Below are 57,671 nucleotides of genomic sequence, written 5' to 3' on the forward strand. Positions count from 1 at the left end.
TGGCCGTAGTGCTCATAGCGGTCGCGGTAGAGGCCGATCAGCTGCTGGTAGTGCTCCTTCGGCCAGAAGATGTTGTTCGCGAAGAAACCGTCGCCGTAGTAGGCGGCCACTTCGGCGATCTGCGGGGTGCGGATGGAGCCGTGCCATACGAAGGGGGCGACGCCGTCGAGCGGGCGCGGCGTGGAGGTGAAGTTCTGCAGCGGGGTGCGGTGCTTTCCGGACCAGTTGACGGTGTCCTCGTCCCAGAGCCGGCGGAGCAGGCTGTAGTTCTCGATGGCGAGCTCAATCCCGTCCTGGATGTTCTTGCCGAACCAGGGGTAGACGGGGGCGGTGTTGCCGCGGCCCAGGACCAGGTCCACGCGGCCGTCGGCCAGGTGCTGGAGCATCGCGAAGTCCTCGGCGATCTTCACCGGGTCATTGGTGGTGATCAGCGTCGTCGCCGTGGACAGGATGATGCGCTCGGTCTGGGCGGCGATGTAGGCAAGGGTGGTGGTGGGGGAAGAGGAGAAGAACGGCCGGTTGTGATGCTCGCCCAGGGCGTAGACATCCATGCCGATTTCCTCGACCTTTTTGGCGATCGCCACGGACGCCTTGATGCGCTCGTGCTCCGTAGGAGTCCGGCCCGTGGTGGGGTCCGTGGTGATGTCGCTGACGCTGAATACGCCGATCTGCATGATGTGCCTTTCCGTGGCCGGGGGGATCCGGGAGCTGTTACTACTATAGCCGAATGTATATGCATTTGCATCTATCGCTCGGTATAACTCCCGCCACGGATGAATATTCCCGCTGCCGCCACGAGGGCCGGCCGCGCCCTGCCCCTCCCGCCCGCCCCGGGAGGGACCAGCGGCCGTCGCCGCGCCCCCGGCCGGGCCCAGCGGCCGTCGCCGCGCCCCCGGGCCGGGCCCGCCCTTCCCGGCCGTTGGTTAGGAGAACCGCCCGGGCCGGAACGTGGCCAGCATCGGGTGTTTGGATCCGGTCAGTATTTCCCCGGCCAGCAGCTCGCCCGCGATGAGTCCGAGCGTTGCGCCGGAGTGCGTGAAGGCGACAAAGCAGCCCGGGACTTTCTCCAGCTCGCCGAGGACCGGCTCGCCGTCGCCGGGGATGGGCTTGTGGCCGATCTTCCAGGAAGCGGGCTTGAGCTCCGGGTTGCCGGCGAGGAGCCTTGCGGCCTCGTCCGCCAGTTCCTGGACAACCTCATCGGGGATCGAGAAAGTTCCATCCGCGTGCCCGGTGATGTCGGCCTCGTACCAGTCGTGATCCAGGGCAAGGGTGTTGCCCGGGTTGGGCCGCGTGGCCGCGCGGGGCGTGTTCAGCACGGCTTCGAGCTCGTGCTCGAGGGGTTTCGTGATCACCAGCATCGACACCGGTGAGCCGTTGGGGATCTCGACCCCCAACGGTGCCACGACGGCCGGTGTTGCGGCGCCGCAGGCAACCAGGACGGCTTCGGCGTCGTGGACGGCTCCCGAGCCGAGCTGGACGCCGGTGGCCCGTCCGTCCGTGAGCACGACGGATGCTTTGCCGGCATTCAGGACAAGTTCGCCGCCGAGGTGATGGAATTCTTCCATAAGGAACTCGACCAGGTCCGGGAGGCTGACCCAGCCCTCGCCCGGGTTGAAGACCGCGTTTTCCGGGACAGCGGTGGCGTCGACGCCGGGCGTGGACGCAGCGATGCCGTCCGGGGCGAGCAGCCTGGAGTCGTAGCCCTGGTTCCGCTCGAAGGCGTGGCGGGCCTCCGTGCCGCCGGCATGTCCGGCGGCGTTCCACATGAGGCCGCCGTCGAACCGGAGCCACTCCCTGGCGGGGTCTGAGGCGAACAGGGTCCGGTACCGGTCCACTCCCGCGACCCGGAGCTGGTGGTAGGGCGTGGACCGTTCGCCGGCCGAATTCAGCCAGGACAGGGAACGGCCGCTGGCCTCGCTGGCCAGGCCGCGCTCGGTGAGCAGCAGCACGGACGCGCCGGCGCGCAGCAGGTGGACGGCTGTGGAAACGCCAAGGATACCGCCGCCGATAACGGCAACACGCGGGGCGGAGACTGCGGAGGACATAGGAACTCTCTTTCTGGGGGGTGGAGCTTGCACGCCGGCGTCAGGCGCCGACGTGGACGTCTTCGATGATTTTCAGGACCTGGAGGGCTTCCGCCGGGTCCACGGGCAGCGGCCCGCGGCCGCGGAGCGCCTCGGCGAGGAGCCGGTAGAACTGCGGGTAGCTGCCCCGTTCGGCCGGGACGGGGCTGGTGGCGCCGTCGATGCCCAGGTTGCCCCACGCAGGTGGCGACGAACGGCTTGTCGACCACCACGTGCAGGCCGTGTGCGATTGCCGCCGCGGCAAGGCCGAAGCGCGTCACCGGCGGCGTTCCCAGGACCACGAGGTCCAGCTCGCCGGCCAGCTGAAACAGCGCTTCCGGCGTCGGGACAATCCGCGCCCGCGGGTACCGGGACGCCGCGGCGGCGGCACGGTCCGGATCCGCGGTCACAATCACATCGAGGGAGTAGGCGGGGTCCGCCTCGATCAGCGGCGCGTGGAGACCCGGCCGGAGATCCCGAAGCCGACGACGGCGGTACGGATGGTGCCGCCGGAAACTGTCCGCATCAGAGCACCTCGGAGAGGAATCGCTGGAGGCGTTCGCTCCGGGGGTTGTCGAAGAGGTCCGCGGGGGAGCCCACTTCGACCACTTCGCCTTCGTCCATGAACACCACCTGGTCTGCGACGCGGCGGGCGAAGCCCATTTCGTGGGTGACGACCACCATGGTCATGCCCCGTTTGGCGAGCGATGCCATCAGGTTCAGGACGCCCTTGACCAGTTCGGGGTCCAGGGCGCTGGTGGCTTCGTCGAAGAGCATGACCTCCGGTTCCATCGCCAGGGCGCGGGCGATGGCGACGCGCTGCTGCTGTCCCCCGGAGAGGTCACGCGGGCGGTGGTCTGCCCGTTCGGCGAGGCCGACCTCCGCCAGCCGGCGCCGGGCGCGTTCCATCGCCTCGGCCCTGGGCATGACTTTGACGCTCCACAGGGCGAGGGCCACGTTTTCCAGTGCCGTGTGGTCCGGAAAGAGGTTGAAGTGCTGGAACACCATGCCGATCCGGCGCCGGAGCGTGTCCGGCTTGACCTCCAGGGCGCTTTCCCCGGCCAGGATCACGTTGCCGCTCTTGGGCTCGTGGAGCCGGTTGACGCCGCGCAGCAGGGTGGACTTGCCCGAGCCTGACGGGCCGATGATGCAGGTGGTGGTCCCCGGCGGAACGGTGACGCTGACGTTGCGGAGCACCTCGACGTCGCCGAAGGCCATGGTGAGGTTCTTCAGCTCCAGGCTGGAGCCGTTGAAGGTCTCGATGTCCGCGGTGGTGGTGCTGGTGCCGGCGTTGGTGCTCATGTGTTGCTCCCGGTGGTCAGCGGCGAGGCCGCGTCGAGTTCCTTGACTTCGTTCAGGCCGCTGCTGGGGGCCGAGGGGCGCCGCTTGCCGGTGCGGAAGCGGTTGTCGAAATGATTCACGAGGTGGGTGAGCGGCACGGTGATGACGAGGTAGAAGATGCCGGCCAGAACCAGCGGGGAGAGGTTGCCGGAGAGGACCGCGGCGTCCTGGCCCACCCGGAAGAGTTCGCGCTCGGAGACCAGCAGGCCCAGGAAGTAGACCAGCGAGGAGTCTTTGACGATGGCGATGAACTGGTTGACCAGGGCCGGCAGGACCCGCCGGATGCCCTGCGGGACGACCACCAGGGCCATGGACCGGGCATAGCTCATGCCCAGGGCGCGGCAGGCTTCGCCCTGGCCCTTGTCCACGCTGAGGATGCCGGCCCGGAAGATCTCGCCGATATAGGCGCTGGCGATCAGGCTCAGGGCGATGATGCCGAGCGGGTAGGGCGAGGGCCCGAAGATCGACTGGCTCAACCGGGCGAAGCCCTGGCCGATCAGCAGGATGGTGAGGATGGCAGGGAGTCCGCGGAACAGGTCGGTGTAGATCCGGGCCGGGATGCGCAGCCACTTGGACGGGGAGATCCCCATGATCGCGACGACCATGCCAAGTGCTACGCCGATGATGGTGGCGGCCACGGAGATGATGAGGGTGTTGAGCAGGCCAACGCCCAGGAGTTGGGGCAGGACTTCGGCCATTGCGGCGAAGTCGAAGAAGGTGCGGATGATGGTGGTGAACCAGTCCATGGTTGCTCTCAGACGTAGTTAGCTGGTGGAACGCCGGGCGGACCGCGCGTGGTGGTCCGCCCGGCCGGAAGCCGGAAGGCCTACTTGCTGGGCGCCGGGGTTGCCGTCTGCTCGGCCTTCGGCAGGTACTGCTCGGGCATCGGGGATCCCGGGAACCACTTCTCGTAGAGCTTCTTCCAGGTGCCGTCTTCCATGGCCGCGGCCAGGCCCTTGTTGAGGGCTTCCCGGAAGGCGGCCTTGTCCTTGGCGACGGCGAACCCGGCCGGAGCATCGAAGGACGGGATGTCGGCGGCGCTGACCAGTCCGTACTGCTCCTGGTAGGCCTTGGCGGCCTCGTAGTCCAGGAAGTGTGCATCCACGGAGCCGCTGTTGACGGCGGAGATGGCGGTGTTGTTGTCGGGGAAGCGCACCAGGCTCGCCGAGGTGAAGTTCTTGACCGCGTAGGCCTCCTGCAGCGTCCCCTGCACGACGCCGAGCCGCTTTCCGGCGAGCCCGTCGGCGTCGGCGATGCCGGAAGTCTTGGTGGTGATGACGGTCAGGTAGCCGGCGAGGTAGCCCTCGGAGAAGTCGACCGTCTGCTTGCGCTTGTCCGTGATGCCGATGGCGGCGACGCCGGCGTCGAACTGGCCGTTGGCGACGGCGGCGAGCAGGCCGGAGAAGTCCTGGCCGGTGAAGACGACCTTGTCCACGCCGGCGCGGTGGGCGACGTCCTTGAAGAGCTCCACGTCGAAGCCGGTGAAGTTCCCCGCGGCGTCGGCGAAGGTGTACGGCTTCGAGTCGCCGAGGCTGGCGACCCGGATCGTGCCCGGCTCGATGAGGCCGTAGGGGTTCTCCGCCGGCGAGGACGAGGCGGAGGAGGTGCCCCCGCAGCCGGACAAAGCCAGGACGGCGGCAACGGCAGCGGCGACGAGCACCCCGGGGCGCAGCTTGTTTCGTTTAATCACAGCGTTATTCCAATCGAGGAGGGACGAGGAGGGGCAGGCGGCCGGTGATACCGCCCGATCTGAAGGGCCGTCGAGGGGGCTCTTGCTGAGTCCGGTCTCAGTCCCTAGGATTGAGACCGGACTCACATCGATTGATAGAAATGTAATCGAAGCCACATCGGGCGTCAAGGGTCTGCTAAGAAAGGTCGTAATGAGTAGCGATGCCTCCCGGCGCCGCGACATCACTGTCGCCGACGTCGCCAAAGCCGCCCAGGTTTCCAAGGCCCAGGCCGCCCGCGCCCTCGGCAACTACGGCGCCGTCAGCGAGGACGTGCGCGAACGCGTGCTGGCGGCCGCCGAGGAGCTTCGGTACCGGCCCAACGAACTCGCGCGCAGCATGAATACGGGAAAGTCGCACACCATCGGGGTGGTGGTCGGCGACATCGAGAACCCCCATTTCGGTCTGGCCACGCGGGGCATCACGGACACGGCGAAGAAGAGCGGGTTCAACGTCATCCTGATCAACACCGACGAGGACACGGCCGCGGAAGTCGACGCCGTCCGGGTGCTCCTGGACAAGCGGGTGGACGGCCTGATCGTGGCGCCGGCGTCGTCGGTGGACACGGCTCACCTGCGCAGCGTCCACGAGTCCGGCCGTCCGCTGGTGCTGCTGGACCGCAAGGCGCCGGGCCTGGCTGTGGACACCGTGGCGGTCGACATGGAGGGGATCTCCTACGAATCCACCAGCTACCTGATCCAGTCCGGGCACCGGCGGATCGCGTTCATCTCCACGCTCAAGACGGAGGACGACTACCGCGACGGCATGCCGCTGGACTCCTCGCAGATCGCGGACCGCCGGGACGGTCTGAAACGGGCCTTCGCGGAGGCAGGGCTGGACCAGCCGGACGATCTGGTCCGGCTCAATGCCGGCGATGCCGAGTCGGTCAAGAAAATTACCCGGGAGCTGTTGCAGCGCCCGGACCCGGCGACGGCGATCATCGCCTCGGACGGCCTCATCGGCCTCAGCGTCGTGGAAGCCATCCATGAGCTGGGGCTGTCGATCCCGGAGGATGTCTCGTTCCTGATGTACGACGACTTTGCCTGGACCCGCCTCACGACGCCCCCGCTGACCGTCATCGCGCAGCCTGTCTATGACATGGGCGTCGCGGCCGCGGCTGCGCTGATCCGGCAGATCGAGGGCCGGAAAGCATCGGCGGCAGCACCGGAATTCACCGCGACGCTGATCCGGCGGGGCTCGGTCAGCGCGCCCGGCAACCGGAGCGGGCGCCCTAAACCGTAACGGCACGCCTCCCGCCGGCCCGGCCGCGGCTAGTGGGAGCCGGTCGGCAGGGGGAGCTCCTCGGCATCGGCGTCCCTCTCGGAGCCGGCTTCCGCGTCGGGCGGGGTGGGCTTGGCCCGGCGGCCGCGCGTGGCCGGGACGGGCGGCGCGGCATCCGCCTTCAGCAGCGCCCGCTTCTCCCGCCGGCCTTCCACCAGCCGGTAGAGCACGGGCACCAGCACCAGCGTCAGGGCCGTGGAGGAGATCAGCCCGCCGATCACCACGATCGCGAGCGGCTGCGAGATGAAGCCGCCGCCGCCGGTCAGGCCCAGCGCCATCGGCGCCAGCGCGAACACGGTGGCCAGGGCGGTCATCAGGATCGGCCGGAGCCGCTGCCGGGCGCCGTGGGTGATGGCCTCGGCCACGCTCATCCCCGGCTCGCCGTTCCGCGGCTTGCGGTACTGGTTGATGAGGTCGATCAGCACGATCGCGTTGGTCACCACGATGCCCACGAGCATCAGCATGCCGATCAGCGACGGCAGGCCCAGCGGCACCCCGGTCACCAGCAGCAGGGCGATGGCCCCGGTGGCGGCGAACGGGACGGAGACCAGCAGGATGAGCGGCTGCACGAGGGACTTGAACGCGGCCACCATGATCACGTAGACGATCGCGATGGCCGCCAGCAGTGCCAGTCCCAGCTGGCTGAAGGACTCCGCCTGCTGCGTCGTCGCGCCGCCGATCGTGGCCGTGACGCCGGGCGGCAGGTCGACGGTCTTCAGCCGGGCCTGGACTTCGGTGCTCACGGCGCCGAGGTTGGAGCCCGACGGCGTGACGGAGACGCGCGCGGTCCGCTGGCCGTTGCTTGCGGTGATGGAGACGGGAACATCCACCTGTTCCACGGCGGCGATGCTGCCCAGCGTCACCGCTCCGGCCGCGGTGGGCAGCGGGATGTTCCGGACCGCGCCGATGCTGGTGAAGCGGGTGCCTTCGCCGATCCGGACCGGGAAATCATTCGTGTCGATGCGGACGGTCCCGGCCGGGACCGGGCTGATGGTGGTCGCCAGCACCGCGGCTACCTGTTCCTCCGTCAGGCCCGCCGCGACGGCTTTGGCGCGGTCCACTTTCACCTGGACGACCGGCTGGCTGGCGGCCAGGTTGGTGGCGACCTCGCTGCTGCCGGGAACCCCGTCGAGGGCCTGGACCAGCGCATCGCTGGCCGTGCGGAGGTCGGGAGTGGTGCCGGCCTTGAGGGTGATGTCGACGGTCGAGGACGTGCCGAAGCCGCCCTGCTGGGAGCCGACGGTGATCGTGCCGGCACCGGGGACGTTGGCGAGCTCGCGGCGGACGGTGTCCTGGAGCCTGCCCTGGTTGGCTTTTTCGTCGGTGACCACGGTGAAGCTGGAATTGGAGGCGCCGGCGGAGAGCAGCGCCGGGAAGCCGGTCTGGGCGTTTCCGGTGGTGACCTGGACATCCCTGATGCCGTCAATGTCCCGCAGCACGGTCTCGACCTGGATGGCGGCGGCACTGGCCTCGGTCAGGCTGGTGCCGGCCGGCAGGGCCTGCCGAACGGTCATGCTGTTTTGGCCGGAGCGTCCGAGCAGGTCGGTGGCCAGCAGCGGGGTCATTGCGGCGGTGCCCCCGAGCACCAGCACGGCCGCGATCAAGGTCGCCACCGGATGTTGCTGGGTCTTGCGGAGGACCGGGAGGTAGCCGCGCTGCAGCAGCGTGCGCTGCTCGGCCTCGTGGGCCTTGGCCGCAACCTCCCGCGCGGAGATTCCCTGGGCGCCGGCTTTTTCGGCCGGGTTCCGCAGGAGCCAGTAGGCCAGGACCGGGACGATCGTGAGCGAGACGAGCAGCGAGGACAGCAGCGCGATGGTCACGGTGAGCGCGAAGGGGCCGGAAGAGTTCCCCGGCGAGGCCGGCGACGAAGGCGATCGGCAGGAACACGGCCACGGTGGTCAGGGTGGACGCCGTGATGGCTCCGGCGACTTCCCGGATGGAGGTCAGGATGGCGGTGATCTTCTGCTCGCCGTAGCTGAGGTGGCGCTTGATGTTCTCGATCACCACAATCGAGTCGTCCACGACCCGGCCGATCGCGATCGTGAGCGCCCCGAGGGTCAGGATGTTCAGCGAGTAGCCGGTGGCCGAGAGCCCGATGAACGTGATCAGCAGGGACAGCGGGATGGACACCGCTGTCACGAGCGTGGAGCGGACGGACATCAGGAACACCAGGATCACCGCGACGGCGAAGCCCAGTCCCAGCAGGCCCTCGGTGGTGAGGTCCTTGATCGACTTCTCGATGAACGGCGCCTGGTCGAAGATCGGCGTGAACGTGGCGTTGGAGCCCAGTTCGGCCTCGAGCTGGGGGATGGAATCCTGCACCGCGTGGGAGATGCCCACCGTGTCGCCCTCGGGCTTCTTGGTGACGGACAGGGCGAGGGTTTCCTTGCCGTTGGTGCGGGTGATCGACGTGCGCGCGTCTTCGGTGATGCTGACGTCCGCCACGCTGCCGATGGTCGCGGCGCTCTTGGTGCCGCCCAGCGGGAGGGCCTTGACCGCGTCGAGCGAGTCGACGGGGCTGCCGATCTGAAGCGAAAGTGTCCTGCCCTGCTCCTCGATGGTTCCGGCCGGGACCAGGGCGCCGCTGTTCCGGAGCGCATTGCTGATCGACGCCAGGGTCGCCCCGGACGCTGCCATGGCGTCGGCGCGGGGGAGGATCCTGATGTGCTGGCTGGCGCCGCCGGTCACTTCGGCGCCGCGGACGCCGTCGAGCTTCTGCAGCCGGGGCACGCTGAGCCTGGCGAGGTCGGCGTTCAGTTCGCTGAGCGGCTTGTCGGAGGAGACGGCCAGGAACACGATCGGGAAATCGCTGATGCTGCCGGCGATGGCCTGCGGCTGGGCGTCGTCCGGCAGGGAGCGTTTGGCGTTGGAGATGGCCCGGTCGATCTGGTTCCGCGCACGGTCGAGGTTCGATCCGTACGTGAACAGCATGCTGATTTGGGAGACGCCGTTGCGCGAGGTGGACGACGTCGACTCCAGGCCCTCGACGCCGTTAAGCGCCGTCTCCAGCGGAGCGCTGATCTGCTGGTCCACGACTTCCGGCGACGCTCCCGGCATCGAGGTGATGACCGTGATCTGCGGGAACTCGACGGACGGGATGAGCTCCTGCTTGAGCGAGGTCATCGTGATCACGCCGAAGACCGACGCGAACACGGTGACCAACGCAATCAGTGCCCGGTTTGCCAGGGACAGCCTTGCGAGCCGGAACATCTCATGGTCTCCTGATGGGTCGACGGAGGTACTTCGAAGGGTGAGATCAAAGCACTGGCGTGCCGCGACCCGGAGAGGGGGTCAGCTTCGTGCGGCGCTGATCGGTTCGAGCTGCAGGGCCCTGGCCGTCTCGGCTTCCAGCCGGGCGGCGAGCTCCGGGTTCTCGTTGAGCTTGACGCCGTAGCCGGGCATCATCTCCTTGAACTTGGACTGCCAGCCCTTGAAGTTCTTCGGGAAGGATTTCCGGAGCAGCTCGATCATGATCGGCACCGCGGTCGAGGCGCCCGGGGATGCTCCGAGCAGGGCGCCGATGGTCCCGTCGCGTCCGGCGATGACCTCGGTGCCGAACTGCAGCACGCCCCCCTTCTTCGGATCCTTTTTGATGATCTGAACCCGCTGGCCGGCCGTGATGAGTTCCCAGTCGCCGTCTTTGGCTTCCGGGTAGTACTCGCGGAGCGCCTCGACCTTGGCACCGCGGCGCTTGGCGACTTCCTTGACCAGATACGCGGTGAGGTCCATGTTGTCCTTGGCGACGGCCAGCATCGGGATGATGTTGGAGGGCCGGATGGACAGCGGCAGGTCCAGGTAGGAGCCGTTCTTGAGGAAGTTTGTGGAGAAGCCGGCGTACGGGCCGAACAGCAGGGAGCGCTTGCCGTTGACGTAGCGGGTGTCGAGGTGGGGTACGGACATCGGCGGGGCTCCCACGGACGCCTGGCCGTAGACCTTGGCGCTGTGCTGGGCTGCCACGTTCTCGTCGGTGCAGCGGAAGAACTGTCCGGACACGGGGAACCCGCCGTAACCCTTGCTTTCCGGGATGCCGGAGGCCTGCAGCAGGTGCAGCGCACCGCCGCCGGCCCCCACGAAGACGAACTTCGCGTGGATCGAGCCGTGCTCACCGGAGCGCGGGTGCTTGAGCGAAAGGTGCCAGCCACCGTCGGAGGCGCGCTTTATTCCACAGACGTCGTGGCCGTAGTTGATTTCCGCACCCTTATCGCCCAGGTACCCGGTCAGCTCGCGGGTCAGGGCGCCGAAGTCGACGTCGGTCCCTTCCGCCGCCCGGGTTGCCGCGATGCGCTGTTGCGGGTCGCGGCCCTGAACGATCAGGGGGGCCCACTTGGCGATCTGGCCGTGGTCCTCGGAGTACTCCATGGAGCGGAACAGCGGGTTCGGCTTGAGCGCCTCGTAGCGGTTGCGCAGGAACTGGGCGTTGGCATCGCCGATCACGAAGCTCATGTGCGGGACCGTGTTAATGAAGCCCTTGGGCGAGCCGATCATCCCGTTGCTGACCAGGTGGGACCAGAACTGGCGGGAGAGCTGGAACTGTTCGTTGATGAGGAGCGCCTTGGAAGGATCCACCGAGCCGTCTTTGGCTGCGGGGGTGTAGTTGAGCTCACACAGTGCGGCGTGCCCGGTTCCGGCGTTGTTCCATGGCCCGGAGCTTTCCAGACCCGGTTCGTCCAGCTTCTCGAACAGGGAGATGGTCCAGTCCGGCTCGAGCTGCTTCAGGAAAGCGCCGAGCGTGGCGCTCATGATGCCGCCGCCAATCAGGACGACGTCGGCATGTTGGGTCTTGGAAATGAAAGTCACAATCAGTCTCCGATAGCAGCGGGTCTGGCTGTCACAGAATATCCCGCACCGCCCACTAACTGAAATTGGGCCCGTCCGTCAAGGCTTTAGTTCGACCTTGGTGAAAACTTCGTTCAGGACCGGTGATGCCGGGTACCTGAGAACACGGTCGGACAGCGCCAGCGCGGAGATCGGGAAGGCAATCGGGACGGCGGGAACGGTCGCCGCGATCTGCGCATTGATGGTCTGGTATTGCTCGGTGCGTTCCTCGCCGTCGGGCAGGCTGCGCGCCCGGGCAATCTTGGAGAAGACCTGGGGGTCCTGGTAGCCGAATTCACCGGACTTCTCGCCGAAGAGCGGACCCACGAAGTTGTCCGGGTCCGCGTACGAACCGTTCCAGCCCAACAGGTGGAGGGCATGGTCGCCGGGGGAGGTGACCTTCTGCAGATACCCCTCGGACCAGTCCACGGGTACCGGCTTGACGTTCAGTCCGACGGCGATCAGTTGCCGGCTGATCTCCGCGTAGACCTTTTCCGGCGTCGGGAGGTAGGGGCGGGTGACGTTCAGGGGGTAGTAGAACTTCAGTTCCTCGCCCTGATAGCCGGCTTCGGCGAGCAGCGCCTTGGCCTCGTCCGGGTTGTGGCCCAGGGACGGGGCGTTGTTGTTGAAGCCGCTGAGCTTCGGCGGGACGAACTGGGTGGCCTGGGCGGTGTTGTCGATGAAGAACCGGCGGATCAGGGTGTCCTTGTCCAGGGCCATTTCGATCGCCTGCCGCACCTTGAGGTTCTGCAGGATCGGGACTTCCTGGTTCATGCCCAGGTACATCACGGAGAAGGGGTCCCGCTGGATGATCTGTTGGCCGCGCTTGACCAGTTGGTCGAAGTTGCCCACCGTGACGGTGTCATAGCCATCGATCTTGCCGTCCAGCAGGGCCTGCATCCGTGTCTGCGGATGATCGTAGGTGACGAAGTGAATGGTGCCGATCTGTCCCTTGTCGGCCCAGTAGTCCTTGTTGCTGGACAGCGTGACGTCGCCGTCGTTCCAGGAGCTGAAGACATAGGGCCCGGTGCCCACCGGGTGCAGCCCGTAGGCGGACACGGCCTGGCCGTCGCGGCTCTGGTTCAGGACGTCGGCGCTTTGGGCGGTGAGGGCCTGGGGCGAGGAGATGGCGAAGGCCGGGAGGGTGAGGGCCTGCAGGAATCCGGTGAAGGGCTGGGTGAGCTCGATCCGGACGTTGTCCTGGGCCAGGGCGGTACAGCCTTTGTAGATGGAGAGCGCGGCCTGGTCGGCGTGCGCCTTGAAGACGCCGTTGAAGCTGGTCCCGGTGGCCTGCTGGCGGAGCGCCTCGGGAAAATTGAACCAGCGGTTGAAGTTGCTGCAGACGGATGCCGCGTCGAACGGGGACCCGTCGTGGAAGGTCACCTGGTCGCGGAGCTTGAAGGTGTAGGCCCTGCCGTCATCGGCGGCCTGCCATTCGGTGGCGAGCAGCGGCGTGGGCTGGCCCGTTGTCTGGTCAACCCCGACGAGTCCTTCCAGTACCTGGCGGGTGATCCGGTAGGACTCCACGTCCGAAACGAGGGCCGGATCGAGGCCGAGCGGCTGCGAGGCCGTGCCGAACGTGAACACCGCGGTGGGGTCGGCGCCGGCGGTGGTTGTTGCAACAGCCGTCGGGGCCGGGCCCGGCGTCGGGGCGCCGGTGCAGGAAGCGAGTGGAAGCAGAAGTAGGACAGCTCCGATACCGGCTGAAATGCGGCGCCAGGCACTGCTGGCCACTGGACTGCTGGGCACTCGTGAATCACCTCTGGGAAACTGGATGGCCCGCCGGCTGCGGACCCGCCCCAGTCTAATTGACGGCCGGGTACCTCAGCTGTCGGACGGCTCCGGGTTACAAACGAAGGCCCGCACCTCCCGGTGCGGGCCTTCGTTTCTCCCGGTTGGTCCAGGGAGTCAAGCTGGAACCGCTGCAGGAGCGCTCGGTGCTGCTTACTTGGGCATCAGAACGGAGTCGACCATGTAAACAGTGGCGTTGGCAGTCTTCACGCCGCCGCAGATGACGCTGGCATCGTCAACCTTGAGGGCGTCCTTGGTGCCGGTGACCGTCACGGAACCGCCCTGGACCGTCTTGTGCGTGCCCACGATCTTGTCCGGGGTGATCTGGCCGGGCACAACGTGGTAGGTCAGGATCTTGCTGAGCAGGGCATCGTCTGTCTTCAGCGTTTCGATAGTGGCGGCGTCGATCTTCTTGAAGGCGTCATCGACCGGGGCGAAGACCGTGAACTCACTGCCGTTCAGGGTGTCCACCAGGTTGACCTTCGGGTTGAGCTTGCCGGACACGGCCGCGGTCAGGGTGGTGAGGATCGGGTTGTTCGAGGCCGCCACGGCTACCGGGTCGAGAGCCATGCCGGAGACGGAGCCGGCACCGCTGGGGACCTGGGCGGCGTAGGCCGCGCAGCCGGCACCGACAAGGTCGGCGGCCGGGTCCATGGCTGCCGGGGAGGAGCTCACGGACGGCGACGGCGCCATGCTGGCGGCCGACGGCGTGGACGCCGGCGCCGGGGTGGTGGAAGCAGGGGTGCTGGAACCGCCACAGGCAGTGAGGCTGAGCATGGCTGCAGCAGCGATACCTGCAACGGCGAAAGTCGTGCGCTTGATGGCCTGCATTTTGGTTTCTCCTTTATTGTGCCGAGCGTTGCCTGCGGCGGACTTTGCCGCTGTGGCCCTTTTCCGACTGGTCGGGCACCGACCCTTGGTTGGTGTCTCAATGGGTATTCGCGGGGTCGGAGGAATCGGATGGGTGGGGGAGTGAAGTTATTTTTCCGGCGCGGGAAAATCCGCTTGGATCCGTGCCGCGGGGCGGCTCCGGCCGGCGGGAGGGGCTGGTTAAACAGCAGGATCCCGGACCTGGGGGTCCGGGATCCTGCTGGTTGGTGCTGTAATGCCTGCTGTGCGCAAGGGGGGACTTGAACCCCCACGCCCGAAGGCACAGGAACCTAAATCCTGCGTGTCTGCCAATTTCACCACTCGCGCTCGGCGCCGCCGTCCTGGTGCGAGGACCGTCGACAGCGGATGCCAGCCTCCATTGTACATTTTGACCGCCCGCCCGGGACGACGCAGGGGTGGTCGGCTTAGGCGTCCACTTTCAGGTCCCGGCGCAGCTTGGCGACGTGGCCGGTGGCGCGGACGTTGTACTGCGCCGCGGTCACTTTGCCGTCCGGGTCGACGACGACGGTGGACCGGATGAGCCCTTCGTAGCTGCGGCCGTAGTTCTTCTTCTCGCCCCAGGCGGCGTAGGCCTCGGCAACGGCGTGGTCCTCGTCAGAGAGCAGGGGGAAGTTCAGGCCCTCGGCGGCGGCGAATTTCGCGAGCTTGCCTACGGGGTCGGGGGAGATCCCCACCACCTCGTAGCCGGCCTGCTGCAGGGACGCGAGGGAATCCCGGAAGTCGCAGGCCTGCTTCGTGCAGCCCGGGGTGGATGCTGCCGGGTAGAAGTAGATCACCGTGCTGCGCCCCCGGAAGTTCCGCAAGCTGACGTCCTCCCCGGTAGAATTTTTCAGGGTGAAGTCCGGCGCCGGGGCTCCGGGAATGAGTCGTTCAGGCAACATATTCTCCTTATGCAGGTGGGGTGTCCCAGCCTAATGAGCCTTGGTGCGGGCGACGAATCCGGCGCTCGCTATACTCATTGGTATGCCTGATATGGATCGCTGGCCCACTGGGCGCCTATTGTCCACGGCGGCACGCCTTGTTGAACACTCCTGGAACGAAAAACTGGGGGCCATCGGGCTGACACACGCCGGGGTCATCGCCATGGAGGTCCTCTCGGTTAATGGACCGATGACGCAGGCCCAACTGGCGCAACTCGTTCGGGTTCAGGCGCAAACCATGGGGAAGACGCTCAGCCGTCTGGAAGCGCATGGACACATCTCCCGGCAGCGCAGCACGTCCGACCGGCGCAGCCACGTGGTCACCCTGACGGACCGGGGACGCGAGGCCGTTAGCGCTGCCGCGGACATGGAGCGTTCCGTGCTCGCCGCAGCCTCGATTGACCCCGACGTCCTGCGGCAGGAACTGCAGGCGGTTGTCAGGGAGCTGGCCACCCGGATCTCCTCGCCGGATGCCAAGGCCGTGGTCACGGCCGCTGATCCGGCCATTGCCGTCGAGGCCACCCACCTCGGCTGACGCCCCGCTGCGACTGACGCCCCGCGGCAACTGCGCCGGCTGGTGAATACCACCGGCCCTCCCCACACGCGGAAACGCCCCCGCCAGCCCGTCTGTTCGGCAGCAGCGTGGGAAGCGGAGGGCGCCCGGTGGCCTGAAAGCCGATGCCCTTACTGCCCGGTGTTACCGGCCGCCAGGTTCGGCGGAATCGTTCCCGGTCCCTTGTCCGACTTCTCTTCGCGTTCGGCGGCGCTGCGGGTGTCGCTGGCGGCGGTACCGTCTGAATCCCCTTCGACGTCCACGAGACCGTTGGTCTGGTCGAAGGGATGCGTGGCGGCGCGGTCGGCGAGCGGTTCGCCCGCGGTGACAGTCGTTCCCGAAGCCATCCCGGCCGGCGGGAAGGCACTTCCTGAGGTTCCGGTCGGCGGCAGTTGCCCCGAGCCTACCGCGCCCGTCCGCGTGGCCTCCCCAGTGTCCTGGACCGGGCTGGTGTCGTCGGTCTCCTTGCCGCGCGTGGCTGCTGCGGCGCCGACGGCAGCGGCAGCGGCCACGCCGACTCCGGCAGCGAGTTTGCCCGACACTCCGGCCTTGCCGGAATCACCGCGGGAGGCGGCGGCGTCGTCGACTCCGGGCGTGCCTACCGATCCCTCAGTGCCTACCCTGCCCCGCCACGCTCCCGAAGCGTAGCCCTCATCTTCAATAAAGCTTTTGAACCGTTCGAGGTCCTTCTCAGCCTGCCGCTCGACAACATTGAGTTTGTCGCCGACACTTTCCACGAGGCCCTCGGGCTCATACTCGAGGACCAGAACTACGGACGTCTGCCCGCCGCCGAGGTCCTCGAAGGTTACTGAGCCGGCGTTGGTGGCCCCCGATGTGGCCGCCCAGGCCACCTTCCGGTCCGGGATCTGCTCGAGGATCCTGGCTTCCCATTGGCGCCTGACACCGGCGATTTCGGCTACCCACTCGAGACGGTCGTCACTGAGCTGCTTGACGCTCTTCACCCCGCCCATGAAATGCGGGAATTCCTCGAACTGTGTCCACTGGTTGTAGGCCGTGTTGACTGGCACGCTAACCTGGATGCGCTTTTCAACCTTGGTGTTCACAACGTCTCTCCTCCGAGTCGATCTATGACCTGGCGAACGATACAAATTCGTCAGTAGGCTTACTATAACCGCCTGATCGATGTGGAACCAGAACGGCCAAAGGTTCATCGGACTACGTGCTCCGCCACGCGGTCTCCGCGTGTCAGGTCTCAGCCGGGGGACGCTCCCGATAAGGTCGTTTCATGGATTCGTCGCCACCTCTGGAGCTGGAAGGGCAACGCTCCATCAACGAGCTGCTCGACGAGCCAATCGGGGACCGTCCCATCCAGCTCGAGCTGCCGATCCCGGGGCGCCTCCGGCCGGCAGTCCGACGGGTTGGCCGGGCGACCGTGAGCAGCGGTCGAGGACGTTAGCAGCCCTCCTCGCGCTGTCAGCCCAGCGCATGACCTCACTCGTTTTCCCCACCGTGGGGCCACCGAGCATCAAAGCGGTCACGGCAGGGGGTTCCCTGACGCTCAAGGTCGAAGTCCTATGAGGCCGAGCCGTCGGCAGCGAGGGTGGCGGGGTGGCGGAGGCTGTGCGGTCCGCTGACTTTGAGCCAGGGAGGAGCTCGACGCCGGCACTGCGGAGGTGGGCTTCGATCGCTGCACCCCGGGGGTCATCCCCGAGTGACGTGAGCAGGGCAGTGGGCACCCCAGGCGTCGTCACCGGACAGCCTGCGGACAACGTTGCCATCTACCAGGAGCTGGGCTTCGAGGAGCTGACCGGAGCCTGCGGCCCGGTGTCCACCGCCCACCAGCATGCTCATGAAGTTCAGGGACACCGTGAACGACGGCGACGTCATGGTCCCCTGCCTGTCGTCACCGGGTGCGCCACCCGTTTCGAACGTGTTGATCCGCTTGGCGCCTATATGGAAGTCGCCGCCGGAGGTGGCGGGCTGGTACTGAGGTGCCAGATCGCCGGTCCCAGACCAGCCCGCGTCGGCCATTGAAGTTCCGTCAGGAACCTCGAAACCATCAAACAGCAACTCGCCGGAGGGCGGAGTGTTGTCCAGCTTGTCCGAGGTGCGGGGGTGCTGGCCACCGCCCACCAGGAAGTTGAGGTAGTCGCTCGCGACCGTGAAAGCGGGGGATTCCGTCGTGCCCAGCGGCCAGTCGCCGTCGTTGAAAGAGTTGATCAGTCCCGGGCCGGTAAAGCCGGTGACGATGTTCTGTCCCGGAAGTGTGCCCGCCGACGGGACGTCGCCGAATGGTCCGTTCTTCCAGTTGCCAGGCTCGTTGTTCACCGTCCAGCCGTTGTAGGTTCCGTCGTTGAAGCCGGCCAGCGGCGTCCCGGCCGGCAGGGCGTCGCTGGCCTCGGTGGACTCGGAAGTGAAGGTGGTGCCGTCGAAGTCGCCCACGAAGTACTGGCCCGCCGATCCGCCGGCCACGCCGCCGGGGTTGATGCTGACCACCATGACCCACTTGGTGTTTGCGGGGTCTCCGTCCACCGCGAGGGGGAACAGATCCGGGCATTCCCAGAGGCCGCCCGTCGCGTTGGCCGGCCCGAACTCGCTCAGGAGCGACCAGTCCTTGAGGTTCCCGGACTTGTAAAGCAGCACTTTGTGGTCGACGGCCTCGACGACGGCCATCACCCAGTAGCCTCCGCCGCCCGGCGAGTCGTACCAGAAGACCTTAGGGTCCCGGAAGTTTGCAGAGTTCCGGTTAGGACCGGATTGGCATCGTATTTCGTCCATGTCTGACCGTCATCCAGGCTGTAGGCGAGCGACTGTGCCTGGAGGCCCCGGTGGGGCGAGGCGTCCTTGTAGGCGCTTGTGAAAACCGCCACCAGCGGCGGGTTCCCGGCCGTCCCGAAACCGGAGGTATTGTCCTTGTCCACCACCACGCTGCCGGAAAAGATGTCCTGCTGGTCATCGGTGGGGATGGCCAGCGGCTGCTCCTTCCAGTGCGTCAGGTCCTTGGACGTGGCGTGGCCCCAGGACATGTTTCCCCACGTGTTTCCGGAGGGGTTGTGCTGGTAGTACAGGTGGTAGACGCCCTTGTGGAAGACCATCCCGTTGGGATCGTTCAGCCAGTTCTGTTCCGGCGTGTAATGGATTGCCGGCCGGTATTGTTCTTCGCCGACGGTGGCCGCAGCCTGCGCCTGCGCGGCGCCTGCCAGTGCCGCCGACAGGCTGAGCCCGGCCAGGGTGAGCGCAGAACACACCCGGATTTTTTTGGATTTGGTGGTCAACATATTTTGGAGGTCGCCCTTCATCGCGCGTGCCTAGTAAATAGACAACGTTGTCAGTGACAGGAACGGTAAGTTATGTCCACAAGACAAGTCAACGAAAGGGGGGCCGGGGCGCGACCGAGCCCCTCGGCGGCCAGAATGGCGGCGTTAGCCCGCATGATCTACATGCAGAGCGAGCAGATGAACAGCTCGTGAGCCGGCGATCTCGGCCGGCTTCCGGAGCCGGAGGGTCTGCCGGAATAGCTAGCGCGTAAATGTCCCTTTGAGGGAATTGGGCAAAAGAAAACCCCGTCCTCACCGGCCGCCAGGCCAGTAAAGACGGGGTTTCCGTTGGTGCACCCCCCGGGACTCGAACCCGGAACCCATTGATCCCGAATAGGGGCAAGTCTTGCATACCCCACACGACCCGCGTATCATCCACAGGCCCCCATGTGAGAACCGCGGAATCTAGGGGTTTTTGCCATATTTTGGCCCATTAAATCCACGGTCACCCCACCGCAATCCCTATGCCCCCATAGGTCACCACGGATTAAAAGACGACTAAACGACGAGTAAATAGGCCCATCCGTTGACAGTAGCCAAGTGTCAACCTAGGGTTGACGTTATGGATGCGAAGAAGAAGCAAGACTCACTGGAAGCTATCCGCTGGCCACTCGAAGCACTCAAGCAGGAGGAGGCTCGCCTGCACGGCTATGTCAAAGTGGCCCGCATAGACGGCGCATCATGGACCGAGATCGGCAAGATCCTAGGCGTCACCCGGCAAGCGGCGCAGAAGCGCTTCGGCAAGCCCTCCTAGCCAAGGCTTCGGACTCCGCTGCGGACGCGCTCGTTTAGGTGGGTAGTATGCTCGGTGATCTTTACTTCTATTTGGGGGTTTCTCTTGAAACGCATTCTCGCGCCGATCGCCATCATCGCCACGCTGCTCCTCGCTGGTTGCAGTGGCCCCAGTAAGGATGCCGACTACAAGGACGTAAACGACTTGGCTACCGCATATAAGCAGGCGGTCGGCGGCGGTATGGACTGCTTCGAAACGAAGAACGACATTCACGACCATGATTGGGTTCAGACGACCTGCGGCCCAACAGCGATCGTGATGATGTTTACATCCGACGCTATCCGCGAAGAGGTCAAGAAGAAGAACCCCCTAGAATCCGGACGGCGCTTTATCCAGGGTAAGAACTGGCTCATCGAGGGTGACCAGTATGAGATCGAGAAAGCGCATGAAGTTCTGGGTGGGGAACTACTCAAGTAGCGACGCCGCCGCGGCCGACGCGCTGGGCTGACACTCACACCTCAAGGCCCTGCACCCTCCCGGTGCGAGGCCTTACCCATGCCCCCAGAAACTCGCCGCCGCCCTAGCCGGGCCTCCCAGCACCGGCATCTGCGCCCGTCGTCTCGGCGATTCCGGAGCGGCATGTCCCACCAACGAAAAAGCCGGCCCCACCCAGTGAAGGTTGGCGGGGCGCTTTGGGCTTACTCACTTGGTCGCTCGAGGGGTGTCGGTCGTCAGGTGGTGATCAGGATTGACGGTAGGAACCTGGCTGCCGGCTTCGTATTTGCCGGTGTAGCTCGGGCGTCTTAGTTTGCGAGCATGCAGAACAACTCAACTCGCCGGTACGAGTGCCCGTCCGGGTGACCTGCTAGGGTTTCGAAACCAGCTAGAGGAGACCCTGTGATTATTTTCGAAGTGACGAAACCGGGTACTTGGCTTCAAGGGATCGAAGACAGCCAAGTGAAACGTGACGTCGAAGCGTTGCTAGACCTACTGCTCCAATGCCTGGCAGACGCCGCTGTCTCCCTCTCCCTGTTTGAGACAGCTCGAGCGCAATATCCGAGGCCCGGCGCGTTCACTGAGGAACAGCGGAGAAAAGAGTCGGCCCAGGTGCAGCGCCATCTTGATCGACTGTTGCGCGATTTGCCGCCCGGGTTGGACGGCGCGGATCGATTCGATGCCCGAAACCGACTCAGCGACCTAGCGCGGGTCGAGGCGAAGAAGCAGCGGTGGTTAGACGGGGAAGTGCCTATGGCCTATCGCAGTCGGCTATCCGTCATACATGCGAAGTCATGCCTCTATGCATTCGACACTCTGCAGAAGACGCTGGGCCTCCTTCAGAAGATGCCCGGGGCGCCGACCGAAATCGCAGAGGCTGTCTCCGACTTTGAAGCCGGCTTCCCCGGCCTAGTCCACGTGAGGGACTCAGCGCATCATGCCGAAGATAGGGCACAAGGCAAGAGACGGAAATCTCGGATTGATCTCCAACCTGTTTCGAACGACCTAATCAATGCCCCCAGCGGCGGTGCTCTGATACACAATGTTTTTATTGGCAATCGGTTCGGCAGCACACTGGGAGATGGAAGTTACGGCGAAGTCGAAATAAGCGCTGAATCTGTCGGTCGCTGCCAAAGTGTCGTGCAGTCCGTTTACGACTCCTACCAGTGGTCAGGGCCCACGGAGCATAAGCCGAGCTCTTAGGCCGACAGGAAGCCGGGCAATCTCTCACCCCACCTGACGCCGCGCAGGTTATCTGGACAGCGGCGGTACTCTTCGATGTCCCACTCCGAGTCCGTGACGCGGCGAACGTTCCCAGCGGGGATCCAAGCCCAGTGAGCGTGGCTCTCATCGTCGCCCCAGGACACGAGGATATGGGACGGGTTCCAGCGCTCCGCGACGGCGTAGACATCGACCGTTCCGCCGCCGGCAAGTGGCACGGCGGCCCTGATCTTCGGGTAGTTCCCGTAAGTCCAGGACTTAGCTTTCTTCCGGTGGGCGGTCCGGATCCGGTTTCAGGTATTCGTACGTTTCCCCGCCGAGGGTGAAGGATGCCATGGGGCCATGCTACCCAAACACCAAAACGACCCCGCAGGCCGCGTGCTGCGTGCAGGGTCGTTCCGGTAGAACGTCCTGCCACCATTGGGTGTACGACACAACCTGCTCAGCCTAGGGGGCAGGGTGGTGCTGGTCAACGGTATTGCCGGGATGACGAACTATGACTAGCGTGTGCTTTCAGAAGTGGCCCGGAGTACCCAATTGGGGGGTGGGCCAACTCTGCGGCCTCTCATTGAGGCAATGACGGAACTGCCCCGGCACCTGTCGTTGGTCCGGGGCTTTTCTGTGCCGTGAAGGGTTGGGCCAGAGCCCCGACCAAGGAAATGTACAGGTCCGGCAAATAGTTTCGACGCAGGAATCATCTTCCCCCTAGGTTCGATGGTTCTCACAAGGGGCTGGCTCCATCGTCGCGAACAATGGAGCCAGCCCCGCCCCATGTTACGTACGTGTCCAAAAGTGGACACCTGAGCCAATCGCCCCAGTGCAGGGTTCGACACATTCTCGGCAAATGCCGAGTTTGCCTTGATATCTGCCGGCTGACGCGCTCCAGCTTGCTGGGCCACCACTTCTAGCGCTGGAATCTATGGCATGGGCGGGTGCCTGGCCTGACCCAAAGCGCCCCCGCCCCGTCTCGGTCTCAAGAAGTCGCGGCGGGGGCGTTCCGGGTGAACCGTCCTGCCGCTATGGGGGTTGCGAGAGAACTCGGTAAACATAAGTCGCCGAGGTTATGCAAGTCAAGTGAATCAGCTACGCCGGGCAGGAAGCCTGGCAGACGGTCTCCCCATCGGATTCCGCGCAAGTGTTCCGGGCACTTCGGACATTTGTCCGATGTCCCACTCTGAATCTGTCACGCGCCGGACGTTCCCGGAGGGTATCCACGCCCAGTGCACGTGCCGCTCGTCGTCGAGCCAGTTGGCCAGGATGTGGGAGGGGTTCCAGCGGTCCGCGTGAGCGTATACGTCGATGGTCCCCGCCCGCTGCTAGAGGAAGGCTTGCCATGACCTTTGGACGCTGCCCGTATGTCCACGACTGGGCGTCTTCCGGTGGGTGGCCGGGATCGGGCATGAGGTACTCGTAGGTGGTCCCGTCCAGGGCGAAGCTCCGCATAGACACAAGCGTAGGGGGGTAACGGCGAAACTCAACGTTGGGCTGGCAAAGGCCAAGAGCGTCCCAGCCCGATGGGGCTGTGACGCTCTTCTACATGCAGCCATTCTGGGCAGCTACCGGCGCAGACCCAAGATCGCAAAACATCCCAGCAGCGTCGGTGGTATCAGGATCCAAGGCTCAGTACCCCGCAAACCGATTCCGACCAAGCCGATCGCAAGCGCCACGATGGCGAGAAACAGCACTACAAGGCTTACAAGATCAATCCGCCAGGTCCTGTTCTGGCGTGGACGAATCTCCTGATGATGGTGTCGTATTGTCATCATCTTCTCCTCGCCGTTTACGTGTCGCCTTGATTACCGACCATACCTTCGAGGTGCGACTGTTCTTGGTCGTCTGCACTTCGCGAATAGTGACATCGAATATGTCATTCTTGTGGAGGGCCATTCCGCGGTCGAGCTGGAGAAGGAACTCCTCGTCCTCCATGATAACGCTGCGAGTCCCGTGCAGAGTCTTGATCCGCCATTTTTCTCCGGGCTTGAAATCAATGCTCCGCAGCTGCGCTTCAGCCTCAAATTCATTTACCCACTCGGAGACATCATCACTCTGATGTACGGCCGCGCGATAGTCATCCCTGCCTGCAACAACGTCCGGCGGCGTCTCCAGGATTTCGCTGGTCGTCTCGCTGCCGCTACCGTCACGAATCTCAAGCATGTCGGCTTCGTCACCGAGAGGCGCCATGATCCGGGAGAGGGCCTTGCGGGTCTGCCTCTTCGACTTCTGCAGCTCCTTCCATACCCCCGCCGGAACCTGAGACGGTGTGGAGCCATCCTTCCACTTCAACTTCACGTCACCGTTGTTGAGTTCATCCCAGTCTTCTACCACGCCGCCGCGGGTGACCTTGATCCCCACATTGATTGCCTGCGTAAGCAGACCGCCGGCGGTTGTGGCCATCGTCAGCGCTCCCTCTGGATTCGCCGCTGACCACTGCAGGATGGCCTCAATAATGAACGAGCCCTTTTCGGGGGGCCTTACGCGGACCTCCGGAGGTACTCCTTCTCCATACAGCCCGGCTCTCGCCATTTGCCCGTTGAGTTCAACAAGGCCCAACAGAGACTCCGCCATCTCGGCCGCGTTGATGTCGGTGATGCTTCCCGCTTCGTCGGAAAATCGCAGCTGCACCAACCCGCCCAGCAGATCGTCACGCTTTTTACTGAGCTGCTCGCTCATGCTCCCCCTCGTTCTCTGAGCCGCATGCAGTTTCAGCAGGGCTGTTGGAGCCATGTTTGCCGCACACGACCCGGTACCTCAGGGTAGCGGGCCGCAGACGGTCATTTGTCCAGAATCCGGCGTGGCGCCACTGGAATTTCCCGGTTTGTACATTCTGGAACTCCCACCAAACCTGCATAACTCTGATCAAGGCAAGAAGGAAACGGCCCCTACGTTCCTTGCAAATAGAGGGAAGCAAAGCCGCCGGATCAGTCGCGGGGACCATCTCTTCTTGATTGTGGCTAGAGATGGGTGGTGTAACTGACGAACTCCCACCAAAAGCTGAAGCGCCCGCCCACCGAAGTGGGACGGGCGCTTTTGCTTACTCTCTGAGCCGTTCTCGCGTGTCGGCCGTGAGGTGCTGTTCAGTGTTGACGTTCGGAACCTGGCTGCCGTCTTCGTGTTTGCCCTGATAGGTCGGCGTCTGTGCGGAGCCGAGTACAGCCCGGGTAAACCAGTCCGGCAGGCGCGGTTCCAGCCAGCGCCAGAAGGCGTACCAGGCGCCGATGATGACCGCGGTAAGGATGGGCAGGATGATGTCCGCGACGCCCAGCAGGTGCGCCTCAAGAGGGGCCAGCAGCGGGGCCACGCCCAGCAGCCAGGCTACGAGGCTGCCCCACAGTGCCGGGACGAGGGTCCGGAGAATGGAGGTCAGCAGCATTACTTGGCCTCCGCTTCCTGGTGCGCCTTGAACGCTTCCTCGACCTGATCCCGGGTGACGACGTGGCGTTTCTCGTGTCCGGCACCTGGAAGCTGGACTCCGGGCAGGCAAAAGGCCCGGGGACGCAAACAAAAAGGCCCCGGTCCAGGGACCGGGGCCGAACGCGGAGACGGGGGAGTGACCCCCGCGGGACGCTCAATAGGCCGCTCTTCTGCCCCGGAATCCCCGGGGTTTCGGTGTTCTGTGGTGTCTCGAAGGAGCAGGACTTTGCATGCTTGGCTGACAATATCAGCCAGGGTCATGCCGGGGGGGGCTACCGGGTCGTAACCCGTGGGGTGGGGGAGCGTACCGTGCGTTTCAGGCTCCCCGGCGGCGGGGGCCATTTGCCGTCTTTCATCCTATTAAAGGCGGCGAGTATGAGCTCTGCCAGGTCCTCCCGCACCGCCCCGCACCTCGCCTCGAGGTCGTTGCACGTAAAGGGGTCTCATCGCAGCCGCTTGCCCAGGTAGCTGCGCGACAAGCCGGAGCATTGGGCCAGCAGCACTGCGCTGCCTCGGTGCCGGCCCATCACGCTACGGCACCCGGTCTACTCCGAGAGGCGGATCATTTCGTCTACCAGCGCCTTGCCCACGTTGACCGCATCACCGTAGGCGGGCCGATGGTGAACGGTAATGTTGGCGGAAGTGTTCGCTTCCAGGACTACGGCGCCGTCCGCGGACTCGAGCGACCGGACCATCAAGTCGATGCCTGCTGCTCCGAGCCCTGGGATGGCGCGAGCCGCACGCACAGCCAGATCCTTGAGGTCGTCCGAAATGGACTGGGTGACATCGACGTTCTCGCCGCCCTGGTGAAGATTCGCCGTTTCATTCAAGAGCGCTACGGCTCCATGCTCGGGGATGGTCGTCATGCTGTGTCCAACACGCGCAAGGTGGTCCGCATCCACCACGAGTGGGAATTTTGCCAAGTACGCGTTCTTTGCCCGCTCGGCCAACTTGGCCTCGATCAGCTCTGCAATGGTGTGTCGCCCGTCCCCCACAACGTGAGCGGGGAGTCGCGTCGCGGCCGCAACGACTCGATTGCCCACCACGTAGGCCCGGATGTCGAGGCCGACTATTTGCTCCTCGATCATGATCGAAGAGGATAATAGCCCAGCCGAGGCCCGCAACCAGGCCTCACGGAACTCGTCATTTCCGGAGACGCTGCACGTGACGCCATCGCCGGCGGAACCGGCGCTGGGCTTTACGACGAGCAAGCCGGTTGCCGATTCAAGATAGGACAGGCCCCGCTCTAGTTCTGAAGTCTTCAAAACGATACCGGCAGGCGTCGCTACTCCTGCGGCTTCCAAAAGTTCCTTCGTGGCTTCCTTGGACCGGCAAACGGAGACCGCGATGCTGCTGACGAGGCTTGTCACCATCTTTTGCGTGCCTCCGATCAATCGACCTTCACGGTAGAAGCAACGCCCCGTCCCGAAGTCGCGGACCTCCAAGCCTCGGGCCTTCGCACCCTGGGCTATGTAGGCCGTGTGCCAGGTGACGCCACGGTAGGACCGGAAGCTTCCCTCGGTAATCGCCGGGAAAGTCTGGATGAAGTTGCTGATCAGATCGAGGCTCGTGAATAGTCCCAGCTGCATGTTCCCCCACTAGTGAAAAGACTGGTTGGGCCCGGTGTGAACCCTAAGTGAGGGTACCAGCGACCGAAGTGCCGAAACGTCAGCGACTGCCACGCTGATCGAGCGGGAGAGCGGATCCCTCATCGCATCCAGGCAGCTAGGGCATAGCTCGGACGCGATCACGAAAAAGCACTACATCGAGCGCAACCGGAACGCGCCGGACTCATCCCTGATCTTGGAGCAGATGAACAGTCGGGTCACGCTGGTCCACTAGCCGCCATGATCGGCCAGCGTTCAAAAGACGACTAAACGACGAGTAGCCCTGTTTTTGGGCAACGAAAAAAACGCTCCAACACCCGACTTTCGCCAGTGTTGGAGCGGTTTTTCTGTGGTGCACCCCCCGGGACTCGAACCCGGAACCCATTGATTAAGAGTCAATTGCTCTGCCAGTTGAGCTAGAGGTGCAGCTGTTGTTTTCGTTCATCGGGGGCTTTTTGTTTCCCTCGTTGTTCTCCGCAACGACATGAAACTCTACACGAGATTCGGTGGAGTGTGAAATCGGCGGGTGCGGCCGGCCTGGCATCAACCGGGAAGGGCCAAAACCAGCACGAAATCAGGGTTTTGGTTGTTGCTGAGGACCCACAGGTGACCATCAGGAGCCAGTGAAATGTCCCGGATCCTGCCGTAGGTCCGAGTGAAATAGCCCACAGGATCAGTGGCGGATTCTCCGCGGAGGGGCACGGCCCAGACGCGCTGCCCGCGGAGGGCTCCCAGGTACGCCGTGTCAGCGACTATTTCGAGCCCGCTGGGGGAGGAGTCCGCCGTCGAAGGCCAGACGACCTTGGCGTCGAGGAAACCGGTCCGGCCCGGAGCGCCGGTCACCTCGGGCCAGCCGTAGTTGCCGCCGGGCAGAATCAGGTTGAGCTCGTCGTCGACGGTGGGACCGAATTCGCTGGACCACAGCCGGCCGGCGCTGTCCCAGGCCAGTCCCTGGACGTTGCGGTGCCCGAGGCTGTAGACAGGGTTGTCTCCGAACGGGTTTCCCGGCGCCGGACGGCCCTCGGGGGTGAGCCGCAGGATCTTGCCGCCCAGCGCCCTCGGATCCTGCGGTTGCTCACGGCGTTGCGAATCCCCGGTCCCCACATAGAGATACCCGTCCGGGCCGAAGCGGATCCTGCCGCCGTTGTGCGTCGAGGCTTTCGGGATCCCGGTGAAGATGACCTCGGGGGCGCCGAGCTGCAGCCCACCACCGCCGTCGTCGACCCGCAGGCGGACGATCCGGTTGTCCCGGGCAGCCGTGAAGTAGGCGTACAGGTAGCGGTCGGCGGTGAAGTTTGGGGAGAGGGCCAGTCCCAGCAGCCCGCCTTCGCCGCCGGGCACGACGTCGGGCACCTTGCCCAGAGTTCCGGCCGTCCCGGAACCGCCGCTGACGATTCTCAGCAGGGCGGTGTCGCGTTCGGAAATGATGGCCGTGCGGTCGGGCAGGAAGACCGTGGACCAGGGCACCTGAAGCCCGGCCTCTATCCGGCCGGCGACGGTCGGAGCGCCGGCCGGAGCAGGCGCGGAGCTGTTGCCGCCGGGGTTTCCGCCGGCCGGCGTGCTGGCTGCCGGCACATAGGGCGGCGGTCCGCTGTCTCCGTCCGCGGTGCAGGCTGAAAGGGCGCAGACAGAAAGCAGGATCCCGGCGGCGGCCGCAGGGGCCCTCAGGATGTGCCTTGCAGCCATCGTCGGTTCTGCTCCCTTGCCTTGCCTTTGGTGTCCGCAACGATCCTGGAGCGGGCGCCTACAGCCGGGAGCGGCGGGGCGGCCGGAAACCGGCGGCTTCCGCGTGGGCGATTGACACGAACCAGACCTCGGCAGGTGTCTCCTCATAGGACGGGCTGTTTTCGTCGTGATAGGTCATCGAGGAGGCAATGCCTTTGACGGTAAAGCCCTCGGGACCGCTGCCGTCGGCCGCGGGTGCCGCCGATCCTTCACCATAGGGCTGGTCCAGGGCGAGGTGGCCGGACGGTTCCGCCGTGTGGCTGGCGAGTCCTTCGGCGGCGGCTGCCTTGGACGCTGTCTGCAGCGCCTCGGACTCCGCCCGGGGTTCCCGGGGTGCCGCGGGAGCGGAGGTGTCCTCTTCTTCCAAGGCAGCAGCCTCGGCAGCGGCTGATTCCGCGCCGGGAAGGGTGGGGGCGTGCGTTTTTGTGTATTCGGGGTGATGCACCGGCGCGTTTTCTGCCGCGCGAGCATCCGCCCCTGCCGGTGTGGTGCGCTCGCCCTGGATGGCGTCCGCTCCGTGTGGCGGCTCGTGGTGGGCGGGGGCGTGCGGCTCGGCCGGCGGGGTTTCCGACCACTGGGTTTCCCACTCCGACGGCGAGGACTGTGCGGCGGACTCCTGCCCGGTGGCGGGCTCCTGCACGGCGGCCGACTCCTCCGGCGCGGTGGTGCGGGTCACCGGCTCTGCGTTGCCGAACCCGGCGGCGGAAGGCATGCCGGTCGTGGCGGCAGCCGCGGCCGATGCCGCGGCGCTACCGCCGGACAACGCGCCGTCGGGAGTGCCCCTGCTCGGCGCAGCCTGCGGGGACGCATCGGCACCGGTCCCCGTCCCGGCCCCGGCGTCGGTCCCTGTCTGAGTGCCGACATCCGTTCCCGTGCCGGCGCCCGAAGCGCCCGCTCCGCTACGGGAGTTGCGGTTCAACAGCCACCAGATGATGGCGACAATCGCCACGATGACGATGAGCCAGATAATCCAATCCATAGCAGAGCCCTTCTGTCCATGAGGCAAGGTTGCCGTTGCTTGACCGTACGTCCGCCTCGAGGCGGCTGTCCACCCTCCCGGCACCCTCCCTGTAGCCTCTCATCATGGATTTCAAGAGACTGCGGATTCTCCGGGAGCTCGCCGACCGCGGCACCGTCGGGGCCACCGCCGAGGCCATGAACGTGACGCCCTCCGCTGTCTCCCAGCAGCTCAAGACCCTGCAGGAGGAACTGGGGGTCGTCCTGGTGGAGAAATCCGGCAGGGGAGTGCGCCTGACCGAGGCGGGGCTGGCCATGGCCTCGGCCGCAGCCGAGGTGTCTACGGCAATGGCCCGCGCCGAGGCCACCATCGATACCTACCGGCTGGGTTGGCAGACGCAGGTCAAGGCCGCCTTCTTCCCCAGCGCCGCCGAGATGTTCCTGCCGGGGCTGCTGCACCGGGTCAAGGCGATCGACGGGCTGCGCTTCGAGGCCCACTTCGAAGATCCGAATGTCGCCGGGTTCGCGGCGCTGACCGCCGACTATGACATCGTCCTGGCCCACAGCGTCGACGGGCCGGACGTCTTCGCCCGGCTGGGCCTCGTGGTGGAGCCGTTGCTGGACGAACCGCTCGACGTCGCCATGCCGGCAGGCCATGTCCTCGCGGGCAAAGACACACTCTGCGCCCGGGATGTGATCGGCTATCCCTGGATGGGCGTGCCCGACGGCTTCCCCTTCGACACCGTCCTCCGGCAGATCGAGGTGCAGGCCGATTCACCGGCGGTCCGCGCCCAGCTCTACCCCGACCTGCGCGTCCTGGAAGCGCTCGTCAGTGCCGGGCACGGGCTCAGCCTGCTGCCCCGCTACACCGCGCTGAAGAACCAGGGCCGTGGCTTCGTCCTGCGCCCGCTCGCCGGCGTCAAGGCGAGCCGGAGCATCGTGGCCCTGGCCCGCCCCGACGTCGCCGCCCGGACCACCATCCAGCAGGTGCTCGCGCTGCTGAAGGCCGAGGCGCGGGCCGTCGCGGAAGCCCCCGAACTGCGGAACGCAGCCCGTCTCAGCTGACCCGGCGGCGGGCCGCATGCCATCAGGCGAGATGAGAGTCCACTATTTGATCGAAATATTCCCGGTTTTCCGCTTAATGCTCCAGCCCGGGTCGTTGCCCTCCCCCGGGGCACCCTAGACTTTGAGCCATGAGTGAGGACACCGCAACAGCAACAGACACCAAACCGGACATCAAACCCCGCAGCCGGGTCGTTACCGACGGAATCCACGCCGCCCCGGCGCGCGGGATGTTCCGGGCGGTCGGCATGGGCGATGACGACTTCGCCAAACCACAGATCGGCGTCGCCAGTTCGTGGAATGAAATCACTCCCTGCAACCTTTCCCTGAACCGGCTCGCCCAGGGCGCCAAGGAAGGTGTCCACGCGGGCGGCGGGTTCCCGATGCAGTTCGGTACCATCTCGGTTTCCGACGGCATCTCGATGGGCCACGAGGGCATGCACTTCTCCCTCGTTTCCCGCGAAGTGATCGCCGACTCGGTCGAGACCGTGATGCAGGCCGAGCGGATCGACGGTTCCGTGCTGCTGGCCGGCTGCGACAAATCCCTCCCCGGCATGCTGATGGCGGCGGCCCGGCTGGACCTGGCCAGCGTCTTCCTCTACGCCGGTTCGATCATGCCCGGCTGGGTCAAGCTCGAGGACGGCTCGGAAAAGGAAGTCACCCTGATCGATGCCTTCGAGGCCGTAGGCGCGTGCGCCGCCGGCAAGATGAGCCTCGGCGACCTGGACCGGATTGAACGCGCCATCTGCCCGGGCGAAGGCGCCTGCGGCGGCATGTACACGGCCAACACCATGGCCTGCATCGGCGAGGCCCTGGGCATGTCCCTTCCCGGCTCGGCCGCCCCGCCCTCCGCGGACCGCCGGCGCGACGAGTTCGCCCGGAAGTCCGGCGAAGCCGTCGTCAACCTGCTGCGCCTCGGCATCACGTCCCGCGACATCATGACCAAGAAGGCGTTTGAAAACGCCATCGCCGTCACCATGGCCTTCGGCGGTTCCACCAACGCGGTGCTCCACCTGCTCGCCATCGCCCGTGAGGCCGAGGTCGAGCTGAGCCTGGACGACTTCAACCGGATCGGCGACAAGATTCCGCACCTGGGCGACCTGAAGCCCTTCGGCCGCTATGTCATGACCGACGTCGACAAGATCGGCGGCGTTCCGGTCATCATGAAGGCACTGCTCGACGCCGGACTGCTGCACGGCGACTGCCTCACCGTCACCGGCAAGACCGTGGCCGAGAACCTGTCCGCGATCAACCCGCCGGACCTGGACGGTAAGATCCTGCGCGCGCTGGACAACCCGATCCACAAGACCGGCGGCATCACCATCCTGCACGGAAGCATGGCCCCCGAAGGCGCCGTCGTGAAGAGCGCCGGCTTCGACGCCGACGTCTTTGAGGGCAGCGCGCGCGTCTTCGAGCGCGAACAGGGTGCCCTCGATGCGCTGGACCGGGGTGAGATCCACAAGGGCGACGTCGTCGTCATCCGCTACGAAGGCCCCAAGGGCGGCCCCGGAATGCGCGAGATGCTTGCCATCACCGGCGCCATCAAGGGCGCGGGCCTCGGCAAGGACGTGCTGCTGCTGACCGACGGCCGCTTCTCCGGCGGAACCACCGGCCTGTGCATCGGGCACGTCGCCCCCGAAGCGGTCGACGGCGGCCCCATCGCCTTCGTTCAGGACGGCGACCGGATCCGCGTCGACATCGCTGCCCGCTCGTTCGACCTCCTGGTCGACGAGGCGGAGCTCGAAGGGCGCAAGCTCGACTGGGAGCCGCTGCCGGCCAAGTTCACCAAGGGTGTGCTGGCCAAGTACGCCAAGCTCGTCCACAGCGCCTCCACCGGCGCCTACTGCGGGTGATACCAAAGTAGCCCAAGCCTCCAGCGGCGACATGACCGCTGGAGGCGGCAGGGTTTAATAAGGGCTGATCCGAGGGGCCCCGGGCGGACCGCGCCCGCGCCGGGAGTTCGGGGGAGGATCAACTTGTGGACAGCGTTGTCCAGATAGTGAGACAGGGGCCGGGCCCGTTGACACCCGTCTCACTAAGAGGGAAAACTGAACGCATGATCGAGATCGTTACCGCCGGCGTAGTCGTCGTCCTTACCAAGCGCGTGGCTCCATAGCCCGACTGGTAACGAACCCGTCACGCGCAACCCCTCGAAAAGCCGCCAGGCTGAGGGGTTTTTTTATTTCCGCACCGCCAGCACCACCAGCACCGCCGCACCACGCACGACCAGCACTCCCACGATCACAGAAGATCACCCCAGCAGATCCCCAAAGGAAGAGTCCGATGAGCAAAGGATCGCCGATCAGCCCCTCGCTGATGGCCACGAAGTCCGCTGGAGCCCCCAAGGCTCCGGAACGCGTCGAACGCCCGGCAGACGCCGTCGTCGACATTGCTGCCGTCTCTCCTGTCCTTGGGCCGAACAACGTCGTACCCCCGACGGTGATGACCGGCTCGCAAGCAATTGTCCGCTCGCTCGAAGAACTCGGCGTGGACGATATTTTTGGTTTGCCCGGTGGCGCGATCCTGCCCACCTATGACCCCTTGATGGCTTCCCGAATGAACCACGTTCTGGTCCGTCACGAACAGGGAGCCGGCCACGCCGCGCAAGGCTACGCCATGGTCACCGGACGGGTGGGTGTGTGCATCGCCACCTCGGGTCCGGGTGCCACCAACCTCGTTACCGCCATCATGGACGCCCACATGGATTCCGTGCCGCTCGTTGCCATCACCGGCCAGGTCTCCAGCGCCGTGATCGGCACGGATGCGTTCCAGGAAGCGGACATCGTCGGCATCACCATGCCGATCACGAAACACTCCTTCCTGGTCACCAACGCCCAGGATATTCCGCACGTGATGGCCGAGGCTTTCCATCTCGCCTCGTCCGGCCGCCCGGGCCCGGTGCTGGTGGACGTTGCCAAGGATGCCCAGCAGGGGCAGATGACCTTCTCCTGGCCGCCGAAAATCGATCTCCCCGGATACCGGCCGGTCACCCGCGGCCACAACAAGCAGGTCCGCGAAGCCGCCAAACTCATTGCCGCAGCCAGCAAGCCTGTCCTGTATGTCGGCGGCGGCGTCGTCAAGGCGCATGCCTCTGCTGAGCTCCGCGAGCTGGCCGAACTGACCGGCGCCCCCGTGGTCACCACCCTGACAGCACGTGGCGTCTTCCCCGACTCGCACCCGCAGCACGTCGGCATGCCCGGCATGCACGGCGCCGTCTCGGCGGTCACGGCGCTGCAGCAGTCCGACCTGCTGATCACCCTCGGAGCGCGCTTCGATGACCGGGTGACCGGCATCCTGAAGTCCTTCGCCCCGAATGCCAAGGTCATCCACGCCGACATCGACCCGGCGGAAATCTCCAAGAACCGCACCGCCGACGTCCCGATCGTGGGCTCGGTCAAGGAGATCATTCCGGAACTCACCGAGGCCGTGCGCCTTCAGTTCGAGGTATCCGGCACCCCCGACCTGACCACCTGGTGGGCCTTCCTGAACAACCTCAAGGAAACCTACCCGCTGGGCTGGACGGAACCCGAGGACGGCCTCAGCGCCCCGCAGCGGGTGATTGAACGCATCGGCGCCCTCACCGGCCCCGAGGGCGTGTATGTCGCGGGCGTGGGCCAGCACCAGATGTGGGCTTCGCAGTTCATCAAATACGAACGCCCGCACGCCTGGCTCAACTCCGGCGGCGCCGGCACCATGGGCTACGCCATACCGGCGGCCATGGGCGCCAAGGTCGGCGAGCCGGACCGTGTGGTCTGGGCGATCGACGGTGACGGCTGTTTCCAGATGACCAACCAGGAACTGGCTACCTGCGCGATCAACAAGATCCCGATCAAGGTCGCCATCATCAACAACTCCTCGCTGGGCATGGTGCGGCAGTGGCAGACGCTGTTCTACGAGGGCCGGTATTCCAATACGGACCTTAACACCGGCCACGACACCGTCCGGATCCCGGACTTCGTCAAACTCGCCGACGCCTACGGCTGCGCCGCGTTCCGCTGCGAGCGCGACGAGGATATCGACGCCACGATCCAGCAGGCCCTGGCCATCAACGACCGCCCCGTGGTCATCGATTTCGTCGTGAGCCCCAACTCCATGGTGTGGCCGATGGTCCCCGCCGGAGTCAGCAACGACCAGATCCAGGTTGCCCGCAACATGACCCCGGAATGGGAAGAGGAGGACTGAACATGACCCGCCACACACTGTCCGTTCTGGTCGAAGACAAACCCGGTGTGCTGACCCGCGTCGCCAGCCTCTTCGCCCGCCGCGCGTTCAACATCAATTCCCTCGCCGTCGGCCCGACGGAGGTCCCGGGCATGTCCCGGATGACCGTCGTCGTCGACGCCGACGGCGAGCTGATCGAGCAGGTTACGAAGCAGCTGAACAAGCTGGTCAACGTGATCAAGATCGTTGAGCTCACCCCAGAAACATCCGTACAGCGAGACCACATCCTGGTCAAGGTACGTGCGGATGCCGCAACACGCCTGCAGGTCACCCAGGCTGCAGACCTGTTCCGCGCTTCAGTGGTCGACGTCTCCACCGAGTCGGTCGTCATCGAGGCAACCGGCCACCCCGAAAAGCTCACGGCACTTCTTTCAGTGCTGGAGCCGTTCGGCATCCGCGAAATCGTGCAGTCCGGCACCTTGGCCGTCGGGCGGGGATCCCGCTCCATGAGTGACAGGGCCCTGCGCAGCGCGTAGGGCACGCGCCTGGCAGGCGAACATCACCTGCCGCACCACCGCAACAGCACAGACAAACCAACACAAGAATCCATTTAAAAGGAGACACCCCAGTGACTGAAATGTTCTACGACGACGACGCCGACCTGTCGATCATCCAGGGCCGCACCGTTGCCGTCATCGGTTACGGCTCCCAGGGCCACGCCCACGCCCTCAGCCTGCGCGATTCCGGTGTTGACGTCCGCGTCGGCCTGAAGGAAGGCTCCAAGTCCCGCGCCAAGGCCGAGGCCGAAGGCCTGCGCGTCCTGAACGTCGCCGACGCCGTCGCCGAAGCGGACCTGATCATGGTCCTCACCCCGGACCAGGTCCAGCGCCACGTGTACGCCGAGGACATCGCCCCGAACCTGCAGTCCGGTGACGCGCTGTTCTTCGGACACGGCTTCAACATCCGTTACGGCTACATCCAGCCGCCCGCCGACGTCGACGTCGCCCTGGTAGCCCCCAAGGGCCCGGGCCACATCGTGCGCCGCGAGTTCGAAGCCGGCCGCGGCGTGCCGGACCTGATCGCCGTCGAGCAGAACCCGTCCGGCAAGGCCAAGGAACTGGCCCTGTCCTACGCCAAGGCCATCGGCGGCACCCGCGCGGGCGTCATCGAGACCACCTTCACCGAAGAAACCGAAACCGACCTCTTCGGCGAGCAGGCGGTCCTTTGCGGCGGCGCCTCGCAGCTGATCCAGTACGGCTTCGAGACCCTCACCGAGGCCGGCTACAAGCCCGAGGTCGCCTACTTCGAGGTGCTGCACGAGCTCAAGCTCATCGTCGACCTGATGGTCGAAGGCGGCATCGCCAAGCAGCGCTGGAGCGTCTCGGACACCGCCGAGTACGGCGACTACGTCTCCGGCCCGCGCGTCATCACCCCCGAGGTGAAGGAAAACATGAAGGCCGTCCTCAAGGACATCCAGGACGGCACCTTCGCCAAGCGCTTCATCGAGGACCAGGACGCCGGAGCCCCCGAGTTCAAGGCCCTGCGCCAGAAGGGTGAAGACCACCCGATCGAGGCCACCGGCCGCGAGCTGCGCAAGCTGTTCTCCTGGATCAAGAACGAAGACGACTACACCGAAGGCTCAGTGGCCCGCTAGGCACTGACCGGCAGGGGAGCCGGACACCATACCTGGAATCCGGCTTCCCTGCGTTTTTGCACCAGACGTTGCACCAAAATCCCCACCTGATTACAAGAGAGCTAAAGAGGTCACCGGTGACAAGCACCAAACCTGTAGTACTCCTCGCTGAGGAACTTTCGCCCGCCACGATCGAGGCCCTCGGCCCGGACTTCGAAATCCGGCAGACCGACGGCGCCGACCGTTCCCAGCTGCTCTCTGCGATCGCCGACGTCGACGCGATCCTCGTCCGCTCCGCCACCCAGCTGGATGCCGAGGCCATCGCCGCCGCGAAGAACCTCAAGGTCATCGCCCGTGCCGGCGTCGGCCTCGACAACGTCGACATCAAGGCCGCCACCCAGGCCGGCGTCATGGTGGTCAACGCGCCTACCTCCAACATCGTCTCCGCCGCCGAACTCACCGTCGGCCACATCCTCAGCCTCGCCCGGCACATCCCGCAGGCCAGCGCCGCGCTCAAGGACGGTGAATGGAAGCGTTCCAAGTACACCGGGATCGAACTGTTCGAGAAGAAAATCGGCATCATCGGCCTGGGCCGGATCGGTGCCCTCGTCGCCGCCCGCCTGAAGGGCTTTGACACCAAGATCCTCGCCTACGACCCCTACATCACCTCCGCCCGCGCCGCGCAGCTCGGCGTGCAGCTGGTGACCCTGGACGAACTGCTCGCGCAGTCGGACTTCATCACGATCCACATGCCCAAGACCCCGGAGACCGTCGGCATGCTCGGCGCCGACGCCTTCAAGAAAATGAAGAGCACGGCCTACGTCGTCAACGTTGCCCGCGGCGGCCTCGTGGACGAGGAAGCCCTTTACACGGCCCTCGAGGCCGGCGACATCGCCGGAGCCGCCGTCGACGTCTTTGTCAAGGAGCCCAGCACCGACCTGCCCTTCTTCAAGCTCGACAACGTGGTGGTGACCCCGCACCTCGGCGCTTCCACCGATGAGGCGCAGGAGAAGGCCGGCGTCTCGGTGGCCAAGTCCGTCCGCCTGGCCCTGGCCGGCGAGCTGGTGCCCGACGCGGTCAACGTCGCCGGCGGCGTCATCGCCCCGGATGTCCGCCCCGGCATCCCGCTGGTGGAGAAGCTGGGCCGCATCTTCACCGCACTGACCCACGCATCGCTCACCCAGTTCGACGTCGAGGTCGCCGGGGAGATCTCCTCGCTCGACGTCAAGGTGCTCGAACTCGCCGCGCTCAAGGGCATCTTCGCCGACGTCGTGACCGAGCAGGTCTCCTACGTCAACGCCCCGGTGATCGCCGAACAGCGCGGCATCAACGTCCGCCTCATCACGACGCCGGACACCGAGTCCTACCGCAACGTCCTGACGCTGCGCGGCGCCCTCAGCGACGGCAGCCAGATCTCCGTCGCCGGAACCCTGACCGGGCCCAAGCAGATCCAGAAACTGGTCGGCGTCAACGGCTACGAGGTGGAGATCCCGATCAGCGAACACCTCGTGGTGGTCGCCTACGCGGACCGCCCCGGCGTGATCGGCACCATCGGCCACATCCTCGGCATGAACAACATCAACATCGCCGGCATGCAGGTTGCGCGCCAGACGGAAGGTGGCCAGGTGCTGGCCCTCCTGACGATCGACAGCTCGGTTCCGCAGCAGGTCCTTGATGCGATCAAGGCCGGAATCGGCGCTGACATGGTGCGCGAGGTCGATCTCGAGGACTGAGGCCCTCCGTTCGGACGCCGGCGGCGGGTTGGACCCCGCCGGCGTCCGCGAAGGCATGGCCGGTCTGCGTACAATGGCTAGGTCCGTTTTTTCGGATCCGGCCGGCAGTCCGGCCTTTACTTTTGCACACCCGGCAGGGGACGCCTTCAATTCCCAATGGAATGAACTGCGGTGTGCACACGCAATCCAGCTTTCAGGAGCCCAATGAACGCCGTCCAGAGGTTCATCAGAAGCCGAGTGCTTCTGCTGACCGCGTCCATTTTGATCGTGGCCATGTGCCTTTCGGTCCTCGTTCAGGGGCAGTCCCAGGCTGCGCTGAACCGGACCGTTGACCAGAACTCCCGGGGCCTGTACGACGTGCTCGTCCAGGCCAAGGCCGACGACAACGGCGGGCTGATGCAGCCGGAAATCGCCACCGGCCAGGGCGGCGTCAGCTTCGAGCAGCTCGATGGCATCCGTAAGCTGTCCGGCACGTCCGTGGCGGCCCCGATCAGCCTGGTCTCGCGCGTCATCCAGAACCTGGAGTCCCCGCGCCTGGAAGCCACCGACTACCTCGGCTTCAACGCCGGACTGGCCGGCACCGCCGGAGATCCGACCGCCACCGACCCGGCCAAATGGCCCGCCCCCGAGTCGGTCCTTTCCGATGCCGCCAAGAAGTACCGCCTGACCGCCAGCGCCGTCAGCTCGGACGGGCACTCGGAGCAGACGCTCTTCAAGACGATGGCCGAGGGCTCACTCGGCAAGGCCCAGCTCGTCGAAGAGCAGGTAGCCGGCGGGAACAACGTCCGGATCGAGGGACCGGCGGGGGAAACCGGCATCAAGTTCCCGGCCCCGGCCGGAGGATCCGAGCACAACCTCTTCAACCTCTCGGTGTCGCTGCCGCAGGCGCCCCAGGTGACCGAATCCGTCGTCGCCGTCGATCCCGCCTCCGAACGCGCCCTGCTCGGCGCGGCGGGTGACTTCCTGGCGCCGCTGGAGAAGGCACCGCCGGCGGACGCCCGCAACGCGGGAGCGATCGGACGCCACTTCGAGAGCCTTTTCGCCACCGGCATCGGGATGGACGAACTGAAGGAAGGCCCCGACTTCCTCGGCGTCAAGCTCAAGTACTGGGCCCCGTTGATGACGCAGTACCAGCAGGCGAAGCGCAGCGGCCAATTGACCGCCGACTCGCAGGCCATCCCGCTGATTGTCCGCTCCGGCACCACGCTTGACCTGAAGTACTCGGTCAAGATCGAGGAGATCGACGGCTCCGGCAACGTCACCAAGGACGTCGGCACCGTGACCCGGTCGCTGGACAAGGACTACCTCCCGTTCGTCTCCAAGTCCCCGTTCTCGCTGGCCTGGCCGGGCTCCACCGACCTGACGCAGCTGATGGGCGACACCGGCAGCTTCAGCCAGGGCCTCTACAACCCGGCCACCTGGAGCACCAACTTCGCCGCCGCCCCCAAGTACACCGACGGCGACACCGCCGGCAACGGAGCCGTGGACAAGAGCGCCAACCCGGGCGAATGGGTCACCGTAAACCGTCTCCCCGAGAAGGCCGCCAACGGCGACGCCGTCGACCAGACGCAGCGCGAGCCGGTCGACGAACGGTCCTACCGGGAGAACCTCGAGACGGGCAAGAAGCTCGCCACCCCGCTCGCCATGGTCTACGGCACCTTCGACGCGGACCAGGTCAAGGAGGCCGCCGGCGACGTCAACCGCCTGCCCCTGGGCGGCTATGATCCGACGCCGTTCACGCTGGCCAAGGACGCCGCCGGCAAGGACGTGCAGAACACCGAACTCAAGCCGTCCCTGAGCGCCACCGGCCTGGCAAGCCAGTCCGCCGGCGCCATCACCGACTACTACGGCCTGGCCGCAGCCCGCGGCTTCGAAGCGAACGCCAACGTGATCGATGCCGTGCGGGTCCGGGCCAAGGTGCCCGGCAGCTGGAAAGAGGCACAGCCCGAGGTGGAAAAGCTGGCCAGCGAAATCCGCGACATGGGCCTGCAGGCCACCGTCGTCGCCGGTTCCGCCCGCGAGGACGCCAGCATCTTCGTTCCCGGCTACGCCAAGGACGACGCCGGCAAGGAATCGCCGCTCGGCAGCGTGCAGCAGTCCTGGGTCCGCCAGGACGCCGCCGACGCCGTGTCCGCATCCCTGACCGCAACCAACCTGACCCTGCTGTTCATCACCCTCTGCGGCGCTGCGCTGCTGACCGGCGCCTCGACCGTGAGCTACGTCCGCAAACGCCGCAGCGAGGCCGGGACACTCCGTGCCATGGGCTGGACACAGCGCAGGATCCGCTCCTGGGTGCTGGCCGAATTCGGCGTGGGCGCGGCCCTGCTGGCCATCGCCGGAACCGTCCTCAGCCTGGTCAGCTGGAACCCGGCAACGGCGATCGTCTCGGCCTCTGTCGTGGCGCTCTACGTAGGCGCCGCCTTCTTCGCCGCTCAGCAGCTGCGGCACCGTGAGGTCATCGACCAGGAACCGCAGCACGACGAGCGCCTCATCGCCGTCGACTCGCCGCTCACCTTTGCCAACCGGCAGCTGAGCACCAACAAGTTCAACTCGATCTCGCTGGCCGTCGCGGTCGGCGTTTTTGGGGCGGCGGCCGGCGGACTGACCGCGCTGCTGATCGACATTCCCCGTGCCGCCGGAGCCAGCGCACTGAGCGGTCTGGCCGCGGCCAGCATTGCCCTGCCGAGCATCGTCCTGGGACTCTCGGGCGTGGCCGTCGGACTGCTGCTGACCATGGTCACCGGCCGGTTCGAGCTGCAGGCCAAGCGCCAGTACCTCGGCACCCTGCAGGCGATGGGCTGGAACCCCGACATGCTCGGCCAGGTCCGGTTCTTCGAAAACGCCATGGTGGGTGCTGTCGCACTGCCGCTGGGCGTTGTCGGCGCCCTCGGCGTCGGACTGCTCCTCGCCCCCTATGCCGCGCTCTGGGCCGCCGTCGCCGGGCTCGTGGCCGTACTCTGCTGGATTCCCATTGCAACGAAAGTGGTCCGATGAACAACGATCTGAACCTTGACCGGGCGGCTCACGACAGGATGACGCAGAGCACCCGCCGGGGCGGCCACAAGACCCGCGCCAACACGATCGTGAAGGCGGCAGACCACGCCACGCCGCTGGAACTGAGCAACATCACCATCCACTACGGCGGTGGCAAGGGCGGTGCCGAAGCCGTCAACGTCGTGGATGATTTCAACATGACGCTGCATGCCGGTGAGATGCACTGCATCGCCGGCCGCAGCGGTTCCGGCAAGACCAGCATCCTGACCGTCGGCGCGGGCCTGACCCTGCCGACGTCGGGCCGGGTGTTCTGGGAAGGCGACTCGCTCGAAAGCATGGGCGACGACGAAATCGCCGACCGCCGCCGGGCCCTGATCGGCTACGTCGACCAGGGCGGCGCCCTGATTGACGGGATGAGCGCCCTGGAGAACGTCTTGCTCCCCGCCGTTCCCGACGGCGAAGTGGACAAGCGCCGCGACATGGCCAAGGATCTGCTGGACCTCGTGGGGCTGGGCCGGCGGATGCGCCACCGCCCGGCGCAGCTCTCCGGCGGTGAGCGCCAGCGTGTGGCGATCGCCCGGGCGCTGATCCTGGGCACGCGCGTGCTCGTGGTGGACGAACCCACCGCCAGCCTGGACCGCTCCGCGGCCAACCGCATCATCAGCATCCTCAAGGACACCACCTCGGACGGCATCGCGGTGCTGGTCGCTTCACATGACCACGAACTTGTCCGCCAGAGCGATACCCTGACCGAACTGATCTAGGTTTAAACAGTGACTTCAACCGAAAAGACCCCGTTCTACATCACCACGGCCATCAGTTACCCCAACGGCGTGCCGCACATCGGCCACGCCTATGAGGTCATCGCGACGGATGCGATGGCGCGCTTCAAGCGGCTGGACGGCTATGACGTCTTCTTCATGACGGGCACGGACGAGCACGGCCTCAAGATGCAGCAGACCGCGGAGAAGGAAGGCATCCCGGTCAAGGAACTCGCCGACCGCAACTCGGCCGCGTTCCGCCAGATGAGCGATGACCTGGGCATTTCCCTCAGCCGCTTCATCCGCACCACCGACCCGGACCACTACGAGGCGGCCAAGGCCCTCTGGGAGCGGATGGAAGCGAACGGGGACATCTACCTGTCCAAGTACGCCGGCTGGTACTCCGTCCGGGACGAGCGGTACTTCGTCGAGGACGAGACCGAGGTGCAGGCCGACGGCCTGCGCTACGCGACCGAAACCGGCACCGAGGTCAGCTGGACCGAAGAGGAAAGCTATTTCTTCAGACTCGCCTCCTACCAGGACCGGCTGCTGGCCCTCTATGCGGACCACCCCGGCTTCGGCGCGCCCCACAACCGCTTCAACGAAGTCGTCAGCTTCGTCAAGGGCGGCCTGGAGGACCTGTCCATCAGCCGCACCTCCTTCAAATGGGGCGTCCCGGTCCCGGGCAACCCGGACCACGTCATGTACGTCTGGGTGGACGCGCTGACCAACTACCTGACCGGCGTCGGCTTCCCCGACACCGGGTCCGAGGCCTTCAAGAAGTACTGGCCGGCGGACGTCCATGTGATCGGCAAGGACATTTCGCGCTTCCACGCGGTCTACTGGCCCGCCTTCCTGATGTCCGCCGGGCTGGAACTGCCCAAGCGCGTGATGATCCACGGCTTCCTGCACAACCAGGGCGTCAAGATGTCCAAGTCGCTGGGCAACGTGGTGGCGCCCGCTGACTGGGTCGCCCAGTACGGCCTGGACCAGGTCCGCTTCTTCCTGCTCCGTGAAGTGCCCTTCGGCGCCGACGGTTCCTACAGCCACGATGCGATCGTGGGCCGGATGAACGCCGACCTCGCCAACAACTTCGGCAACCTGGCCCAGCGTTCGCTGTCCATGGTGGCCAAGAACTGCGAGGGCCGCGTCCCCGTTCCGGCCGGGTTCACTGCCGAGGACACCGCGCTGCTGGCCCAGGCCAACGGGCTGCTGGACCTCTCCCGTGCCGCGTTCGAGAAACAGGAGTTCAGCCGCGCCCTCGAAGCGATCTGGGGCATCCTGGGCGACACCAACGCCTACTTCGCCGAGCAGGCCCCCTGGGTGCTGCGGAAGACCGACGTCGAGCGCATGAACACGGTTCTGTACGTCACCCTCGAGGTGCTCCGGATCGTCGCGATCCTCGCCCAGCCGGTCATGCCGACGGCGACGGCGGCGATCCTGGAAACGCTCGGCCAGCCCGAGGGGGAGGCGCGCGTATTCGCCGCCATCGCCGAACCGATCGTGGCGGGCACGGCCCTGCCCGCCCCCGCCCCGGTCTTCCCCAAGTACGAGGAACCCGCCGACGCGTAGGCCGCCCCGCTTCTCCCGACGCTCCCGTCCCATCCGACGCTCCCTCAGGTCCTGCAGCGGTTCGGGTGACGCTCCCTCAGGTCGTGCCGCGGTTCGAGGAACGCTCCCGCAGGTCCTGCAGTGATTCGGGGGACGCTCCCGCAGGTCCTGCAGTGATTCGGGGGACGCTCCCGCAGGTCGTGCAGTGGTTCGCCCGACGCTCCCGCAGGTCCTGCAGTGGTTCGGGTGACGCTCCCGCAGGTCGTGCAGCGGTTCGAGGGAAGCTCCCGCACCTCCGCATCGGAGGTGCGGGAGCGTCCCGTTTCTTCCTGCCGGAGGTGAGGGAGCGTCCACAGGGTGGACCGGATGATGAGACGACTTGACCAGTATGTGGATGACTTGGCTACGCTGAAAACATGAGCGCATCCACGATTGATCTGGCCGTTATTCCCGGCGACGGCATTGGCCCCGAGGTCACGGCCGAAGCCCTGAAGGTCCTGGCGAAGGCCGCCGCGGCGGAGGGGATCGTGCTGCAGCAGACCCACTACAAGCTCGGTGCACAGCACTGGCTCGAAACGGGGGAGACGCTGCCGGCGGAGACCCTCGCGGACCTCCGCACCCGCGACGCCATTCTTTTCGGCGCCGTCGGGGCGGCCCCCGGCGACACCCGGATCCCTTCCGGCATCATCGAACGCGAACTGCTCCTGAAACTGAGGTTCAGCCTCGACCACTTCGTCAACCTCCGGCCTTCACGCCTATACCCGGGGGTCGGCAGCCCGCTCGCCAACCCCGGGAACATCGACTTCATCGTGGTCCGCGAAGGCACCGAAGGCCCCTACGTGGGCAACGGGGGCACGCTGCGCGCCGGCACCCCGCATGAGGTTGCCACCGAAGTCTCGCTCAACACCGCGCACGGCGTGGAACGCGTGGTCCGGGACGCCTTCCGCCGGGCCAACGACCGGCCGCGCAAGAAACTGACCCTCGTACACAAGCACAACGTGCTGGTGTTCGCCGGGCACCTCTGGAAGCGCACCGTGGAGGCCGTGGCCCAGGAGTTCCCCGAGGTCAGCCACGACTACCTGCACATCGACGCCGCCACGATCTTTATGGTGACGGACCCGGCCCGCTTCGACGTGATCGTCACGGACAATCTTTTCGGCGACATCATCACCGACCTCGCCGCCGCCGTGACCGGGGGCATCGGCCTCGCTGCCTCCGGCAACATCAACATGGAACGCACGGCGCCGTCCATGTTCGAGCCCGTGCACGGTTCGGCGCCGGACATCGCCGGGCAGCAGAAGGCCGATCCCACGGCAGCCATCCTCTCCGCCGCGCTGCTGCTGGACCACCTCGGCTACGCCGCCGCGGCCCGCAAGATCGAGGCGGCCGTCGTCGCCGACGTCGCCGGTCGTGGCACTGCGGTCCGCAGCACCAGCGCGATCGGCGATGCCATCGCCGCCGCCCTGTAGGAACGGCCCGGCGGGCCCAGCCGGAAGCCCCCGGCATCGGGCGTAAGCTTGTTTCGAATCACCAACATGCTGCCGTGGTCCGACGATGAACCACGTCCACACACCAGGCAGCCGACCGTGGAGGAACCATGACTCAGACTGCCCATGGCGTCGAATTCACCCAGCATCTTTCGGCAACCCCGAAGTCCGCTGAAGAACGTGCTGCCATCCTGGCGAACCCGGGTTTCGGCAACTATTTCACCGACCACACCGCGATCGTCGACTACAGCGCCGACGCCGAGGGCAAGGGCGGCTGGCATGATGCGCGCGTCGAGGCCTACGGACCGATCTCGCTGGATCCTTCCGCCGCGGTGCTGCACTACGGCCAGGAAATCTTCGAAGGACTCAAGGCCTACCGCCACGCCGACGGTTCGATCTGGACTTTCCGCCCCGAAGCCAACGCCGCCCGGCTGAACCGGTCCGCCCGCCGACTGGCCCTCCCCGAGTTGCCGGAGGAGTACTTCCTGGGCGCCATCCGCGAACTCGTCGCGGCGGACAAGGAATGGGTCCCCGCCGGCGACGGCGAAGCCCTCTACCTGCGCCCCTTCATGATCGCCACCGAGGCGTTCCTCGGGGTCCGCGCCGCCCGCGAGGTGTCCTTCCGCGTGATCGCGTCCCCGGTCGGCAACTACTTCGGCGGCGAACTCAAGCCCGTCTCCATCTGGATCTCCCGCGAATACGCCCGCGCCGGCCGCGGCGGAACCGGCGCCGCCAAGTGCGGCGGCAACTACGCAGCCTCGCTCATTGCCCAGCAGGAGGCCGAGGCCCACGGCTGCAAGCAGGTCCTGTTCCTGGACTACTTCAACGACAACGCCGTTGAAGAACTCGGCGGCATGAACGTGTTCTTCGTGATGAAGGACGGCTCACTGGTCACCCCCGCGCTCAGCGGGACCATCCTGGAGGGCGTCACCCGGATGTCCGTCATCCAGGTCGCCAAGGACATGGGCCGTGAGGTCACCGAACGCAAGATCACCCTGGCTGAATGGCGGGACGGCGTGGCCTCCGGCGACATCGCCGAAGTCTTCGCCTGCGGCACCGCGGCCGTCATCACCCCCATCGGCGTGCTCAAGGACGACACCGAATTCATCGGCTCCGAGGACGCGACCGCGGGGGAGACCACCATGGCCATCCGCGGGAAGCTGCTGGGCATCCAGACCGGCACCGTCGAGGACACTCACGGCTGGCTGACCCGCCTCGCCTAAGCGGCCAACGGATTGAACGACGGCGGCGCCGCACCGAACGTGCGGGGCCGCCGTCGTTATGTCCGCCTCGTGGCGACCGGCCGGAAGGCCCTGGCCGCTCGGCCGCTCGTGTGGCTGCCGGTTCGGTGGGAAGATGGAACTGTGATCCCCGAAGACTCCCGCGACGTTGTCCGCAGCACGGCGCTGACGCGTTTCCGGCTTGCCCCGAATCCGGGGCCGATGAGCCTGCACGGCACCAATTCCTATGTCATCGCGGCGCCCGGAGCTGCCGGCACGGTCGTCGTGGACCCCGGCCCGCCGGATGAGCAGCACCTGCAGGAACTGGCCCAGGCCGGCGTCGTCGAGCTCATCCTGCTGACGCACCGGCATGCGGACCACACGGCCGCCGCCGCCCGGTTCGCCGAACTGACCGGGGCACCCGTGCGCGCCGCCGATCCCGCCCACTGCTATGGGGGAAGCCCCCTGGTGGACGGCGAAGTCATCCACGCCGCCGGGGCGGAGATCAGGGTCCTCGCGACGCCGGGCCACACCTCGGACTCGGTCTGCTTCCACCTCCCGGGCGACGGCGCCCACGGCTCGGTCCTCACCGGCGACACCATCCTGGGCCTGGGAACGACGGTCCTGGACTACCCCGACGGCACCCTGGGCGACTACCTGACGTCACTGGACCGGCTGGAACAACTGGGCCCGGCGACCGTCCTGCCGGCCCACGGCCCGATGCTGCCCGCCCTGGACAAGATCGTCCGCGCCTACCGGGACCACCGCGAGGACCGCCTCGCCCAGATCCGCTCCGCCCTCGCGGACCTCGGCTCCGGGGCCGAGGTGACCGACGTGGCCGACGCCGTCTACGCCGCCGTCGATCCCGATGTGCGGCCGGCCGCGGAACTCTCCGTCGCCGCCCAGCTGCACTACCTTCGCTCCGGCGGCAGCATGCCCTAGCGAGACGGTACGCTTGGACCCATGCGTATCGCCCGGTTTGTAGTCGATTCTGATCCCCTCTACGGCATTGTTGAAGGTGAGTCCGGCCGTGAGGAAGTCACCGTCATCCACGGCGACCCTTTCTTCCACGGCGTGGAGCGGACTGCCGTCAAGCACAAACTGGAAGACGTGCGCCTGCTGGCCCCGATCATTCCGCGCAGCAAGGTGGTCGGCGTCGGCCGGAATTTCGCCGACCACGCCCAGGAACTCGGCAACGAGGTCCCGAAGCAGCCGCTGCTTTTCCTGAAGCCGAACACCTCGGTGATCGGCCCCAACGACCCGATCATCCTGCCGGAGTTCTCCGAGGAAGTGTCCTTCGAAGCCGAGCTCTGCGTCGTGATCGGCCGGATCTGCAAGGACGTCCCCGAAGACCGGGTCGACGACGTCATTTTCGGCTACACCTGCGGCAACGACCTCACGGCCCGCGACGTCCAGAAGACCGACCTGCAGTGGGCACGGGCCAAGGGCTTCGATACCTCCGCGCCGCTGGGGCCGTGGATCGAGACCGAACTGGACACCGAAGACCTGCAGATCCAGGGCCGGCTCAACGGCGAACTGCGCCAGGACGGCAGCACCAGCCAGATGATCCGCAGCGTCCGCGAGCTGGTTTCCGTCGTCTCCCAGGCCTTCACCCTGCTGCCCGGCGACGTCATCATGACCGGCACCCCGGCCGGTGTCGGCCTGGTCCAGGCGGGCGACCGCTTCGAGGTGGAGATCGAGGGCATCGGCCGTCTCTCCAACCCGGTCGTCCGCCGCTAAGCAGGGCGCGGAAACCATGAATGCCGGCGGATGGCGAAGGGTCCCGCTGCGGTCCCGGCGCCGGAACTCCTTCCTGTTCTACGCCCTCGGGTCCATCGGCACCTTCGCGATGGCGGCGCGGGTTGTCCAGTGGCTCGACGGCCCGCAATGGCTGGGCCTGGCCTTTATTGGGGTCGGTCTGACCCTGGGCCTCTATTACCTTGGGCGGGCGCTGCTTCGCTGGCGGACCAAGCGCGGGGCAGTCCGCCGCTGAAGCGCGCCGGGCAGGCGGTAAAGTTGGAGTCACTATGACTACTCCTGCCGCGCCCGACGCCGTCTCCAGCTCCGCCCCGTTTGAAGTGACCAGTGAAGTGACCGGTGACGTGACCCGCGAGGTCACCCCCGACACCCCGGTCCGTGTCCGGTTCTGCCCTTCGCCGACCGGCACCCCGCACGTGGGCCTGATCCGCACGGCCCTCTTCAACTGGGCCCACGCCCGCCACACCAAGGGCACCTTCGTGTTCCGCATCGAGGACACGGACGCGGCGCGCGACTCGGAGGAGAGCTACCAGCAGCTGCTCGAGGCCCTCAAATGGCTCGGCATCACCTGGGAGGAAGGCGTGGAAGTCGGCGGCCCGCATGAGCCGTACCGGCAGTCGCAGCGCCTGGACCTCTACAAGGACGTCGTCGCCAAGCTGCTTGACGCCGGCCACGCCTACGAGGCCTACTCCACGCCGGAGGAAGTCGAGGCCCGCCACCGGGCCGCGGGACGCGACCCCAAACTCGGCTACGACAACTTCGACCGGGACCTCTCGGCAGACCAGATTGCCGCGTTCCGGGCCGAGGGCCGCCAGCCCGTGCTCCGCGTGCGGATGCCGGACGAGGATGTCACCTTCATGGACATGGTCCGCGGCGATATCACGTTCAAGGCCGGCAGCATTCCGGACTACGTGATTGTCCGCGCGGACGGTTCACCGCTGTACACCCTGGTCAACCCGGTCGACGACGCCCTGATGGAAATCACCCACGTGCTCCGCGGCGAGGACCTGCTCTCCTCCACCCCGCGCCAGGTGGTGCTGATCCGCGCGCTGATGGACATCGGCGTCGCGAGCTACCTGCCCGTCTTCGGACACCTGCCCTACGTCATGGGCGAGGGCAACAAGAAGCTCTCCAAGCGCGACCCGGAGTCCAACCTGTTCCTGCTCCGCGACCGCGGCTTCATCCCCGAGGGCCTGCTGAACTACCTCTCGCTGCTGGGCTGGAGCCTCTCCGCCGACGAGGACATCTTCACCGTCGAGCAGCTGATCGAGCACTTCGACGTCAACGACGTGCTCGCCAACCCGGCCCGCTTCGACATCAAGAAGGCCGAGGCCATCAACGGCACGCACATCCGGATGCTCGATCCGGAGGACTTCCGTGCCCGGCTCGTTCCGTACCTGCGCACGGCCGGGCTTGTCGGGGAAAGCCTCACCGCCCGCCAGGAGGAGATCCTGGCCGAGGCGGCACCGCTGATCCAGGAACGGATCTCGCTGCTGGGTGAAGCACCCGAGATGCTCGCCTTCCTGTTCAAGAACGACGCCGGGATCGACGTCGCGGACGACGCCCGCAAGGGGCTGCCGGAGAACCTCACGGAGGTCCTCGACGCCGCCCTCGCCGCGCTGGAGCCGATTGAGGACTGGACCGCGGAGAACATCCAGACCGCTCTGAAAGAGGCGCTCGTGGAGGGCCTCGGCGTCAAGCCACGGCTCGCCTTCGGCCCGGTCCGCACCGCCATCTCCGGCCGCCGTATTTCCCCGCCGCTGTTCGAATCCATGGTCATCCTCGGCAAGGATTCCTCGCTGGCCCGCCTCCGGGCCTTCCGCGGCTGATGGACACCTCAGAGGCCGGAAGCGGCGTCCTGGCGCGGGGCCTGGGCGTCGTCCGCGGGGTCCTGTTCGATATCGACGACACCCTGGTGGACCTCGAATTCGCGATGACGGCCGCCCTGCGCGACGTCAGCGAGCATCTTCTCCCCGAGCTGGACCAGTCCGGGTGGGAGAAATTCGGGCGGATTTTCACCCGCGAAACAACGCATTTCTACGACCGCTACCTCGCCGGGGAGCTGAGCTTCAACGAGCAGCGCCTGCTGCGCGGCCGGGCGGCCCTGGGCCACTTCGGCGTCGAACTGGACGAGGGCGAGCAAGCCCACCACTGGGTCAGCTCCTATGCGAGCCGGCAGCACGGCTACATCCGGGCCTTCGACGACGTTCCGCCACTGCTGGACGCCCTGGACGCGGCCGGTATCCCGTACGGTGCCGTGAGCAACAATGTGCACGACTACCAGCGGGTCAAGCTGGATGCCGCCGGACTGGAACGGATCGGGGTGCTCGTCGGGACGGACACGCTCGGCGTGCCGAAACCGGACCCGGCCATCTATCTGGAGGGCGTCCGCCGGCTCGGAACCGGGGTGGGCGAAACGCTGTACGTCGGCGACAACCGGCTGGTCGACGCGGAGGGCTCGACGGCGGCAGGACTGCTGGGCGTCTGGCTGAACCGCGGCGGGGCGCCGGCTCCGGATTACACCGGGCCCGAAGTCGGCTCGCTGCGGGAGCTTCGCGAAAGGCTCGGGCTGCTCCCGCCCGGCGTGAAGTGGGCCACTTTCGGGCCGAATCGGCGAGGCCGATTTGTGCGCGGGGAAACTCTCGGGTAAAGTAATTACTCGTGCTGAGGCGCTGGGAGCGCGGGTTTGAACCCGCAAAACCGGCCCGAAAGTTCCATTGGGATATGGTGTAATTGGCAACACTACGGTTTCTGGTACCGTCATTCTAGGTTCGAGTCCTGGTATCCCAGCTCTGAAGAATCCGCGGATTTCCGCGGTGGATCAGGGGTTTTGAAGCGGCCTGGCCAATTTGAAACACTTGCTGAGTGTATGAAACAATCACTTAGCGCGAACGGCAGGAATGCCGTTCCGGAGAGTACACGGCCCCATCGTATAGCGGCCTAGTACGCTGCCCTCTCACGGCGGTAACGCGGGTTCGAATCCCGCTGGGGTCACAGATGAAACGGTCCCGGGCACCAGCCCGGGGCCGTTTTTCGTCTCCCGGATACTCAAGGTGAACTGGCATGATGATGCTGTGAGCTCCGAAGAAACCCCCGGTGACCCCGGAAGCCCGACACCGCCGGCACGGCCGGGCGGCGCCGTCGAGCTGCTGGAGGCCGTCCGCGGCGAGCTTGCCGCAACGGCCCTGCCCCTGGCCCTGCCCGACGCGGAGCACGCCCGGCAGGACATCCGCAATGCCCTGGCGCAGCTGGATGACTACATTCTGCCCCGGTACCGCAGCCTGGACGCGCCCCTGCTCGCCGTGGTGGGCGGTTCCACCGGCGCCGGGAAATCGACCCTGGTGAACGGGCTGGTGGGACACGGCGTCACCCGTGCCGGCGCCATCCGGCCCACGACGCGCCAACCGATCCTGCTGCACCACCCCTCGGACGCCGCCTGGTTCGAGGACCAGCGGGTCCTGCCGAGCCTCAGCCGGATCCGCGGCACGCTCGCGAGCGGACCCTTGCCCGCCACCCAGGCCGGGCCCGCTCCTGACGCCGCCGCGATTTCCTCCCTGGTGCTGGTCTCCGACGGTGCCGTGCCGCAGGGGGTCGCGTTGCTGGACGCTCCCGACGTCGACTCCATCTCAGATGACAACCGCAAGCTCGCCGGCCAACTGCTCGCCGCCGCCGACCTGTGGGTGTTCGTCACCACGGCCAACCGCTACGCCGACGCCGTCCCCTGGCGGCTGCTCCTGGACGCCGCGTCCCGGGACATTCTGGTGGCCGTGGTGCTGGACCGCGTGCCGCCGGCCGCCGAGGCAGAGGTCCGCGCCGACCTTCAGGCCATGCTCAGCCGGGAGGGGCTGGGCGAAGCGCGGCTATTCGTGGTGCCGGAGGCTGCCCTGGACGCGATGGGAATGCTGCCGGCCGATGCCGTGGATCCGCTCCGGACCTGGCTCCGGGAACTCGCCGCGGACGCGGCAGGCCGGGCCGAGATCGCACGGCGCACGCTCAACGGAACCGTCAAGGCGCTCGGCATGCGGGTCGAGGCGGTGGCGCAGGCCGCTCAGGCCCAGCAGCATGCGGCCGAGGTGCTCGCAGCGGATGCCCGCGGGGCGTACCGGGACGCCGTGGGACGCATCCTCGAGGCAACCCGCGACGGGGCGCTGCTGCGCGGCGAAGTCCTGGCACGCTGGCAGGACTTCGTCGGCACCGGCGAGTTCTTCCGGGCCATGGAGCAGAACATCGGCCGGTTCCGGGACCGGATGGGCGCCTTCTTCCGCGGCGAGCCTGCCCCGGCGGTCCGGGTCGAGACGGCGATCGAAACCGGGCTGCAGGCCGTCATCATCGATGAAGCCGCCAACGCCGCCGAGGATGCGGACCAGCGCTGGCGGTCCGACCCGGCCGGCCGCCAGCTGCTCGGCAGCGACGATCTCTCCGGCACATCCGAGGGCTTCGCCGACACGGTGGCCGCCGAAATCCGGGCATGGCAGGGGAGCCTGATGGAGCTCATCCGGACCGAAGGCCAAGGCAAGCGCACCCAGGCCCGCTGGTTGTCCTTCGGCATCAACGGCCTCGGTGCGGCCCTGATGATCGTGGTCTTTTCGATGACCGCCGGCCTGACCGGACTCGAAGTCGGCATCGCCGGCGGCACCGCCGTCGCCGGGCAGCGGCTCCTCGAAGCTGTGTTCGGCGAGGACGCCGTCCGCCGGCTCGCCCGGACGGCACGCGAGGACCTGCACAAACGTTGCCAAAAGCTGCTCCAGGACGAACAGCAGCGGTTCCTGTCCCGGCTGGACGCCCAGCAGGGAGCAGACCGGGACGTCCTGGCCAGCCATGCCGCCGCGCTGCGCCGCCTGGCGGCTGCCGCATGAGCGGCTATGGCGCCGCCCGCGAAGCCTCCCAACTGCAGCGGCGGCTCGACGCGCTCAACGAGGCGCACGGGCTGGCCGCCGGCGCGCTTCCGGAGGAAACCCTGCAGGAAGCCCGCCAGATCATCGAGCGTGCCGGCTCGCGGCGGTCGCTGTCCGCCGAGCACACCGTAGTGGGTTTCTTCGGGGCGACCGGTAGCGGAAAGTCCTCCCTTTTTAACGCAGTCAGCGGGGCGGAAATTGCGACGGCGGCAGTCCGCCGGCCCACGACCTCGGAACCGCTCGCCGGCATCTGGGGAGCAGACGGGAGCGAGCCGCTGCTGGACTGGCTCGACGTCCGGAACCGGCACCACGCGGTGCCGGTGGCTGGTTTTGCCGACGAAAGCACGGGCCTGGTTCTGCTGGACCTGCCCGACTTCGACTCGACCCGCGCAGCGAACCGCGAGATCGTACAACGGATGGTGGGGCTGGTCGACGTTCTCGTCTGGGTGCTCGATCCCCAGAAATATGCCGACGCTGCAGTGCACAACGACTTCCTGGCGCCCCTCGCCTCCCACCGCGCCGTCACCCTCGTGGTGCTCAACCAGATCGACCGGCTGCCGGAGCGCGATGTGCACCCGGTGCTGGAATCCCTTCAGGGCATCCTGGCGCGGGACGGCCTGGGCAAGGTGCAGGTCCTGGGCGCCTCCGCCGTGACCGGCACCGGAGTGGACAAGGTCCGGGCTGCCATCCGCCACGTGGCCGTGCAGCGGCAGGCGCTCTCCCAGCGGCTGGCCGCGGATGTCACGCGCGCCTCGGCCTGGCTGGCGGAGGCCTCCGGCGAGGGGGAGCCGGCCGGGGTGAAGGCGGACTCCCGAACCCGGCTGGCGGAGGAGTTGGCTATCGCGGCCAACGTCCCGCTCGTCGTGGAGGCTGTCGTCCGTTCCTACCGGCAGGAAGCCGCCCGCCGCACCGGCTGGCCGGTGACGCGCTGGCTGGTCCGGTTCCGGCCGGACCCGCTGCGACGGCTCAACCTGCGCGCCGACGGCGTCCGTCCGGAGCTGAACCGGACCTCGCTGCCGCCGTCAGGTGCTCCGGAGCGGGCCCGGACCGACGCCGCCGTCCGGGAGTTCGCCGACGCGGCATCCGACGGCGCTCCGGGACCGTGGCGCGCTGTTCTCCGCGGCGCGGCACGGGAAGGCCGGGAACGGCTCCCGGACGCCCTGGACCAGGCCATCGCGTCCACCGATCTGAAAGCAGGCAGGAAGTCCTGGTGGTGGACGGTCTTCAACGTCATCCAGTGGCTGGCTTTGCTGACAGCGCTGGGCGGGTTCGCCTGGCTGGGCGTCCTTGCCGCGCTGGGATATCTGCAGCTGCCCGTGCCCGATGTCGCCAGGGTGGAGGGATGGCCGGTGCCCACCGTGATGATCGCCGGGGGAGCCCTGCTGGGCATTGTGCTGGCGATCGCGGCGAAGTTCATTGCGGGGGCGGTCGCACGGGCCCGCGGCGCGGCAGCGAGGAGATGGCTCAAGGCCGCCGTCGAGTCCGTCGCGGGGAAGCTCGTGGTGGAACCAGTGGAGGCCGAAGTGGGCCGGCTGCGTTCCTTCCGGAAGGCGCTGCAGGCAGCGGCACGGTAGGACCCGCCGCGTTAGCCCCCGGACAGTGACGCCGCGGTGTCGCGGACCTTGATCATGGTCCGCAGGTTCCGGGTGGTGGTGGACGCCTTGTATTTCGGCTTCGAGGACAGCTTGCTGAACGGGCTGTCCAGGGTGCCGCCGGCGGGAGCAAGCCAGGCCAGGGCTTCCGGTCCCAACCGGGTCAGCTCGGCCCCGTCCAGGGCGGTTCCGGCGGCGTAGAGTTCCGTGAGTGCCTGGGGGTCCGAGGCGAGGGTCAGGTAGGTATGCGTGGAGGCATCGTCCGCGGGGTAGGGGCAGGCCGCCACCAGCTCCGCGACGCGTCCGGCGTCCAGCACCACCACCCACGCGTCGTAGCCGAACGTTTCACGCAGGCAGGCCTCGAACTCGGCCTTGACCTTAACCGGCGGCAGTTCGCTGGCCAGCACCACGTTACCGCTGGCGAGGAGCGTCCTGACTCCGGAAAAGGGCCGGGACTTCAGGGCTTCCTTCAGCTCGGCCATCTTGATATTGATCCCGCCCACGTTGATCCCGCGCAGGAACACCGCATAGCTGTTCATGCGCACAGCCTATGCGCTCCGCCGTACGGCGGCCCTGACGTCCGCCGTGCGGCGGTCAGTCGCTGGTCTTGCGCAGGGCTTCGGTCAGGATGCGGGCGGCATTGCAGACGACTTCGGCATGAAGCCGCCCGGGCTGGCGGGTCAGGCGCTCGATCGGTCCGGAAATCGACACGGCGGCGATCACGCGGCCGGACGGGCCGCGGACCGGAGCGGACACGGAGGCGACCCCCGGCTCGCGTTCGCCGAGGCTCTGTCCCCAGCCCCGGCGTCGGACTCCGGCCAGGACGGTAGGGGTGAAGCGGGCGGCCTGCAGCCCCTCCAGGAGGCGGTCATGGTCCTCCCAGGCCAGCAACACCTGGGCGGCGGAGCCGGCCTTCATGGACAGCTGCGTGCCGACCGGAATGGTGTCGCGCAGCCCGATCGGGCGTTCGGCGGAGGCGACGCAGACGCGCCAGTCGCCCTGCCGGCGGAAGATCTGGGCGCTCTCGCCGGTGGCGTCCCGCAGTTGCATGAGCACGGGCCCAGCCGAGGCGATCAGGCGGTCCTCGCCGGCCGCGGAGGCCAGCTCCACGAGGCGGCTGCCGAGGACGAACCGGCCCTGGATGTCGCGGCTGACGAGCCGGTGATGGACCAGCGCCAGGGCCAGCCGGTGCACGGTGGGCCGGGCCAGCCCGGTGGCAGCGACAAGCTGCGCCAGGGTGGTGGGGCCGGCCTCAAGTGCGTCAAGCACATGGGCCGCTTTATCGATGACACCGACTCCACTAGAATTGTCCATGTGATGATATTGCCGTCTCATTATCTGAGATGCAAGTCGTTGCACTGGCGTTGCGCGGGGGACTGCTGATTGTCTGGACATAATCAGTCCGTACTAAGAAACATTCATCAATAAACACTGCAGTGAAGGGAGAAGGCCGTGGCAAAGACACTGGCCGAGAAAGTCTGGGACGCGCATGTGGTGCGCAAGGGGGACGGCGAAGGAGCCAACGCCCAGCCCGACCTTCTCTTCATCGACCTTCACCTGGTACATGAGGTGACGTCCCCGCAGGCGTTCGAGGGGCTGCGGCTCGCTGGCCGCCCCCTGCGCCGGCCGGACCTCACCATCGCCACCGAGGACCACAACACGCCCACGTTGGACATCGACAAGCCGATCGCCGACCTGACCAGCCGGACCCAGATCCAGACCCTGCGCAACAACTGCCAGGAGTTCGGTGTCCGCCTGCACTCCCTGGGCGACGCCGAGCAGGGGATCGTCCATGTGGTCGGGCCGCAGCTGGGCCTCACCCAGCCGGGCATGACCGTGGTCTGCGGCGACTCGCACACCTCCACGCACGGCGCGTTCGGCGCGCTGGCCATGGGCATCGGCACGTCCGAGGTCGAGCACGTCATGGCCACCCAGACGCTGTCCCTGAAGCCGTTCAAGACCATGGCCATCAACGTCGAGGGCACCCTGCGTCCGGGCGTGTCCGCCAAGGACATCATCCTGGCCGTCATCGCCAAGATCGGCACCGGCGGGGGCCAGGGCTATGTGCTCGAGTACCGCGGCTCCGCGATCCGGGCGCTGTCGATGGAGGCCCGGATGACCATCTGCAACATGTCCATCGAAGCCGGCGCCCGCGCCGGGCTCGTTGCGCCGGACCAGATCACGTACGACTACATGGAAGGCCGCCCGCACGCGCCCCAGGGCGCCGAATGGGACGAAGCCGTTGAGTACTGGAACACCCTGCGGACCGACGACGACGCCACCTTTGACGTCGAAGTGGACCTCGACGCCGACACCCTGGAACCGTTCGTGACCTGGGGGACCAACCCGGGCCAGGGCGTGTCGCTCTCGGCCAAGGTGCCCTCGCCCGAGGACTTCGGTGACGAGAACGCCAAGGCCGCCGCGGAACGCGCGCTGCAGTACATGGGGCTCGAGGCCGGCACTCCGATGAAGGAGATCCGGGTGGACACGGTCTTCCTAGGCTCCTGCACCAACTCCCGGATGGAGGACCTCCGGGCCGCCGCCGACATCGTCCGCGGCCGCACCAAGGATCCCAACATCCGGATGCTCGTGGTTCCCGGCTCCGCCCGGGTGCGCCTCGAGGCCGAGGCCGAGGGCCTGGACCGGGTATTCAAGGACTTCGGCGCCGAATGGCGCTTCGCCGGTTGCTCGATGTGCCTGGGCATGAACCCGGACCAGTTGGAAGTGGGGGAGCGCTGCGCGTCCACGTCCAACCGCAACTTCGAGGGTCGCCAGGGCAAGGGCGGACGCACGCACCTGGTTTCCCCGGTGGTGGCTGCAGCCACGGCCGTGCGCGGCACCCTGAGCTCGCCGTCGGACCTGGATCCCGTTCCGGAGTCCGCCGCCGCCCGTATCGACGCAGCGTAGCTGCCGACAGTCCCGATCCCCACAGCCCGAAGGATCCGCCATGGAAAAGTTCACCACCCACACCGGGATCGGTGTCCCGCTGCGCCAGAGCAACGTCGACACGGACCAGATCATCCCGGCCGTCTACCTCAAGCGCATCACGCGCACCGGTTTTGAGGACGCCCTCTTCGCCGCGTGGCGCAAGGAACCCGGCCTTCATCCTGAACCAGGAGCCCTTCAGCGCCGGCTCCGTGCTGGTTGCCGGACCCGACTTCGGGACCGGTTCGTCGCGGGAACATGCCGTCTGGGCACTCAAGGACTACGGGTTCAAGACTGTGCTGTCCTCGCGCTTTGCGGACATATTCCGCGGGAACTCCGGCAAGCAGGGCCTGTTGGCCGCCGAACTGGCCCAAGATGACATTGAACTCATCTGGAAGGAGCTGGAAAACGCTCCCGGCACCCAGGTCACCGTGGACCTTGTCTCCAAGACCGTCCAGTGCGGCAACATCGTGGCGCCGTTCGAAATCGATGATTACACCCGCTGGCGCCTGCTTGAGGGCCTGGACGACATCGGGCTGACGCTCCAGCACGAGGAAGACATCACGGCCTACGAGGCGACGCGGCCCGCCTTCAAGCCCAAGACGCTGCCGGCCAGGCTATCCTGATCCTGTCTTGACCCTGCGAACGGGCACGGCCGGCCTGACACCGTTTGACGGACCTCTCCGGCCGCCGGTGCCGCCCCGGTCCGGCCCCCACCGGCCCGATTTATAGAAGTGCCGCTGTCGAGTTCGACGGCGGCACTTCTGTGCGTTAAGCGGTGGCACTTCTGTGCGTTAAGAAGCATCTCGCCCTGTGTGGCCGGATCAGGCAGCTGGCTGGTTCAGCGGGCGTGATCGTTTCCGTGCCTTCACCCGGCGCATGAGTTCGGTTCTGCCGCGTCTGGCGGCAGGATCTACCTCGGCGGGATATTCGACCGCGTTTTGAATCATGACTGTGCCGGGCAGCGGTGGAGTGGTAGCTGTGGCCGGTGGGGGTGGTGAGTTCGAGGCCGTGCCTGTGCTTGTTGGTGCCGGCGGGCCCGGGTCGTGGGCGGCTTGTCCAGCCGGGGGTTTCCTTGGTGTAGTTGCAG

General features: G+C 66.5%; 44 protein-coding genes, 4 tRNA genes and 5 pseudogenes (2 of these 53 only partly in view). 27 read left to right on the top strand and 26 right to left on the bottom strand.

The features are described 5' to 3' along the window. From QFZ69_RS06405 to QFZ69_RS06430, 7 genes and pseudogenes are all read right to left on the bottom strand, one after another. Positions 1-674, bottom strand: partial view of an LLM class flavin-dependent oxidoreductase gene (locus QFZ69_RS06405; RefSeq protein ID WP_306916460.1) — the 5' portion only. It extends 457 nt beyond the left edge of the window; 674 of the gene's 1,131 nt are visible here — the first part of the coding sequence; the start codon lies at positions 672-674; its stop codon lies beyond the left edge, outside the window. Positions 675-923: 249 nt separating this feature from the next. Then, a complete protein-coding gene (locus QFZ69_RS06410; RefSeq protein WP_306916462.1) occupies positions 924-2,045 on the bottom strand; it encodes an FAD-binding oxidoreductase in 1,122 nt (373 codons plus the stop codon). Positions 2,046-2,085: 40 nt separating this feature from the next. Then, on the bottom strand, positions 2,086-2,328 hold the full coding sequence (locus QFZ69_RS23260; RefSeq protein ID WP_373461947.1) for a hypothetical protein: 243 nt from the start codon (positions 2,326-2,328) through the stop codon (positions 2,086-2,088). Further along, positions 2,327-2,479 (bottom strand): annotated as a pseudogene (locus tag QFZ69_RS23265) (oxidoreductase); the annotation flags it as partial. The pseudogene QFZ69_RS23265 and the gene QFZ69_RS23260, both read right to left, overlap by 2 nt. A 109-nt stretch (positions 2,480-2,588) precedes the next feature. Then, entirely contained in the window at positions 2,589-3,365 is a 777-nt protein-coding gene (locus tag QFZ69_RS06420; RefSeq protein WP_306916463.1) for an amino acid ABC transporter ATP-binding protein, read from the bottom strand. Beyond that, positions 3,362-4,150 (bottom strand): amino acid ABC transporter permease, encoded by a 789-nt coding sequence (locus QFZ69_RS06425; RefSeq protein WP_306916465.1) that lies wholly within the window; start codon positions 4,148-4,150, stop codon positions 3,362-3,364. The genes QFZ69_RS06420 and QFZ69_RS06425 overlap by 4 nt, the downstream gene beginning before the upstream one ends. A gap of 80 nt (positions 4,151-4,230) precedes the next feature. Next, on the bottom strand, positions 4,231-5,091 hold the full coding sequence (locus QFZ69_RS06430; protein ID WP_306919620.1) for an ABC transporter substrate-binding protein: 861 nt from the start codon (positions 5,089-5,091) through the stop codon (positions 4,231-4,233). Positions 5,092-5,284: 193 nt separating this feature from the next. Here QFZ69_RS06430 and QFZ69_RS06435 point away from each other — a divergent pair, with 193 nt between their 5' ends. Then, positions 5,285-6,373 carry a LacI family DNA-binding transcriptional regulator gene (locus tag QFZ69_RS06435; RefSeq protein WP_306916466.1) on the top strand — a complete coding sequence of 363 codons (1,089 nt, stop codon included), beginning with the start codon at positions 5,285-5,287 and terminating at the stop codon, positions 6,371-6,373. A gap of 29 nt (positions 6,374-6,402) precedes the next feature. Here QFZ69_RS06435 and QFZ69_RS06440 read toward each other — a convergent pair. The 6 genes and pseudogenes from QFZ69_RS06440 to bcp form a co-directional block, all read right to left on the bottom strand. Continuing rightward, positions 6,403-9,622, bottom strand: a pseudogene (locus tag QFZ69_RS06440) (efflux RND transporter permease subunit). A gap of 81 nt (positions 9,623-9,703) precedes the next feature. Further along, entirely contained in the window at positions 9,704-11,209 is a 1,506-nt protein-coding gene (locus QFZ69_RS06445) for a malate:quinone oxidoreductase (RefSeq protein WP_306916469.1), read from the bottom strand. Between the two features lie 78 nt (positions 11,210-11,287). Further along, the gene (locus QFZ69_RS06450; RefSeq protein ID WP_373461929.1) at positions 11,288-12,961 is read right to left on the bottom strand and encodes an ABC transporter substrate-binding protein; all 1,674 of its coding nucleotides are present in this window, start codon (positions 12,959-12,961) and stop codon (positions 11,288-11,290) included. A 210-nt stretch (positions 12,962-13,171) separates the two neighbouring features. After that, positions 13,172-13,849, bottom strand: coding sequence for a fasciclin domain-containing protein (locus QFZ69_RS06455; RefSeq protein ID WP_306916474.1), 678 nt, complete (start codon positions 13,847-13,849; stop codon positions 13,172-13,174). A gap of 284 nt (positions 13,850-14,133) precedes the next feature. Continuing rightward, positions 14,134-14,215: transfer RNA gene (locus QFZ69_RS06460), tRNA-Leu, on the bottom strand. Positions 14,216-14,313: 98 nt separating this feature from the next. After that, on the bottom strand, positions 14,314-14,787 hold the full coding sequence (bcp, locus tag QFZ69_RS06465) for a thioredoxin-dependent thiol peroxidase (RefSeq protein ID WP_306916477.1): 474 nt from the start codon (positions 14,785-14,787) through the stop codon (positions 14,314-14,316). Between the two features lie 85 nt (positions 14,788-14,872). Here bcp and QFZ69_RS06470 point away from each other — a divergent pair, with 85 nt between their 5' ends. Further along, on the top strand, positions 14,873-15,364 hold the full coding sequence (locus QFZ69_RS06470; RefSeq protein ID WP_373461811.1) for a MarR family winged helix-turn-helix transcriptional regulator: 492 nt from the start codon (positions 14,873-14,875) through the stop codon (positions 15,362-15,364). A 149-nt stretch (positions 15,365-15,513) separates the two neighbouring features. Here the strand turns inward: QFZ69_RS06470 and QFZ69_RS06475 are convergent, their stop codons facing one another. From QFZ69_RS06475 to QFZ69_RS06485, 3 genes and pseudogenes are all read right to left on the bottom strand, one after another. Then, positions 15,514-16,446, bottom strand: a complete 933-nt coding sequence (locus tag QFZ69_RS06475; RefSeq protein WP_306916478.1) for an SRPBCC family protein — start codon at positions 16,444-16,446, stop codon at positions 15,514-15,516. A gap of 475 nt (positions 16,447-16,921) precedes the next feature. Further along, positions 16,922-17,082, bottom strand: a pseudogene (locus QFZ69_RS06480) (carbohydrate kinase); the annotation flags it as partial. After that, positions 17,045-18,642 (bottom strand): annotated as a pseudogene (locus QFZ69_RS06485) (glycoside hydrolase family 32 protein). The pseudogenes QFZ69_RS06480 and QFZ69_RS06485, both read right to left, overlap by 38 nt. Before the next feature lie 580 nt (positions 18,643-19,222). On the opposite strand from QFZ69_RS06485, the gene QFZ69_RS06490 reads away from it, so the two are divergent. The 3 genes from QFZ69_RS06490 to QFZ69_RS06500 all read left to right on the top strand — a co-directional run bounded on the left by QFZ69_RS06490 (position 19,223) and on the right by QFZ69_RS06500 (position 21,091). Further along, positions 19,223-19,414 carry a hypothetical protein gene (locus tag QFZ69_RS06490; RefSeq protein WP_306916483.1) on the top strand — a complete coding sequence of 64 codons (192 nt, stop codon included), beginning with the start codon at positions 19,223-19,225 and terminating at the stop codon, positions 19,412-19,414. A gap of 54 nt (positions 19,415-19,468) precedes the next feature. After that, positions 19,469-19,870 carry a hypothetical protein gene (locus QFZ69_RS06495; protein WP_306999973.1) on the top strand — a complete coding sequence of 134 codons (402 nt, stop codon included), beginning with the start codon at positions 19,469-19,471 and terminating at the stop codon, positions 19,868-19,870. Positions 19,871-20,290: 420 nt separating this feature from the next. Next, positions 20,291-21,091, top strand: coding sequence for a hypothetical protein (locus tag QFZ69_RS06500; protein WP_306916487.1), 801 nt, complete (start codon positions 20,291-20,293; stop codon positions 21,089-21,091). On the opposite strand, the gene QFZ69_RS06505 is transcribed toward QFZ69_RS06500, so the two are convergent. The 7 genes from QFZ69_RS06505 to QFZ69_RS06535 all read right to left on the bottom strand — a co-directional run bounded on the left by QFZ69_RS06505 (position 21,088) and on the right by QFZ69_RS06535 (position 28,831). Then, positions 21,088-21,327 carry a hypothetical protein gene (locus QFZ69_RS06505; protein ID WP_306916488.1) on the bottom strand — a complete coding sequence of 80 codons (240 nt, stop codon included), beginning with the start codon at positions 21,325-21,327 and terminating at the stop codon, positions 21,088-21,090. The genes QFZ69_RS06500 and QFZ69_RS06505 overlap by 4 nt on opposite strands. A 1,483-nt stretch (positions 21,328-22,810) precedes the next feature. Next, on the bottom strand, positions 22,811-23,779 hold the full coding sequence (locus QFZ69_RS06510) for a hypothetical protein (RefSeq protein WP_306916490.1): 969 nt from the start codon (positions 23,777-23,779) through the stop codon (positions 22,811-22,813). 361 nt (positions 23,780-24,140) lie between these two features. After that, positions 24,141-24,479, bottom strand: coding sequence for a hypothetical protein (locus tag QFZ69_RS06515; protein WP_306916493.1), 339 nt, complete (start codon positions 24,477-24,479; stop codon positions 24,141-24,143). A 586-nt stretch (positions 24,480-25,065) separates the two neighbouring features. Further along, complete coding sequence (locus tag QFZ69_RS06520) at positions 25,066-26,109, bottom strand: hypothetical protein (RefSeq protein ID WP_306916495.1); 1,044 nt, start codon at positions 26,107-26,109, stop codon at positions 25,066-25,068. Between the two features lie 368 nt (positions 26,110-26,477). Beyond that, positions 26,478-26,553 (bottom strand) — tRNA-Lys (locus tag QFZ69_RS06525). A 117-nt stretch (positions 26,554-26,670) separates the two neighbouring features. Then, positions 26,671-27,813 carry a sorbosone dehydrogenase family protein gene (locus QFZ69_RS06530; protein ID WP_306916497.1) on the bottom strand — a complete coding sequence of 381 codons (1,143 nt, stop codon included), beginning with the start codon at positions 27,811-27,813 and terminating at the stop codon, positions 26,671-26,673. Between the two features lie 58 nt (positions 27,814-27,871). Beyond that, positions 27,872-28,831: a hypothetical protein gene (locus QFZ69_RS06535; protein WP_306916501.1), complete on the bottom strand. Its 960-nt coding sequence runs from the start codon at positions 28,829-28,831 to the stop codon at positions 27,872-27,874. A 104-nt stretch (positions 28,832-28,935) separates the two neighbouring features. On the opposite strand from QFZ69_RS06535, the gene QFZ69_RS06540 reads away from it, so the two are divergent. From QFZ69_RS06540 to QFZ69_RS06635, 20 genes are all read left to right on the top strand, one after another. Next, entirely contained in the window at positions 28,936-29,874 is a 939-nt protein-coding gene (locus QFZ69_RS06540; protein ID WP_306916503.1) for a LysR family transcriptional regulator, read from the top strand. A gap of 128 nt (positions 29,875-30,002) precedes the next feature. After that, positions 30,003-31,724: a dihydroxy-acid dehydratase gene (ilvD, locus tag QFZ69_RS06545; protein ID WP_306916504.1), complete on the top strand. Its 1,722-nt coding sequence runs from the start codon at positions 30,003-30,005 to the stop codon at positions 31,722-31,724. Between the two features lie 430 nt (positions 31,725-32,154). After that, positions 32,155-34,053, top strand: coding sequence for an acetolactate synthase large subunit (locus tag QFZ69_RS06550; RefSeq protein ID WP_306916505.1), 1,899 nt, complete (start codon positions 32,155-32,157; stop codon positions 34,051-34,053). 2 nt (positions 34,054-34,055) lie between these two features. Further along, a complete protein-coding gene (gene ilvN / locus QFZ69_RS06555) occupies positions 34,056-34,568 on the top strand; it encodes an acetolactate synthase small subunit (RefSeq protein WP_306916507.1) in 513 nt (170 codons plus the stop codon). Between the two features lie 92 nt (positions 34,569-34,660). Then, positions 34,661-35,686, top strand: a complete 1,026-nt coding sequence (ilvC, locus tag QFZ69_RS06560; RefSeq protein ID WP_306916508.1) for a ketol-acid reductoisomerase — start codon at positions 34,661-34,663, stop codon at positions 35,684-35,686. A 116-nt stretch (positions 35,687-35,802) separates the two neighbouring features. Next, positions 35,803-37,398 carry a phosphoglycerate dehydrogenase gene (gene serA, locus QFZ69_RS06565; RefSeq protein ID WP_306916510.1) on the top strand — a complete coding sequence of 532 codons (1,596 nt, stop codon included), beginning with the start codon at positions 35,803-35,805 and terminating at the stop codon, positions 37,396-37,398. Positions 37,399-37,602: 204 nt separating this feature from the next. Beyond that, positions 37,603-40,392, top strand: a complete 2,790-nt coding sequence (locus tag QFZ69_RS06570; RefSeq protein ID WP_306916512.1) for an ABC transporter permease — start codon at positions 37,603-37,605, stop codon at positions 40,390-40,392. A 38-nt stretch (positions 40,393-40,430) separates the two neighbouring features. Next, the gene (locus QFZ69_RS06575) at positions 40,431-41,156 is read left to right on the top strand and encodes an ABC transporter ATP-binding protein (protein WP_306919622.1); all 726 of its coding nucleotides are present in this window, start codon (positions 40,431-40,433) and stop codon (positions 41,154-41,156) included. A gap of 9 nt (positions 41,157-41,165) precedes the next feature. Then, positions 41,166-42,725 (top strand): methionine--tRNA ligase, encoded by a 1,560-nt coding sequence (gene metG, locus QFZ69_RS06580; RefSeq protein WP_306916514.1) that lies wholly within the window; start codon positions 41,166-41,168, stop codon positions 42,723-42,725. A gap of 395 nt (positions 42,726-43,120) precedes the next feature. Further along, positions 43,121-44,173, top strand: coding sequence for a 3-isopropylmalate dehydrogenase (locus tag QFZ69_RS06585; RefSeq protein WP_306916516.1), 1,053 nt, complete (start codon positions 43,121-43,123; stop codon positions 44,171-44,173). A gap of 128 nt (positions 44,174-44,301) precedes the next feature. Next, positions 44,302-45,414: a branched-chain amino acid aminotransferase gene (locus QFZ69_RS06590; RefSeq protein WP_306916519.1), complete on the top strand. Its 1,113-nt coding sequence runs from the start codon at positions 44,302-44,304 to the stop codon at positions 45,412-45,414. 141 nt (positions 45,415-45,555) lie between these two features. Next, on the top strand, positions 45,556-46,353 hold the full coding sequence (locus tag QFZ69_RS06595; protein ID WP_306916521.1) for an MBL fold metallo-hydrolase: 798 nt from the start codon (positions 45,556-45,558) through the stop codon (positions 46,351-46,353). 21 nt (positions 46,354-46,374) lie between these two features. Then, positions 46,375-47,151: a fumarylacetoacetate hydrolase family protein gene (locus QFZ69_RS06600; protein WP_306916522.1), complete on the top strand. Its 777-nt coding sequence runs from the start codon at positions 46,375-46,377 to the stop codon at positions 47,149-47,151. A 16-nt stretch (positions 47,152-47,167) separates the two neighbouring features. Then, positions 47,168-47,404, top strand: a complete 237-nt coding sequence (locus QFZ69_RS06605) for a hypothetical protein (protein WP_306916524.1) — start codon at positions 47,168-47,170, stop codon at positions 47,402-47,404. 34 nt (positions 47,405-47,438) lie between these two features. Further along, entirely contained in the window at positions 47,439-48,998 is a 1,560-nt protein-coding gene (gene gltX / locus QFZ69_RS06610) for a glutamate--tRNA ligase (RefSeq protein ID WP_306916526.1), read from the top strand. Then, complete coding sequence (locus tag QFZ69_RS06615) at positions 48,998-49,819, top strand: HAD family hydrolase (RefSeq protein ID WP_306999975.1); 822 nt, start codon at positions 48,998-49,000, stop codon at positions 49,817-49,819. Before gltX ends, QFZ69_RS06615 begins: the two co-directional genes overlap by 1 nt. A 68-nt stretch (positions 49,820-49,887) precedes the next feature. Beyond that, positions 49,888-49,959: transfer RNA gene (locus tag QFZ69_RS06620), tRNA-Gln, on the top strand. Positions 49,960-50,090: 131 nt separating this feature from the next. Beyond that, positions 50,091-50,163 (top strand) — tRNA-Glu (locus tag QFZ69_RS06625). An 80-nt stretch (positions 50,164-50,243) separates the two neighbouring features. Next, positions 50,244-52,025 carry a dynamin family protein gene (locus QFZ69_RS06630; protein ID WP_373461813.1) on the top strand — a complete coding sequence of 594 codons (1,782 nt, stop codon included), beginning with the start codon at positions 50,244-50,246 and terminating at the stop codon, positions 52,023-52,025. Next, positions 52,022-53,638, top strand: coding sequence for a GTPase (locus tag QFZ69_RS06635; protein ID WP_306916527.1), 1,617 nt, complete (start codon positions 52,022-52,024; stop codon positions 53,636-53,638). The genes QFZ69_RS06630 and QFZ69_RS06635 overlap by 4 nt, the downstream gene beginning before the upstream one ends. Positions 53,639-53,649: 11 nt before the next feature. Here QFZ69_RS06635 and QFZ69_RS06640 read toward each other — a convergent pair whose 3' ends face one another. Together QFZ69_RS06640 and QFZ69_RS06645 are read right to left on the bottom strand one after the other, a co-directional pair. Next, complete coding sequence (locus tag QFZ69_RS06640; protein WP_306916529.1) at positions 53,650-54,195, bottom strand: DUF1697 domain-containing protein; 546 nt, start codon at positions 54,193-54,195, stop codon at positions 53,650-53,652. A 55-nt stretch (positions 54,196-54,250) separates the two neighbouring features. Continuing rightward, complete coding sequence (locus QFZ69_RS06645; RefSeq protein ID WP_306916531.1) at positions 54,251-54,970, bottom strand: IclR family transcriptional regulator; 720 nt, start codon at positions 54,968-54,970, stop codon at positions 54,251-54,253. Between the two features lie 138 nt (positions 54,971-55,108). On the opposite strand from QFZ69_RS06645, the gene leuC reads away from it, so the two are divergent. Next, positions 55,109-56,563, top strand: a complete 1,455-nt coding sequence (gene leuC, locus QFZ69_RS06650; protein WP_306916533.1) for a 3-isopropylmalate dehydratase large subunit — start codon at positions 55,109-55,111, stop codon at positions 56,561-56,563. Between the two features lie 40 nt (positions 56,564-56,603). Further along, positions 56,604-57,207, top strand: a pseudogene (gene leuD / locus QFZ69_RS06655) (3-isopropylmalate dehydratase small subunit). 145 nt (positions 57,208-57,352) lie between these two features. Here leuD and QFZ69_RS06660 read toward each other — a convergent pair. Further along, positions 57,353-57,671, bottom strand: the 3' end of a protein-coding gene (locus QFZ69_RS06660; protein WP_306916537.1) for an HNH endonuclease signature motif containing protein. 1,442 nt of this gene lie beyond the right edge of the window; the window shows 319 of its 1,761 coding nt (coding positions 1,443-1,761); its start codon lies off the right edge, out of view; the stop codon is at positions 57,353-57,355.

The sequence above is a fragment of the Arthrobacter sp. V1I7 genome (assembly GCF_030817015.1).
GTDB lineage: Bacteria > Actinomycetota > Actinomycetes > Actinomycetales > Micrococcaceae > Arthrobacter.

Excerpts from the sequence above, each read along its gene's own strand:
- QFZ69_RS06410 (WP_306916462.1), bottom strand. The coding sequence starts at position 2,045 with ATGTCCTCCGCAGTCTCCGCCCCGCGTGTTGCCGTTATCGGCGGCGGT.
- QFZ69_RS06420 (WP_306916463.1), bottom strand. The coding sequence starts at position 3,365 with ATGAGCACCAACGCCGGCACCAGCACCACCACCGCGGACATCGAGACC.
- QFZ69_RS06425 (WP_306916465.1), bottom strand. The coding sequence starts at position 4,150 with ATGGACTGGTTCACCACCATCATCCGCACCTTCTTCGACTTCGCCGCA.
- QFZ69_RS06435 (WP_306916466.1), top strand. The coding sequence starts at position 5,285 with ATGAGTAGCGATGCCTCCCGGCGCCGCGACATCACTGTCGCCGACGTC.
- QFZ69_RS06455 (WP_306916474.1), bottom strand. The coding sequence starts at position 13,849 with ATGCAGGCCATCAAGCGCACGACTTTCGCCGTTGCAGGTATCGCTGCT.
- QFZ69_RS06470 (WP_373461811.1), top strand. The coding sequence starts at position 14,873 with ATGCCTGATATGGATCGCTGGCCCACTGGGCGCCTATTGTCCACGGCG.
- QFZ69_RS06490 (WP_306916483.1), top strand. The coding sequence starts at position 19,223 with ATGGATGCGAAGAAGAAGCAAGACTCACTGGAAGCTATCCGCTGGCCA.
- QFZ69_RS06510 (WP_306916490.1), bottom strand. The coding sequence starts at position 23,779 with ATGAGCGAGCAGCTCAGTAAAAAGCGTGACGATCTGCTGGGCGGGTTG.
- QFZ69_RS06515 (WP_306916493.1), bottom strand. The coding sequence starts at position 24,479 with ATGCTGCTGACCTCCATTCTCCGGACCCTCGTCCCGGCACTGTGGGGC.
- QFZ69_RS06520 (WP_306916495.1), bottom strand. The coding sequence starts at position 26,109 with ATGCAGCTGGGACTATTCACGAGCCTCGATCTGATCAGCAACTTCATC.
- QFZ69_RS06530 (WP_306916497.1), bottom strand. The coding sequence starts at position 27,813 with ATGGCTGCAAGGCACATCCTGAGGGCCCCTGCGGCCGCCGCCGGGATC.
- QFZ69_RS06535 (WP_306916501.1), bottom strand. The coding sequence starts at position 28,831 with ATGGATTGGATTATCTGGCTCATCGTCATCGTGGCGATTGTCGCCATC.
- QFZ69_RS06540 (WP_306916503.1), top strand. The coding sequence starts at position 28,936 with ATGGATTTCAAGAGACTGCGGATTCTCCGGGAGCTCGCCGACCGCGGC.
- ilvD (WP_306916504.1), top strand. The coding sequence starts at position 30,003 with ATGAGTGAGGACACCGCAACAGCAACAGACACCAAACCGGACATCAAA.
- QFZ69_RS06550 (WP_306916505.1), top strand. The coding sequence starts at position 32,155 with ATGAGCAAAGGATCGCCGATCAGCCCCTCGCTGATGGCCACGAAGTCC.
- ilvN (WP_306916507.1), top strand. The coding sequence starts at position 34,056 with ATGACCCGCCACACACTGTCCGTTCTGGTCGAAGACAAACCCGGTGTG.
- QFZ69_RS06570 (WP_306916512.1), top strand. The coding sequence starts at position 37,603 with ATGAACGCCGTCCAGAGGTTCATCAGAAGCCGAGTGCTTCTGCTGACC.
- QFZ69_RS06575 (WP_306919622.1), top strand. The coding sequence starts at position 40,431 with ATGACGCAGAGCACCCGCCGGGGCGGCCACAAGACCCGCGCCAACACG.
- QFZ69_RS06585 (WP_306916516.1), top strand. The coding sequence starts at position 43,121 with ATGAGCGCATCCACGATTGATCTGGCCGTTATTCCCGGCGACGGCATT.
- QFZ69_RS06590 (WP_306916519.1), top strand. The coding sequence starts at position 44,302 with ATGACTCAGACTGCCCATGGCGTCGAATTCACCCAGCATCTTTCGGCA.
- QFZ69_RS06600 (WP_306916522.1), top strand. The coding sequence starts at position 46,375 with ATGCGTATCGCCCGGTTTGTAGTCGATTCTGATCCCCTCTACGGCATT.
- QFZ69_RS06605 (WP_306916524.1), top strand. The coding sequence starts at position 47,168 with ATGAATGCCGGCGGATGGCGAAGGGTCCCGCTGCGGTCCCGGCGCCGG.
- gltX (WP_306916526.1), top strand. The coding sequence starts at position 47,439 with ATGACTACTCCTGCCGCGCCCGACGCCGTCTCCAGCTCCGCCCCGTTT.
- QFZ69_RS06615 (WP_306999975.1), top strand. The coding sequence starts at position 48,998 with ATGGACACCTCAGAGGCCGGAAGCGGCGTCCTGGCGCGGGGCCTGGGC.
- QFZ69_RS06635 (WP_306916527.1), top strand. The coding sequence starts at position 52,022 with ATGAGCGGCTATGGCGCCGCCCGCGAAGCCTCCCAACTGCAGCGGCGG.
- QFZ69_RS06640 (WP_306916529.1), bottom strand. The coding sequence starts at position 54,195 with ATGAACAGCTATGCGGTGTTCCTGCGCGGGATCAACGTGGGCGGGATC.
- QFZ69_RS06645 (WP_306916531.1), bottom strand. The coding sequence starts at position 54,970 with ATGGACAATTCTAGTGGAGTCGGTGTCATCGATAAAGCGGCCCATGTG.